Source organism: uncultured Cetobacterium sp., from assembly GCF_947072685.1.
Taxonomy (GTDB): Bacteria; Fusobacteriota; Fusobacteriia; order Fusobacteriales; family Fusobacteriaceae; genus Cetobacterium_A.
Window position 1 is genome coordinate 57,672 of sequence record NZ_CAMTIK010000006.1, and the last position, 57,291, is coordinate 114,962.

Consider the following 57,291-nt stretch of genomic DNA (forward strand, 5'->3'; position numbering starts at 1 on the left):
TTAGAAAAAAAGAAAAATGTTATACTTGGGGCCTGTAAAAAATATAATCTATTCAATAAAGATCCGATTGAAGTTCTAAGAACAGTAGGGGGATTAGATATAGCTTGCATGGTTGGACTTTATCTGGGTGCAGCTCTGGAAAGAAAACCTATGTTGATAGATGGATTTATATCGGCAGTAGCAGCTCTGGTAGCCACAAGAATAGAGCCAAAAGTTAAAGGGTATATAATAGGAACTCATATGAGTGAAGAACCAGGTATGAAAATAGTTATGGACGCTTTAGATTTAAGCACTTTTTTACAATTAGAGATGCGTTTAGGTGAAGGAACAGGAGCAGTTTTGGCATATCCAATTTTAAAGGCAGCTGTAGAAATTCCTAAAGTTATGAAAACTAAGGATGAGGTTTATAAAATATTTCAATAAAAGTAGTGAGGGGTGATGGATTTGGAAAAAGACCAAATGTTAGGACACCGAAAGAGATTACGTGAGAAGTATTTAAAAACGGGTTATAAAGGGTTTGAAGATTATGAAATTTTAGAACTTATATTAACGTATTCAATAAAATTGAGGGATTGTAAAAGTATCGCTAAAGATCTGTTGGGTAGATTTAAAACCATTGAAAAGGTTTTAAAAGCTGAGGTCAATGATTTGCAAAAAATAGATGGGATAGGAAAAGAGACAGCAATATATTTAAAAGTTATAGGAGATGTGACTCTGAACCAATACTATAAAAATATTCATAAAATGAATATTACATCTTTAAAAGGTAAGAGCGAATTAATAAATTATTTAAAAGGAGATGTGGGCTTTTTAAAGAGTGAAGAGTTTAAAGTGATATATCTAAGTAGTGATAATAAAATAGTTTGTGATGAAATTCTTTTTAAAGGAACAATTGACAGAAGTGTTGTATATCCTAGGAAAATAATGGAGAGAGCTATAGATAATAGAGCTAAAGGAATAATTTTTGCACACAATCATCCAAGTGGGAATTTAACACCTTCTAAAAAAGATATAGAGCTAACTTTAGAAATGCAGAGTATATTAGAGAAAGTTGATATAAAACTTTTAGATCACATAATTGTGAGCGAGGAGTCACATTTTAGTTTTTATGAAAATGGATTAATAGAATATTATTAACTTTTACCCTCTTATCAATTAAGAGGGTCTTTTACTAAGGAGTGAGAAAATATGTTAGATAAAATAATAATAAAAGGTGCAAGAGAGCACAATTTGAAAAATTTTGATATAGAGATCCCTAAATATAAATTTGTTGTGGTAACAGGAGTGAGTGGAAGTGGGAAGTCATCACTTGCTTTTGATACAATCTATTCTGAGGGGCAAAGAAGATATGTCGAGAGTTTATCAGCGTATGCTCGGCAGTTTATTGGGCAGATGAAAAAACCAGAGGTAGATAGTATTGAAGGGTTAGCTCCAGCAATTTCAATAGAACAAAAAACAACGAATAAAAATCCTAGATCTACAGTGGGGACAGTTACAGAGATATATGATTACATGAGACTTCTATTTGCACATATCGGTGTTGCTCATTGTCCCATTTGTGGAAAAGTTGTTGAAAGACAAAGTGTTGATGAAATTGTAGAAAATATTTATGAAAAATTTAAAAATAAAGATAAGTTAGTAGTGATGAGTCCAGTTATAAAAGATAAAAAAGGAACCCATAAAAATTTGTTTTTAAATTTAGTAAAAAAAGGATTTGTAAGAGCTAGAGTAGATGGTGAAATACTATACTTGGAAGAGGAGATAGGTTTAGATAAAAATAAAAAACATAATATAGAAGTTGTTGTGGATAGAATTGTTGTGGATAAGGAGGAAGATGAGTTTAAAAGTCGGTTAACCCAGAGTATTGAACAGGCAATTGAACTTTCAGAAGGAAAGGTAATAATAAATTGGGGTGAAGCAGAACATATATACAGTGAAAATTTTTCTTGTCCAGATCACGAGGATATAAGTATTCCAGATTTAACTCCAAGATTATTTTCTTTTAATGCACCATTTGGAGCTTGTCCTGAGTGCAAGGGAATAGGTAAAAAGTTAGAAATAGATGAAAGTCGTTTAATAGAGGATGAAAATTTATCAATATTAAAGGGTGGGCTTTATGTGCCGGGAGCAGCCTCGGCTAAGAAGGGATATGCTTGGACAATATTTGAGTCTATGGCTAAAAAATATGATATTGATTTAGAAAAGTCTGTAAAAAATCTATCAAAAAAGGAGTTAGATATAATATTTTATGGTACAAGTGGTAAAAAGTTCAGAGTAGATTATGACTCAAAAGAATTTAGTTTTCACGGAGAAAAGGACTATGAAGGTATTGTTAAGAACTTAGAAAGAAGATATAATGATTCATTTTCAGAAAGCATGAGAGAAGAGATTGAAAATCGTTTTATGATTGATAGAATATGTAAGGTTTGTAATGGAAAAAGGTTAAAACCAGAAGTTTTAGCAGTGACAGTTTGTAATAAAAATATAATTGAAATAACGGAGATGAGTATAAAGAATTCACTTTTATTTTTTGAAAATATTATACTTACAGAAAAAGAGACTCAGATTGCTTCTGAAATTTTGAAAGAGATAAAAGAGAGAATAAGTTTTATGATCAATGTTGGATTGGATTATTTAAGTTTGTCTCGAGAAACAAAGTCTTTATCAGGTGGTGAATCTCAAAGAATAAGGTTGGCAACCCAGATTGGATCCGGTCTTACAGGTGTATTATATGTTTTAGATGAACCGAGCATAGGACTTCACCAAAGAGATAATGACAAACTATTATTAACTTTAAACAGATTAAAAGATTTAGGAAATACTTTAATTGTAGTGGAGCACGATGAGGATACCATGTATCAAGCGGATTATATATTGGATATGGGTCCTGGAGCTGGAAGTTTTGGAGGTGAAATTGTAGCCAAAGGAACACCAAGTGAGATTATAAATAATCCTGATTCTATGACTGGAAAGTATTTAAAAGGAGAGATAGGAATACCTGTACCAAAGGTTCGAAGAGATTCTCAGGGATATATCTCATTAAAAGGTGCTAAAGGAAATAATCTAAAGAATATTGATGTGGATATTCCTTTAGGCATACTTACTGTTGTGACAGGAGTGAGTGGAAGTGGGAAATCAACACTTATAAATCAGACGCTATATCCAATACTGTTTAATAAACTAAATAAAGGGAAACTCTACCCTTTAGAATATAAAAATATAGAGGGCATTGAACAATTAGATAAAGTTATTGATATAGATCAAAGTCCGATTGGAAGAACTCCACGTTCAAATCCAGCTACATATACAAAGGTTTTTGACGACATAAGAGATATTTTTTCTCAAACAAAAGATGCTAAATCTAGGGGATATTCAAAAGGAAGATTTTCTTTCAATGTAAAAGGTGGACGGTGTGAGGCTTGTCAAGGAGCCGGAATAATAAAAATTGAGATGAATTTTTTACCGGATGTATATGTGGAGTGTGAAATTTGTAGAGGTAAAAGATATAACAGAGAGACTTTAGAAGTTTATTATAAAGGAAAGAATATATCGGACGTTTTGGATATGAGTGTTGGAGAGGCCTATGATTTTTTTAAAACTATTCCAAGTTTAGAAAGAAAATTAAAAGTTTTGGTGGATGTGGGTCTGGATTATATAAAATTGGGGCAACCAGCAACAACTTTATCTGGAGGAGAGGCTCAAAGAATAAAACTAGCTAGTGAACTTTCGAAAGTTTCTAAAGGGAAAACAATATATATTTTGGACGAACCGACAACAGGATTACACTTTGAGGATATAAGAAAGTTATTAGAAGTTATAGATAGGCTTATAGAAAGAGGTAGTACAGTTATAATTATTGAACATAATCTAGATGTTATAAAAAATGCTGATTATATAATAGATATAGGACCTGAAGGTGGAGATGGTGGTGGAAAAGTAATTTTAACAGGAACGCCAGAGAAAGTAGCATCATCTAAAAAAGGATATACTGGAAAATATCTAAAGAAAATTTTGAAAAAATAGGGAGATAAAAATGTTTGAGTATTTAAATGGAGTTATAAAAGTAAAAAAACCGGAATATTTAGCTATAGATGTAAATGGTGTAGGTTATAGAGTCTATATAACTTTAAAAACTTATGATCAAGTACAGATAGATGAAAGAAAAGAGTTGTTTATTTATAATGTTATAAAAGAGGATGCATTTAAACTTGTTGGGTTTTTACAGGAGAGAGAGAGAGTACTTTTTGAGATGCTTATTGGAATAAGTGGAATAGGGCTATCTTTAGCGCTTTCTATAATGTCAACTTTTTCAATAGATAACTTAAGAGAGATTGTTTTAAATGAAGATTTTAAAACTTTAAAAAGAGTTCCAAAATTAGGTGAGAAAAAATCTAAGCAAATAATAATTGATTTGAATAATAAAATAAAAACTTTAAATCTTATGTCAATGGAGGATCCGGCTGGAGAAAGTCTGAATAACTTGATTGAGGATGAGCTTTATTTAGCACTGGAATCTTTAGGCTATAGTAAAAAGGAAATAGATACACTGATAAGTAAAGATGAGTTGAAAGGGTTTAAAACTATTGAAGAAGCAGTAAAAGGAGTTTTAAAGAAAATTCAATTAAGGGGATGATTCTATGAGAAAAATCTATGTTCTAGACACAAATGTTTTAATACATGATCATCGAAGTATTTACAGTTTTGAAGACAACGAAGTAGTTGTTCCAATATTTGTAATAGAGGAGATTGATAAATTAAAAAGGAATACAACAACGGCAATTCAAGCTAGATTAGCTGCTAGAGAGTTGGATGAAATTAGAAAAAAAGGGTGTATAGCAAAGGGTGTAGAGCTAGATAAGGGAATAACCTTTAGAGTGGATATAGGAAATTATTCAGAACTGTTACCGCCTCCTTTAAAGAGCGATTCAGTGGACAATATGATAATTTCAACAACAATAGGAATAAAAAATAAAAATCCAGATATGAAAGTTATATTGATTACAAAAGATATCAATATGAGAATAAAAGCTGATGCTTTAGGAATAGAAGTTCAAGATTATGAAACAGATAGAACAGATTACACAACTCTTGATGATGGATATACAGAGATCGAGGTAGAAAAAGAGGTATATGAGAAATTTGATAGCTCTGGAAAGATAAATGTTTGGGAACTTGGAAAAGAATATCATTTTACAGAAAATATGTTTATAAAATTTAAATATAACGAGAAAACAACATTTGGAAGGTATCAAGGTGGTAAAATTAGAAGAAATTTGGAAGGGAAAGTTGTTGCTTGGGGAGCTAGAGCTAGAAATGATGAGCAAGAATATGCTATGGAGCTTTTGATGGATGAAAATATAAAGGTTGTGAGTTTAGTTGGAAGAGCTGGGACAGGGAAGACTTTATTAGCAATAGCATCCGGATTAGAGCAGGTTGTGGAGAGAAAAAAGTATAAAAAACTTTTAATAGCAAGACCAATTATCCCTATGGGAAAAGACTTGGGATATCTTCCAGGAAGTGAAGAAGAAAAGTTAAGACCGTGGATGCAACCGATCTATGACAATATAGATTTTTTAGCTGAAACGAAGGGCGAAAGAACGGGTGAAATAGTTATAAACGGTCTTCAAACTATAGGATTATTGAAGATAGAAGCTCTTACTTATATCAGAGGAAGAAGTATTCCAAATGGATTTATAATAATAGATGAAGCTCAAAATTTGACGCCTCTTGAAGTTAAAACGATAATAACAAGAGCTGGAGAAAATACTAAGATAGTATTGACAGGAGACCCTGATCAGATAGATAGTCCATATCTAGATGCGGATACAAATGGTTTGACATATCTTTCTGATAAGTTAAAAAATGAGGGGATTGCCGGACATATAACTTTAAAAAAAGGTGAACGTTCCGCTTTGGCTGAAATAGCTGCGAAACTTCTATAATTTTTTCTTTTATTTTAGCGATATATATATTATAATACTGTATAAGATAGAAGTCTAAATTTGGGAGGAGTAAAGTTATGGAAACATTATTGACAGTATTCTTATTTGTATTTGCTGTAGCTTTAATTATATTAGTTCTTATTCAACCAGATAGAAGCCATGGTATGTCAGGTAGCATGGGAATGGGAGGTTCAAACACTGTATTTGGAGTTTCAAAAGATGGTGGACCACTAGCTAGAGCAACTGAAGTAGTAGCATTTTTATTTATACTTTCAGCACTTCTTCTGTATCTAGTAAAATAGTTAAAAGAGTTAAAGGCGTGTTGGGGTACACAATGCGCTTTTTTATATTTAAAGGATAGGTTGTGATTTGAGATGCAAAGTATTTTTAGTGGGAATTTTGAAAATGCAAAACCACTTTCAATGAGAATGAGACCCATAGTACTAGAAGATTTTGAAGGACAAGAAAAAATTTTAGGAAAAAATGGTGTTTTAAGAAAAATAATAGAGGGTAAAAATTTATCAAATATGATATTATATGGACCTTCAGGAAGTGGGAAAAGCTCTTTAGGAGAGATAATTTCTAGAGAATTAAACTATAATTTTGAAACTTTAAATGCAACAATTGCCAGTTTAAATGATTTAAGAGAGATAGTTGAAAAAGCAAAAAGAAATTTAGAACTCTATGGAAAAAAAACAATACTTTTTTTAGATGAAATTCATAGATTTAATAAAACGCAACAAGATGCGTTACTATCCTATACAGAAGTAGGAATTTTAATTTTAGTTGGCGCTACAACTGAAAATCCATATCATAATCTGAATAATGCTCTTATATCAAGATGTTTAATTTTTGAATTTAAAGCTTTAACAAGAGAAAATATAAAAAGAATTCTTTTAAAGGGTGAAAAATTTCTAGAGATAGAATTACCACAAGAGATAAGAGAGGTTATACTGGATATTTCCCAAGGTGACAGTCGAGTAGCTCTTAACTATCTAGAACTTTATAAGAGTAGCTGTAATGGATACAGCGAGAGTGAAGTAATTGAACTCTTTAGAGAAAGAAGAGCATCCTATCATAAAAAAGATGATAAATATAATCTCATTTCTGCCATGATAAAAAGTATTAGAGGGAGTGATCCTGACTCAGCAGTATACTGGTTAGCTAGACTTTTGCATGGCGGAGAAGATCCAAGGTATATAGCTAGAAGAGTTGTTATACATGCCAGTGAGGATATTGGGATGGCTAATCCAGAGGCTATGTTAATTGCAAATAGTGCGATGAATGCCAGCGAAAAAATAGGGATGCCAGAAATAAGAATAATACTCTCCCAGGCTGTAATTTATTTGGCTATTTCAAGCAAAAGTAATTCAAGTTATACAGCGATAGATAAAGCCTTAGAGGATATTAAAGCGGGAGATTTAGAAACAGTTCCTATCCATATAGGAGATAGAGCTGTTGGATATAAGTATCCACACGATTATTCAAATAATTTCGTGGATCAAAAATATAGAGATAAGAAAAAAGAATATTATACTCCAGGAAATAATAAAAATGAAAAACTTATACAAGAAAAACTTGATAAATTGTGGCAATTAAAATAATTGAGGTGATAAAATGAAACTGATAAAAGCAGTAAGAGGGACTAAAGATATCTTTGGTGATGATGGAATAAAGTATGACTATGTAACGAGAGCAGCTCAAGAGTTCTTTTCAAATTATGGATATACAATGATAAAAACTCCAATATTTGAAGAGACAGACCTTTTTAAAAGAGGAGTAGGAGAGGGAACTGATATAGTTGAAAAAGAGATGTATACTTTCAAAGATAGAGGAGAAAGAAGCATAACATTAAGACCTGAAGGAACAGCGGCAGTAGTTAGATGTTATTTAGAAAATAAAATATATGCAAAAGAGGAAACTTCAAGGTTTTTCTATGCAGGGTCAATGTTTAGATATGAAAGACCACAAGCTGGAAGACAAAGAGAGTTTAATCAAATAGGGGTAGAGGTATTAGGAGAAAGTTCTCCAATACTAGACGCTGAAGTTATAGCTATGGGATTCTCTTTTTTAGATAAAATAGGAATAACTGATTTAGAGGTAACTATAAACTCAGTTGGAGAAAAAGAGACAAGAGTTAGATATAGAGAGTCGCTTTTAAGTTTCTTAGAGCCTATAAAAGAAGAGCTTTGTGAAGATTGTAAAATGAGAATGGAAAAAAATCCATTAAGAGTTTTAGATTGTAAAGTTGAAAAATGTAAAACATTGACAGCGGATGCACCAATCATAACAGATTCTTTATCTCAAGAGGAAAAAGAGCACTATGAAACAGTGAAAAAGTATTTGACAATATTTCAAGTGAAGTACAAAGAGGATCCAAGACTTGTAAGAGGGTTAGATTATTATTCAAGTACTGTATATGAGATAGTTACAAATAAATTGGGATCACAAGGAACTGTTTTAGGTGGTGGAAGATACGATAATCTATTGAAGCAACTTGGAGATAAAGAGATTCCAGCATTTGGATTTGCAGCGGGAGTAGAAAGAATTATGATGCTTTTAGGAGATGAGTTTCCAAAAAGAGATTTAGATATATATGTTGCATGGTTAGGAGATGAAACAAAGGAGTTTGCATTTAAATTAGCCAATGATTTGAGATTAGATGGAAAAACAGTTGCAATCGACTATAATACAAAAGCGATGAAAGCTCATATGAAAAAAGCCGATAAAGTAGGAGCTAAAAATGTTGTTATAATAGGCGATGAAGAAATGAATAAAGGTGTTGTAATGTTAAAAGATTTTATAAATAGAACTCAAGAAGAAATAAAAGTAGAAGATTTAAAAAAAATATTAAAATAATAGAAAAGGAGAGAGGAATATGACTTATTATAGAACTCATAACTTAGGTGAATTAAGATCTTCAAATATAGGTGAAACAGTTACATTGTCAGGATGGGTAGACACTAAAAGGGATTTAGGTGGATTGACATTTATTGATTTGAGAGATAGAGAGGGGAAAACTCAAATAGTTTTCCACACAGACATAGCTGAAATTTCAGTGGTTGAACTTGCACAAAAGTTAAGAAATGAATCAGTAATAAAAATAACAGGTATAGTAAAAGAAAGACAGAGTAAAAACGCTAACATTCCTACAGGAGATATTGAAGTTTTTGCAACGGAGTTAGAGGTGCTAAACGCTTGTGACGTTCTTCCATTCCAAGTTTCTGGAGATGAAAACTTAGGAGAGAATATCAGATTAAAATATAGATATTTAGATCTAAGAAGAGCTCAAATGACAAGAAATTTAAAAATGAGACATAAAATGATAATGTCTATAAGAAATTATATGGATGAAAAAGGATTTTTAGATGTGGATACTCCTATTTTAACTAAATCTACACCAGAAGGAGCAAGAGATTTCCTAGTTCCAAGCAGAATAAATCCAGGTGAATTTTATGCACTTCCACAATCTCCACAGTTATTTAAGCAACTGTTAATGATTTCAGGAGTAGAGAAATATTTCCAGATCGCTAAGTGTTTTAGAGATGAGGATTTGAGAGCGGATAGACAACCAGAATTTACACAACTGGACATAGAGATGTCTTTTGTTGAACAAAAAGATATAATGAATGAAATTGAAGGTTTGGCAAAAAGAGTATTTAAAAATGTAACTGAAGAATCTGCTGATTATGAATTCCCAAGAATGCCTTATGCTGAAGCTATGGAGAGATTTGGTTCAGATAAGCCAGATGTAAGATTTGGAGTAGAGTTAAAAGATTTAACAGATATTATGGCAACTTGTGGATTTAAAGGATTTAAAAGTGCTGTAGAAGCTGGTGGGATAGTTAAAGCTGTTGTTGCACCGGGTGTAGCAGAACAGTTTTCAAGAAAAATATTAACAGAGTATGAGGATTATGCAAAAACATACTTTGGAGCAAAAGGGATGGCTTGGATAAAGCTAACAGAAGAGGGAGTAAATTCTCCAATAGCTAAATTCTTTACAGAAGAGGAGATGGCAGCTATAATTGCTAAAACAGAAGCAAAAGTTGGAGATGTAATTATGATAGTTGCAGATAGAGCAAAAGTTGTATATGGAGCTTTAGGTGCAGTTAGATTAAAATTAGGAAAAGAGTTAGGGCTTATAAATAATGATGAATTTAAGTTCTTATGGATAGTAGATTTCCCAATGTTTGAATATGATGAAGAGGAAGCTAGATATAAAGCTCAGCATCACCCGTTCACTTCAATAAAGTCTGAAGATATGCAGATGTTTTTAGATGGAGAGATGGACACGGTGAGAACAAACTCTTATGATTTAGTACTGAATGGTTCTGAAATTGGTGGAGGATCGATTAGAATATTCAACCCAGAAATTCAAAGTAAAGTTTTTGAGCAATTAGGTTTATCAAAAGAAGAAGCGCAAGATAAATTTGGATTCTTTATAGATGCATTTAAATATGGAGCTCCACCACATGGAGGATTAGCATTTGGAATAGATAGATGGTTAATGGTTATGTTGAAAGAGAACTCAATAAGAGATGTAATACCGTTCCCTAAAACAAATAAAGGTCAATGTTTAATGACAGAGGCACCGAGTAAAGTGGACGATAAGCAACTAGAAGAGTTACACCTAGACTCAACATATAATTTAGAAATAGTATAAGTATAAAAAATATAAGTATCATATATATTTTTTAATTGAAAAAAAAATATAGAAGTGATATAATTCTCTTAAGAATAAACATTTCTGGTCTATTCGCTATTATCCGGAGGTTTTGGGCCTAAGGTCGCTAATGGGATTGGCGCTGCTACCCGCAATTCAGAAAAGTCACGGAAACCCTTGTTTCACGGACCCTGTATGCGTGGTAGTATCTGATTACCACTTACAAGAGATGGCGACCAAAACCGTAAGGAAGGCGGTAGACTGGAACTATTCTTTGGGGACTTTCGGGTCCTTTTTTTTATTTCACAACGAAAGGGGTTATAAATGATAACTATTGAAAAACAGATAGAAAAAATATTATTCGACACAGTAAAAAATCTTTATGTAGATAAAGATTTAAAACCAATAGAGATAACAGTGGCAACAAATGAAAAATTTGGAGATTTCCAATCAAATTTTGCAATGATGAATTCCAAAATAATTGGGGGAAATCCAAGAGCGATAGCTGAGAATGTGGTGAATAACTTAGTAGAAAATGAAGTGATTGATAAGATAGAGATTGCAGGTCCAGGATTTTTAAATATATTTTTAAAAAATACGTTCTTAGGTGAGATTATAAAAAAAATATCTCAAGAAAAATATGAATTTAATGAACTAGATACAAAGGGGGATGTAATCATAGATTATTCATCGCCAAATATAGCTAAAAGAATGCATATTGGACATTTAAGATCAACAATAATTGGAGATTCAATCAAAAGAATGTATAAATTCCTAGGGTATAATGTTGTTGGAGATAATCATATCGGCGATTGGGGAACTCAATTTGGAAAATTGATTATAGGATATAGAAACTGGCTGAATCAAGAGGCATATAAAGAGAATGCTATAGAGGAGTTAGAGAGAGTATACGTAGAGTTTACTAAGCAGAGTGAAGAGCATCCAGAACTAGAAGATCAAGCTAGAGAAGAATTAAAAAAACTTCAAGATGGAGACGAAGAAAATTATAGATTGTGGCAAGAGTTCATAAAAGTATCTCTTGATGAGTATGGAAAACTTTACTCAAGAATGGGAATAACGTTTGATACTTATTATGGAGAGTCTTTTTATCATAATTTAATGCCTGGTGTGGTTAAAGAGTTAGAAGAGAAAGGGATTGCTGTAGAAGATCAAGGTGCGAAAGTAGTATTTTTCCCAGAAGAGGATAAAATAAACCCATGTATTATTCAGAAAAGAGATGGGGCATTTTTATATGCGACATCAGATATAGCTACAGTTAAATATAGATTAGAAAACTATGATGTAAATAAACTGATATATGTAACAGATGAAAGACAACAGGATCATTTCAGACAATTTTTCAAAATAACAGATATGTTGGGATGGAACGTTGAAAAACAACATGTTTGGTTTGGTATAATGAGATTTTCGGATGGTGTATTCTCAACTAGAAAAGGAAATGTAATAAGATTAGAAGAGCTCTTAGATGAAGGGAAAAGAAGAGCTTATGAAATTGTAAATGAAAAAAATTCTGAATTATCAGAAGAGGAAAAAAATAATATAGCTGAAATAGTAGGAGCAGGAGCAATAAAGTATGCAGATTTATCTCAAAATAGACAGACAGCTGTTATATTTGAATGGGATAAAATACTTAGTTTTGAAGGAAATACAGCTCCATATCTACAGTATTCGTATGCGAGAATCAAGTCGATCTTAAGAAGAGCTGAGGAGCAAAATAAAGTTTTAAATAAAGAGATAAAGATAGAGTTCCAAGACAAGGCTGAAAGAGGGTTAGCACATCATTTGACACAGTTTCCAAGTGTTGTTTTAAAGGCCGCTGAAAGCTGTAGACCTAATCTAGTGGCAGATTATTTATTCGAGTTATCAAAGAAGTTTAATAGTTTTTATAACTCTTGTCCAATATTAAATCAAGAGGATAATGTTTTATACTCTAGACTTTTATTAGCAGAAAGAACAGCTTCTGTATTAAAAGAAGGATTAAATTTATTAGGAATTAACACTTTAGAAAGAATGTAAAAACAATATGAAAATCCAGAAAGTTGTAACTTTCTGGATTTTTTATTTTTAAAAAAGAATTTAAAAAAAGTGAGGTATAAAATATAAAATGGAAATATAAATATTTCTATTTTGAGGAGGGACAATGGAATTTTTTAATATGGTATACTCTGTGGGGGTAGATTCTTTTTTTAAAGTTGGAGTTTTTGTTTCTATTTCACTTTTAATAATAGGTTTAATAGATTATAAGTTTAATGGATTGTTGTTGAGAATGATAGAAAAAAATCAAAAAAATCAAAGATTTTTTGCATCATTAATGGGGTTAATTCCGGGATGTGGTGGTGCAATAGTAATAGTTCCACTATATATATCTGGAAAGGTTAGTTTTGGAAGTCTTGTAACAGCATTTATAACCACGATGGGGGATGCGGCGTTTGTTTTAATGGCTGGAGATATTAAGGCCTATTTGGGAGTCCTGATAATAAGTGGTACTGTTGGGATTTTAACAGGAATAATTATTGATAAATTGAATATAGGAAAAAATATAAAATTATCTTTTTTCAATGAAAAAATAGACGAAGAAAAAAACGATATGGTATCTGAAAATAAAATTGAAAAAAATTATAAACATCTAGGTCACACCAAAGGAGATATTATAGGCGAAGTTTTACATAAAAGAAATACTCATAGGTATATCTATATTTTAACTCATAGAGTTTGGTATAAAATATTTTGGATAATAGTTATACTTTCTATTCCTTTAGCTTTTGATCATGTTTTTGGGGAGCATGAGCATAATTCGAAAGAAAGTTATGAGTCTGTATTTCAGGGCGTTGGTTTTTTAGGAACAATATTATGTATAGTTTATACAGGAATAAGTAGAAAAACCATAAAAGGAAGTGATTTTGATAAAACAGAGAGTAAATTAAACTCATCTAAGGAAACGTTGATACATACAGCTGAAGAGGTAGCTTTTTTAGTAACGTGGGTTTTTATTGCCTTTTTATTGTATCAAATATTATTGCAGTTTATAGGTGGTGAGTATCAATTAAGAGACTTGTTGAATAAAAATGGATTTTTGGTGGTTATAGGAGCAATACTGATAGGAATACTTCCTGGGTGTGGACCTCAAATATTATTAGCAGCAATATATATATCTGGAGGGATTCCTTTTTCAGCTCTTGTGGCAAATGCAATTTGTAATGATGGAGATGCATTATTTCCACTTTTTGCTTTAAGTAAAAAATCCGCATTTTTAGTTACTATTTGTAATATAATTCCGGCTCTTCTAGTTGGAAGTATATTATATATCTTTGAAAATATATAATATAAAAGACGGCTTACACCGTCTTTTATATTTACATTTCATCCATAAAATCATCAAGATCAACAAGAGAGCCAATTAACTCTAAATAATGTTTATTTGTAGTTGTAGAAACTCTGTTGATTTTAATAAGACCTTTATCTGCTAAAATAGAGCTATTAGAATTTATTTCATCAAGAGAATATTCTGTTAGTGATTTCTCTAAATCCAAAGTAGTTAAAACTTTTTTTTGAAGTTCAGTAGTACTTCCATTAGCCATACACCCGAGAGTAATAATCTCTTTTTCTTCTAAAATATCTCCTTGAGATTCAAACTCTAAAAGTGTTCTGAAAATTTTTTCTTGTAGTTTTTTATTCATAAAAATCCTCTCCCGTATATTATTTTAAAAAATAATCTTTTAGAATAGTGTCAATAAGTGGATCAACACCTAAAAATTTTAAATATCTGTCATACTCAACTTTTTTTTCAGAAAGTTTTTCTTCAGAGATATTCCCTCTTATAGCTTTAATAAGAATATTTTTAGGTGTGTGCTCCATGTCAATAAACTCCATAACCTTTGTATTAAATCCACAAAGTTCTAATGCAAGAGCTCTTAAAGCATCTGTAGCCAATGAACTAAATCTTTCCTGTAAAATTCCATGACTTCCAAAAGGAGCGAGAGAATTTTTTAGTTCAGTTGTTTTTGATTTATCAATTTTCTGATTTATTTCAGATTGGCAACACGGAACAGCTAAAATTGCTTTTGCTCCAAGCTCAAGTCCTTTTAAAATTGAGTAATCAGTTGCATTGTTACAGGCATGCAAAGAAAAAATCATATCAACATTTTCAAAGGAGTTAAAGTTTTTGATATCTCCCTTTAAAAAAGACAGATTTGAAAACATTAGTTCTTTGGCAATGCTATTGCAGTGTTCGATAACATCTTCTTTCAAATCAAGACCAATAATCTCAACATTCATATTCTTAATATTTTTAAGGTAGTGGTATAAAGCAAAAGTAAGATACGATTTACCGCAACCAAAATCAACAATTTTCATGGAGTTATCAATAAGCTTTTTATCTTGAAGTTCCTTTAAGGTGTCTTCAATAAACTCTAAATAACGGTTGATTTGTCTAAATTTATTGAATTTTTCTTTACTTACATGTCCATCATCAGACATTACACCGAGTTTAATAAGAAATGGAACGGGGGTATTGTCTTCTAAAATATAGTTTTTTTTCTTGTTATGTGAAAGAGATACTTGTTTAATCTCAGTTTTTTTAGTTTTAAAGGCAAATCCTTTTTTGTTTTGTAAAATTTGAATCTCTTCAGTAGAGTTAATAATCAAAATTTGTTTGAAATTATGAATAATAGCATCTAGGTAAATAAAAGTTTCTTCTAGGGTAAGGTTTGAATGAAAAGCTTTATTTTCCTTAAATTGTTCGAACTGAACCTTAACCATATCTTTTATAAGAAGTGGCTTTATATTTATTTTGATATATTCACTATCACCTTTTGAATTGGAAAAAACTGCTTTGATAAAATTATTATTATTTATATTTAATTTAAAAATATTTAAAACGTCCTCTTTTGAAAATTTCATAAAAAACTCCTTTTTTCGATTATAGTATATTATACCTCTTAGGTAAAAAATATTCAAAAATTTTTTGACAAAAATAGTAAATTATGTTATTTTAATATATAATATAGATATAGGGGGTAGGGGTATTTTACCAAAGAGCAATTAAAAGGAGACTGGAAATGAAAAGAGAATATGAGATTAAAAACCTCCACTGCGGTGGATGTGCATCTAAACTTCAATACGAGTTAGATAAATTGAGTGGTGTGAAGGATATAAATGTAGATTTTTATACAAAAAAATTGAAGTTAACAGTTGTTGAAGAGATGGACGAGGAAGAATTTTTAAATAAAATAAATAAAATAGCTGATAAAGTTGAAGCGGGAACTCATTTCATAAAAAAGGAACAGTTCCAAGAAAACATTCAGAAAACTCAAGTGAATAAAAATAAAAGTTCAAGAATGAAACGAGAGACAATAGTTTTAACAATCGGACTGACACTTTTTGTAGTAGGATTGACACTGGGAGAAAGTTTACAAAAAAATATAATTTTGACAATAGCATATATATTTTCGGGGTATGATATTCTTTTAAGTGCTTTTTCAAATATGAGACGAGGAAAGTTTTTAGATGAAAACTTTTTAATGAGTATAGCAACTATAGGAGCCTTTGTTTTGGGAGATTTTGCCGAAGCAGCTGGGGTTATGATTTTTTATAAAATTGGAGAGTTTTTCCAAGAGATGGCCGTTAATAATTCAAAAAAATCTATTGAGAAGCTCATGAGTATAAAACCTGATTTTGCAAATTTAAAAAAAATTGATGGAACATCAGAAATGGTTGATCCAACAGGAGTAAAAATTGGGGATATCGTCATAGTGAAGCCAGGAGAGAGAGTACCTTTAGATGGGAAAATAATTTTAGGGAGTACAACTATAGATAAAGCTGCTTTAACAGGAGAGTCAGTTCCTGTTCTAGGAGAGGTTGAAGATGAAATTTTAAGTGGTTGTATAAATTTATCTGGAACAATAGAGGTAAGAGTTACAAAAAGTTATTCACAATCAACAGTTAGTAGAATAATAGAGATGGTTGAAAATGCAGGAAGTAAAAAAGCCCAAGCCGAAAAGTTTATAACTAAATTTGCAAGATATTATACACCAATAGTGGTTATATTAGCACTTATAATAGCTTTAGGATTCCCATTGATAATAGGCGGTGGATTTAAACTATGGTTTAGTCGAGCACTTATATTTCTAGTTATCTCTTGTCCATGTGCACTGGTACTATCGGTTCCTTTGACATTTTTTAGTTCAATTGGGAAAGCATCCAAACAAGGTATTCTTGTAAAAGGTGGAAACTATCTAGAGCGTTTGAAAAATATTGACACGGTAGTTTTTGATAAAACAGGAACTTTAACAAAGGGTAAATTTAAGGTAAACAGGATAGATGTCTTTGTAGGATCGGAAGAAAAACTTTTGAAATATGCGAAAGTAGGAGAATTTTATTCAAATCATCCGATAGGGAAAGCTATTTTAAATTATGGTGATGTAAATATAAATGAATGGGAAATACAAGGACATAATGAAAAAGCAGGATATGGGGTGAATGCTCTCTATAATAATAAAGAGGTCTTGGTTGGAAGTAAAAAATTTATGGAGAACTATAATATAGAAACTCATTCCACAGATGAATATGGAACCGTTGTATATGTGGCAGTAAATTCAGAGCTTTTAGGGAGAATATATGTAGAGGATGAAATAAAGGAGACCTCAAGAAGGACTATCGAGGAATTAAAAGGTCAAGGAATAGATGTTTATATGTTAACTGGAGATAATGAAAAAACAGGTAAGCGTATAGGTGAGGAGTTAGGAATAGATGAGGATAAAGTATGTACTCATTTACTTCCACAAGATAAAGTATCAAAATTAGAGGAAATAAAGATAAAAAGTCAAAAGGGAACAATATTTGTTGGGGATGGAATTAATGATGCACCTGTTTTAGCGATGGCGGATGTGGGAATTTCTATGGGTAAAATAGGTAGTGATATAGCTATTGAAAGTTCAGATGTTGTTCTTATGAATGATGATCCATATAAGATAATCGAAGTTTTAAATTTAGCAAAATTAAACAATAAGGTTGTTTTAGAAAATGTAACTTTTGCATTGGGAGTAAAAATTGTCGTTATGATTTTAGGCGTTTTAGGAATTGCAAACTTATGGCTTGCAATATTTGCAGATGTTGGTGTTTCTATACTGGCAGTTTTAAATGCATCAAAAATATTAAAAGAAAAGAAAGAGAGCTAGGCTCTCTTTTTTATGTTATAATTAAGATAAAAAAGAAAGGGGATTGTTATGTTTTATTTTATGTATGGAGATACTCCGTTACTTTTAAAATATGAAGAATTGGTTAAGAAAATAAAAAAAGAAAATCCAGGAATACCTGTGAAAATATATGATGCATCTCAAGGAGAGGAAGAAAATTTTTTAGAAGCTATTTCAATTAACTCGATGTTTTCATCCAAAGAGTTAATTATTTTAAAAAGAGTAGAGAAGTTAAAAAAATTAGAAAAATTTTTAAAAATAGTGGATGGATATGATCTGATTCAAAAAGAAGTTATTGTTATATATGAAGAGGAGTTAAATGATTTTGGAAAACCGAGCAATGAAGTTGAAAAAAAAGTACTTGGAGTGGCTGAAAAAATAGGGAAATTAATTGTGGGAAGAAAAGCCACAGAAAAAAAAGGGTTACATTTTTTTATAGAAAAAGAGTTAGGGATTTCAGAGTATGAATCTGAGAAATTGACAGAGATATTGGGAGATGATTTTTCTAAAGTAAAAAATGAAGTGGAAAAAATAAAAAATTATTTGGATGGAAAAAAATTTGTTTTAGAAGCGGTTTTGCCGATATTAACTGTGAGTGAAGAGTATAATATAAAAAAATTGATGGAAGAGTTTATGGTTACAGATAACAAAATTAAACTATTAGATCACTTAAAAAAAACAAGAGAACATATGCTTTTTTTATATTTATTGAGTGAAGAAATAACAATAGCTTTGAAATTGAATAGTTTAAAAAATATTGGAGAACTGAGAGAAAGTATTTCATACAATAATTTTAAAGGGAATACATATGAAAATATAAAGAATTTTTTTAAAAATAGTAGAGGATATATGAAAGAGTATCCTATATTTTTAAAATTAAAATATATTGGAATGTATGATGAAAAATTTTTAATAAAAAAAATTGATGAGATTTTAAAGATAGAGTACGCAATAAAAATAGGTGAATTAGAGGAAGAGATAGCAGTTGAAAAGTTTATACTTGGCTTTAAAAAATAAAAATTTAAAAAAGGGAAAAACTGGTAGCAGTTATTCCCTTTTTATATTATAGAAATTAGAAGATATTGTGGTTATGAAGGAAGAGGCTTTATTGAAAAATCCAAAATCGTTATAGAAAGAAAGAGGACAGGACAGAAAAAGTCTTTTTTTAGCTCTAGTACATGCGACATAAAAAAGTCTTTTTTCTTCCTCTAAATCGATAGTATTACCGATACATGTGGGTAAAATACCTTCAAGCAAAAGTGGAATAAAAACATAATCCCACTCTAGACCTTTGGAGCTATGAATTGTTAGAAGCTGAATTTGAGAATTGCTATCAAAAGGTATATGTTTGAAAATATTTTCTAAAAAAGGATTGGTAACAATTGAAAAGATTATATTGTTTTTTTTAAATTCTTTTATAATTGATTCCATATGGATATAGTTTCTAAAGAGTATTGCAATTTTACAATTTAAATCAAAAGATATGAGCTGTTCTATCTCTTTGGTAAGACTATTTAATTCTTCAGAATGATTTCTAAAAATTTTCAAAATAGGTCTATCTAAATCTAAGTTTTTAGAAATTAACTCCTTTTGAAAAGAGTTCACAAAAGAGTTAGATATTTCATTGCTGAACTGAACAATAGAAGGTGTGCTACGATAGTTTTGTTTTAGAATAATCGATTTAACTTTTGGAAAATCATAAGGAAAATTTAAAATATTATTAGGGGTAGTTCCTTTGAAACTGTAGATACTTTGAAAATCATCCCCAACAACCATTAAATTGGAGTTAGAAATTTTTTTCAAGATATTAATTTGCAAAAAGTCAGTATCTTGATACTCATCTACCATTATATAATCAAATTTTATAGGAAAAGATGCTGTATTTAAAAAATCTATAAAAAATTTAATCAAATCATCAAAAGTATATAGATTAGATTTTTTTTTTATGGAATTCAAATCATCAATAAAATTATAAATTAAAGTTTGTTCATTTTTTTTAAAGTGTAAAATTTCTTTTTTAAATAATTCGTTCTCATAGGAAGATGTAGAGAGAAGTTTTTTTAAATATTCTTTGGAGAAAATTTCAGAAACTTCTTTAAAAAACAGACTTTGCCTAGATAGATCGAGGTATTGATCAAGAGTTATGACTTTAAAAGTTTTGTTTTGACTGTATTTTTTTAAATTTTTATACGCTAAAGAATGGAAAGTTTCTATATGAATCTCAGTATTTGGAAAGAGAGAGTTGACTCTATTACGAATTTCTTGGATAGCTTTTCTTGTAAAAGTTAAAATTAAAATTTTTTTAGGAGGTACTCCAAGCTGAAGTAAGAGAAAAGTTCGATAAATAATAATTCTTGTTTTTCCAGAGCCAGCCCCGGCAATAACTAAATAATTGCCATCCAGATTTGTTGTGGCTATTAATTGCTCGAAATTTAAGTTTCTATTTAATAGATTAAAAAGATTTTTATCGTTATTCAGTATTTTTAGATTGATGTTTTGCAGTTGAAGATGTTTTAAAATCATAAGTGATCTCCTTGGAAAATTTAATTTGATAGAGTATACCTCTAAAAAATTTAAAAATCCAATTTTTTTGGAGTTCGAATAAGTATTCAAAATAAAAAATTAATGGTTAAAAATTAATGGTTAAAAATTTCAAAAATCCACAAAAAAATATTTCCAAAAATACTCAGATACAAGTATACTAGGATTATACAAAAAGAAATATTAGTAGGAGTGATGATTATGACAATTATTAAAACTATAGAGAAAGTAAGATTGGCACAAAAAGAGTATGCAAAGTTTGATCAAAAGAAAGTGGATGAAATTTTTAGAGAAGCGTCTTTAGCTGCAAATAATGCTAGAATAAAATTGGCTAAAATGGCAGTAGAAGAAACTAAAATGGGAATAGTAGAAGATAAAGTTATAAAAAATCACTTTGCTTCAGAATATATATATAATTCTTATAAAGATACAAAAACTTGTGGAACGATAGAGAGGGATAACTCGTATGGAATAGAAAAAATAGCAGAGCCGATTGGGGTTATTGCTGGAATTGTTCCAACGACAAATCCAACATCAACAGCTATTTTTAAAGCTTTATTGGCATTAAAAACTAGAAATGCGATTATTTTCTCACCACATCCAAGAGCTAAAAAATCTACAATAGAAGCTGCTAAAATAGTTTTAGAGGCAGCTGTAAGAGCAGGAGCTCCCAAAGATATTATAGGTTGGATTGAAGAACCCTCAGTTCAAGCATCAAATGACCTTATGAAAATGGCTGATTTGATACTTGCAACAGGTGGTCCAGGAATGGTGAAAGCTGCATACTCGTCTGGGACACCAGCGATAGGAGTGGGAGCAGGAAATACACCGGTAATAATAGATGAAACAGCACATATAAAAATGGCAGTAAACTCTATTTTATTATCTAAGACATTCGATAATGGTGTTATTTGTGCATCAGAACAATCTGTAATAGTTCCAACTTCAATCTATGAAATTGTAAAAAAAGAGTTTTCAGATAGAAATGCTTATATTTTAAAAGGTGATGAAGTTGATAAAGTTAGAAAAATAATAGTTGTTGATGGAAACTTAAACGGAGATATTGTGGGACAATCAGCATTTAAAATAGCTCAAATGGCAGGTGTAGTTGTTCCGGAGAATACAAAAGTTCTTATAGGGGAAGTGGAATCAGTAGAGTTAGATGAAGCATTCTCGCATGAAAAATTGTCTCCAGTTCTTGCAATGTATAAAGCTCACAGTTTTGAAGAAGCTTTAAAAAAAGCGGATAGATTGATAGAACTTGGTGGAATGGGACACACATCTGTACTTTATGCTGATGAATTGCTTGCAAAAGATAAAATAGATTTATTTGGAAAAACAATGAAAACAGGTAGAACATTGATTAATATGCCAGCTGCTCAAGGAGCAATTGGGGATGTATTTAACTTTAAATTGGCGCCATCGCTGACATTGGGTTGTGGATCATGGGGAGGAAATGCTGTTTCTGAAAATGTAGGAGTAAAACATCTAATCAATATTAAAACAGTTGCTAAAAGGAGAGAAAATATGCTTTGGTTTAGAATTCCAGAAAGAGTTTACTTTAAGTTTGGATGTCTTCCAGTAGCATTAGAGGAGTTGAAAGGAAAAAAGAAAGCTGTTATTGTAACAGATCAACAGTTGGCAGCATTAGGATATACAGACCACATTACTACAGTGCTAGAAAGCATTGGAGTAGATTTCAGAGTATTTTCAGACGTACAAGCAGATCCGACATTGACTGTTGTTGAAAAAGGTGCTGAACTTATGAGAAATTATAATCCAGATGTTGTTATAGCTCTTGGTGGAGGATCAGCAATGGATGCTGCTAAAATTATGTGGGTTATGTATGAACATCCAGCTGTAAATTTCAAAGATTTGGCAATGACATTTATGGATATAAGAAAGAGAATTGTAAAATTCCCTAAAATGGGAGAAAAAGCTGAATTGTGGGCAGTAGCAACATCGGCAGGAACAGGATCAGAAGTGACACCGTTTGCTGTAATAACAGATGATTCAACAGGAGTTAAATATCCGTTAGCAGATTATGAAATCACACCAACTGTAGCTATTGTAGATCCTGAACTTATGCTATCAATGCCAGCGGGATTAACAGCAGCATCTGGAATAGATGTAGTGACTCATGCAATAGAAGCATATGTTTCTATAATGGCGTCTGAATTTACAAATCCTTTAGCTTTAGAGGCTACAAGACTATCTTTTAAATATTTACCTGAATCAGTAAAAGGAGGAGCAACAGCAATAAAAGCTAAAGAAAAAATGGCAAATGCTTCTTGCATGGCTGGAATGGCTTTTTCAAACGCTTTCTTAGGAATATGTCACTCAATGGCTCATAAATTAGGAGCAGCATTCCACATACCACACGGAACAGCTAATGCTTTACTTTTAGATGAAGTTATAAGGTTTAATGCAACAGATAGACCAGCTAAAATGGCCGGATTTGCACAATATAAATATCCTCACGCTAAAGAAAGTTATGCTAAATTAGCGGATTATTTAGGATTTACAACTGGAAAAGAAAGCCCAGAAGAGAAGGCGAAATTACTTAGAAAAAAAATATCGGAGTTAAAAACCGAGATTGGAATAAAGCCAACAATTGCGGATTATGGAATAACAGAGCATGAATTTTTATTGAAATTGGATCAAATGGTTGAAGATGCTTTTGATGACCAGTGTACAGGAGCAAACCCAAGATACCCATTGATGAGTGATTTAAAAGAGATGTATCTAAGAGCTTATTATGGGCCAGAAAAATATATAGATATGCAAAAAAAGAAAGAAAAAACTACAAAAAAATCAAAGTAGTTACATTGAATGAGCCACCTTAATTAAATTTAGTCGTATAAAAAGAACAAAACCTCCCTGCCAGGAGGTTTTGTTCTTTTTATTTTACTCTTCTCCAAGTTTGCTTTGAACCAATGAAACCAGACTTATCAATACTTCCCTTAACTGATAAAGTATTGATGTTTTTAAAGGAGATAGAGCAGTGATAAATTTTACCATTTTCTGGATTATAGATAAATCCATTCTCGAAAACGTTTTTATCAGGATTGTAAGTGAAATTACTAACGAAATCTATTCCTACAAGTGGTCTTGTTTTTAAAGAGTTGTCAGGATTGGAAAAATCTAACTTTTCCTTTCCTTCAAATTTATGCCCTTTCTCATATATAGGAATTGTAAGTTGCTTTATCTTACCAAAATATAGGTTGTTTTCTTTATAGAATTCAACAATTATCTGGTTACCATTTTTTGCTTTCTCGGTAATCCATTTTCCAAGGATGTCATTTTCTGTAGAAAAAGAGAGTGTTGAAATGAAAAAAGATAAGAAAAAAATAAGTTTATTCATGTAGATCCTCCTAAAAAAAATAATAATATTATATTATAACAGGTGTAATATTAAAAATCAATACTGAAAAAAAAGTACAAAATAAAAATAATTTTTCTTTTTATATTAATAATAAAAAAAATTTATTTTTTAAATGTACTTCATTCATTAAATAAATTTGATTTGTACGACATAAAAGGTTATATTCTATTAACAATATTAAATTATTAAAACTAAAAAATAAAAATAGGGGGAGCAAAATGAAGAAAAGTTTACTATTAATGAGTGCTTTAATAACTTTTTTGGGAATGAATTTAGAGGCTAAAGCCGATAAGAATGTTTTGGTTATAGCTCAAGGGGCGGATGCAAAACTTCTAGATCCACATGGAACAAATGATCAACCATCTTCAAGAGTAGCTGGACAAATTTATGATTCTTTAGTTAAACAGGATTTAAATATGAATATAATACCAGGTCTTGCAGAGAGTTGGACACAGATTGATGAAACGACAACAGAATTTAAATTGAGAAAAGGTGTAAAGTTTCATAATGGAGAGAATCTTTCAGCTGATGATGTGAAATTCACTTTGGATAGAATGAAAAATTCACCGGCAGTATCACATATCATCGGAGCGATAGAAAGCGTTGAAGTTGTGGATGACAACACTGTTAGAATAAAAACAACTAAGCCTTTTGGAGCGTTATTAAGTCATCTTGCACATACAGCTACTTCAATTTTAAATAGAGAGGCCGTTGAAAAAGCGGGTGGAAGTTATGGACAAAATCCGGTGGGAACAGGACCATATAAATTTGTAAACTGGCAGGCCGGTGATAGAATAACTTTGGTGGCCAATTCAGACTACTATATGGGTAAAGCTCCGACAGAAAAAGTAATATTTAGAAGTGTTGTAGAAGGAACTAATAGAACTATTGGTTTAGAAACAGGAGAGATTGATATAGCTTATGATTTAGAACCTATAGATAAGATGATGGTAGAAGGAAATGACAGTTTAGATTTTGTTGAAGAGCCTTCACTATCTATGACATACTTAGGATTTAATGTGAATAAGGCACCGCTAGATAATAAAAAAGTGAGACAGGCCATATCTTATGCTATAAATGTACCGGATATAATTGACGCTGCATATCAAGGATCAGCAACAAAAGCAAGTTCACCAATAGGTCCAAAAGTATTTGGATATAATCCGAATGCAAAATCTTATGAATATAATCCCGAAAAAGCAAAGGAGTTGTTAAAAGAAGCTGGTTTTCCTAATGGAGTTAAATTGAAAATATGGATAAATGATAATCCAGTGAGAAGAGATATAGCTGTGATTTTACAAGATCAATTAAAGCAAGTTGGAATAGATGTAACAATTGAAACTTTAGAGTGGGGAGCTTATTTAGAAGGAACAGCTAGAGGAGAACACGATATGTTTATTTTGGGATGGGTTTCTGTAACTGGAGATGCTGATTATGGTTTAGAGCCTTTATTTAATTCAGCTAACCAAGGTGGTGCAGGGAATAGATCATTCTATTCAAATCCTAAAGTTGATGAACTTTTATCAAAAGCTAAAAACTCAACAAATGCGGATGAAAGAAAAAAATATTACTATGAGGTTCAAGAGTTGATTCAGGAGGAAGTACCTGTATTTACGATAGCTTATACATCTCAAAATATCGGAAAGCAAAAGACTGTAGAAGGATTTAATATGCACCCAGCGGGGCATCATAAAATCTATGGAACTTACAAGACAAAATAAATTTAATTTAGAGAGGAAGCCAAAAAGGTTTCCTCTCTAATGTTAAGGGAAGTATAAAAAAGGGGGCTACAGAATGTATAAATATGTAATAAAAAGAATACTATTATTGATTCCGGTTTTATTAGGAGTATCGTTTTTAGTATTTACAATTATGTCATTTACACCAGGAGATCCAGCACAACTTATTTTGGGAGAAAGTGCACCAAGAGAAGCGGTAGCTCAATTAAGAATGGAGATGGGATTGAATGATTCATTTTTTGTTCAATACTTCAGGTTTGTGAAAAATGCAGTTGTAGGAGATTTTGGGCAATCATATACAACTGGAAGAGAAGTTTTTGGAGAAATTTTTTCTAGATTTCCAAATACGTTAATATTGGCAGTTTTAGGAATAATTATAGCTGTTTGCATAGGAATTCCTCTGGGGATAATATCGGCGACTAGACAATATACACTTATTGATAGTGTGAGTATGATAGGAGCTTTATTAGGGGTATCAATGCCAGTTTTTTGGTTAGGATTAATGCTTATATTGACATTTTCTGTTAATTTAAGATGGTTACCTTCTGGAGGGTTTGATGGGTTAAAAAGTTTAATTTTGCCATCGATAACTTTAGGGGTAGGATCTGCAGCCATAATTACTCGTATGACTCGTTCTTCAATGTTAGAAGTAATAAGACAAGATTATATCAGAACAGCAAGAGCTAAAGGGGTAGCGGAAAAAGTAGTGATAAATAGACATGCATTAAAAAATGCTTTGATACCTGTAATAACAGTTGTTGGACTTCAGTTTGGAGGACTTCTAGGTGGAGCTGTTTTAACAGAATCGGTTTATTCGTGGCCTGGGGTAGGAAGAATGATGGTAGATGCTATCAGACAAAAGGATACACCTACAGTTTTAGCGTCTGTACTCTTCTTGGCAGTGACATTTAGTATTGTAAATCTAGCAGTAGATATATTGTATGCTTATGTTGATCCGAGAATAAAATCGCAATACAAATAGAGGGGTGAATGTCGTGTCTACAGTAAAAAATGAAAATATTGGAAAGAAAAGAAGCCAAATGGCAGAACTTTGGAAAAATTTAAAAAAGAATAAGATGGCCATTTTCGGTTTAGGAATACTTGTAGTTATAATATTATTGGCAGTGTTTGCTGATCAAATAGCAAATTATGACCAAGTTGTAATAAAACAAAATCTAAAATTTAGATTAAAACCACCATCGGCACAACACTGGTTAGGAACAGATGAATTTGGAAGAGATATTTTTGCAAGACTTATACATGGTGCAAGAGTGTCTTTAAAGGTTGGAGTTTTAGCAGTGGGAATTGCAGTAGTAATAGGTGGGTTTTTAGGTGCAATAGCGGGTTATTATGGTGGGAAGTTAGATAATATAATTATGAGGATAATGGATATTTTCTTAGCTGTACCGAGTATCCTTCTAGCGATAGCGATTGTCTCTGCATTGGGACCAAATTTAGTGAATTTAATGGTTGCAATAAGTATTTCATCAATACCAAGATACGCTAGAATAGTAAGAGCTTCAGTTTTATCAATAAGAGACCAAGAGTTTGTGGAGGCAGCAAAAGCAATCGGAGCTAGTGATGCTAGAATAATATTGAGACATATAATACCGAATTCTCTTGCGCCGGTAATTGTTCAGGGAACTTTAGGTGTGGCTGGTGCGATTTTATCAACCGCGGGATTAAGTTTTATTGGTCTTGGAATCCAACCGCCTGCTCCAGAATGGGGATCGATGCTTTCAGGTGGAAGACAGTATTTAAGATATGCTTGGTGGGTTACAACTTTTCCAGGAGTTTCAATAATGATAACTATACTTTCATTGAATCTTTTAGGGGATGGACTTAGAGATGCATTAGATCCAAGATTAAAACAATAATTTACTTTGGGGAGAGGACGCTATGAAAGAAAAATTACTTAATATAAAAAACTTATCAATAAATTATACAACTGATGAAGAGAAAGTCATGGCAGTAAATGATTTAGAAATAGAACTTAGCGAAGGAGAAACACTGGGGCTTGTAGGGGAGACCGGTGCAGGAAAGACAACGACCGCTTTAGGAATAATGAGATTAGTTCCAAATCCACCTGGAAAAATAGTGTCTGGAGAGATCATTTTTCAAGGAAGAAATTTATTGACAGTTTCAGAAGAGGATATGAGAGCTATAAGAGGAAGACAAATAAGTATGATTTTCCAAGATCCGATGACATCTTTAAACCCGGTTCTAACAGTGGGAGAGCAAATTGCCGAAGTTATCCAAATTCATGAAAAATTATCTCAAAAAGATTCGCTTGAAAAAGCTAGTGAAATGTTAGAGCTAGTTGGAATTCCAGGGAATAGATTGAATGATTATCCGCATCAATTTTCTGGCGGAATGAAGCAAAGAGTTGTTATAGCTATTGCTCTAGCTTGTAATCCAAAACTTCTTATAGCAGATGAACCGACAACAGCGTTAGATGTTACAATTCAAGCTCAAGTTTTAGATTTGATGAATAATTTGAAAGAAAAATTAAAAACATCGATGTTGCTTATAACTCATGATTTAGGTGTCGTAGCTCAAGTTTGTGATAAGGTTGCTATAATGTATGCAGGAGAGATAGTGGAGTCAGGAACTTTATATGATATTTTCGAAAGACCGAAACATCCGTATACACATGGGTTATTTGATTCAATTCCAAATTTAGATGAGGAAGTTACAAGGTTAAGACCAATTAAGGGACTTATGCCAGATCCAACAAATTTACCATCGGGATGTAGGTTCCATCCAAGATGCCCTCATGCACAGGATTTATGTAGTTCAGTATCTCCAAAAGTTACAACAATAGATGGACACAAAGTAAAATGTTTAGCATACGAGGGAATAATAGAAGTTCCAGAGTTACAGGAGGGAAGAAATGGCAGATAAAATACTAGAAGTGAAGAACCTAAAGAAATACTTTAATACTCCTAAGGGACTTTTACATGCCGTTGACGGAGTTAATTTTTCAATTGAAAGAGGAAAAACATTAGGAGTTGTAGGAGAATCGGGTTGTGGAAAGTCTACAACTGGAAGAGTTGTTTTAAGACTACTAGAAGCAACAGATGGAGAAGTATATTTCGAAGGAAGAAATATAAGAGAATGCAATAAAGATGAGATGGTCAAGTTAAGAGAGGAGATGCAAATAATATTTCAAGATCCATACGCATCTTTAAATCCGAGAATGACTATAAGTGAAATTATAGCTGAGCCACTAATAATACATAAGAAATGTAAAAATAAAGAGGAGTTACAGGAAAAGGTTTCTAATTTGATGGAAATAGTAGGATTGGGTGCTAGACTTATGAATACATATCCACATGAATTAGATGGTGGAAGAAGACAAAGAATAGGAATAGCAAGAGCACTGGCTTTAAATCCAAAATTTATAGTTTGTGATGAACCAGTTTCTGCTTTAGATGTTTCTATACAGGCGCAAGTGTTAAATCTAATGAAGGACTTACAGGAGGAGTTTGGGTTGACATATATGTTTATCACACATGATTTGTCAGTGGTTAAACATTTTTCTGATGACATAGCAGTGATGTATTTGGGAGAATTGGTAGAAAAAGCTCCAGCAAAAGAGCTGTTTAAAAATCCAGTTCATCCGTATACAAAAGCTTTATTATCTGCAATCCCAGTCCCAAGTTTAAAACATAAAATGAGTAGAGAGAGACTAAAGGGAGAGATTACATCTCCAATTGATCCTGGAGTAGGTTGTAGGTTTAGAAAAAGATGTCCATTAGCAACACCTGAATGTGCGACATCGACACCAATTTTAAAAGAGATATCTCCAGACCATTTTTATGCTTGTCATTTAGTGGGAAAAGATGAAAAAAAATCTGAACAATAAAAAGGATAACTCTAAATTAGTTTAAATAACTAGTTTAGAGTTTGTTTTTTTAGGAGGTGCTTTATGGAAAAATTTGACAGTAGAAAATATTTATTGACAGCAAAATTAATTCTTTTAAAAGCAGTAAACGATATTTATCCAGAATACAATATAGTTTTAAGAAATTCTTTGAATAATGGCGTGTATATCACAGTAGCTAACAAAGGAAATGTTTCTGAAGAGGAGATTGGAAAAATAAAAAAAAGAATGGATGAGTTAGTTCGGAAAAAATTACCAATAAAGAAAGCTCATTTTGATTCGGAACAGATAACGAAAAAACATTTGGAAAATGTGAGAAAAGATTTGAAAGAGCTTTTGGAAACAACAGGAATAATATCCTTTTTTGTATATGAATTAGAAGGATACAGAACATATTTTATAGAGGAATTATATGAAAATACGTCGTGTATAGATATGTATGAAATATATTCTTACGATGAAGGGTTTATATTTAAAACTCCAAAAGAAATTAAAGGTATAATACAGATTCCACGAATGATTGATGATAAAAAGTTAGCAAAAGTTTATAAAGAAAGTACAAAATGGAACGATATTATGAATGTTTCATGCTTGGGAAGTTTGAATAGAATTAATCTGGAAGGAGACGTAGTAGAACTGATAAGAGTGAATGAAGCTTTACACAATAAAAAAATTGCTAAAATTGCTGAAAAAATAATTGAAGACAAGGATATAAAGATTGTCACAATTGCAGGACCAAGTTCTTCAGGAAAAACAACATTTAGCAATAGGTTAAAACTTCAACTACTAGCTTCTGAATTAAAACCAGAGGTTATTTCATTGGACGATTATTATCTTCCAAGATGTGACATTCCTCTAGATGATGAGGGGAAAAAAGATTTTGAGAGCATTAAAGCCTTAGATACACAACTGTTAAATCAAAATTTAAAAAATCTTCTTTTGGGAGAGGAGGTTGAAATTCCAAGATATGATTTTAATACAGGGACTAGAAAAGAAAAAGCAGTTTCTATGAAACTTTCAGAAAATGGTATTGTGATAATAGAGGGAATCCATGGATTGAATGATTCTTTATTGGAAGGAATATCTCTAAGTCATGTTTCAAAAATTTATATCAGTTGTTTAACACAATTGAATATTGACTCTCATAATAGAGTAAAAACAAGTATGGTTAGGAAATTGCGAAGAATTGTTAGAGACAGTATTTCAAGAAATTTTAATGCAGAGGAAACTTTGGAGATGTGGGATAGGGTTAGGAGGGGTGAAAGTAAAAATATCTTTCCTTATCAAGAGAACGCGGATATTATCTTTGATACAAGTTTAGCATATGAGATAGGGGTTTTAAAACCAGCTGTGGAAAGAGAACTTATAAAAATAAAAATGGAAAGCCCACACTATCAAGAGGCTCGTAAGCTATTACGAATTTTAAGTTATTTTACAGTGATATCAGATAGATATGTGCCGGATGAATCTATATTGAAGGAGTTTACAGGCGGAAGTTATTTTTATAACTATTAAAAAATAAGCACCCTCAAAGGGTGCTTAAATATTTTTTTGGAGATATATTATTTTATCAGCAATTGCAAGAGCTCTTTTGTGTTCATAGACGTTATGGACTCTAATTATTTTAACACCTTTAGATATACCTAAAATATTCACAGCTATAGTTCCTTCAACTCTTTCATCGGGAGTAAGGTTTAAATCTTTTCCGATGAAGCCTTTTTTTGAGACTCCTAAAAGAAGAGGGGCTATTTGAGTTAATTCATCCAATCTATTTATAACTTCTATATTTTCAGAATAACCTTTTCCAAATCCTATACCGGGATCTATAATTATTTTATTTCTATCAAGTCCATTTCTTTCGGCTATTTGAAAAGTTTTCTTAAAAAATTGTTTGATACAAAGAATAATATCTTCGGAGTACTCCTTTGTATCTTGATTGTGCATTGCAACAACAATAGCATTGTGTTTAGCTGCAACTTTAGCCATCTCCCCATTATCCTTTTGTAATCCCCACACATCATTTATTATATGAGCTCCAGCTTGAAGGGCAGCGTCGGCAACTTCATACCTATATGTATCTATAGATATTATACAATCCAGTTCTTTAGAAATTTTTTCTATAACAGGGATAACTCTTCTTAACTCTTCTTCCAATGGAATTTCTTTATGTCCTGGACGAGTAGATTGCCCACCGATATCTAGGATGTCAGCACCTTGAGCTACGAGAAGTTTTGCTTGATTCAGAGCGCTGTCGACAGAATTGAATTGACCACCATCGGAGAAGGAATCTGGAGTGACGTTTAAAATCCCCATAATTAGAGTGGAATTACCAAATTTCATAAACCCTCCTTTTTATCAAGAATTCTTTTCAGTGTTGTGATTGTTTTTCTTTCAAGAGGATGAACAATATTTGGTGCAATTTCACTTAGTGGGTCTAATACGAAAGATCTTTCGCACATCCAAGGGTGAGGAATAGCAAGATTATTATCCTCTATAACTTCGCTATTAAAAAGTAAAATATCTAAATCAATCAATCGTGGTCCCCATTTAATATCTCGTATTCTCCCCATATTTTTCTCGATTTGAAGAAGGTTTTCAAGAAGCTCTTGTGGAGTCGAAAGAGTTTCAACTTCAAGACAAGCATTTAAAAAATTATTTTGTTCTATATCGCCAAAAGGTTCAGTTTCAAGAAAAGAACTTATATTAGATACTCTTGTAAAGTTAAGGGCATCAATCTGAGATATGGCGCTGTTTAGATTGTCATATAGATTTCCAATATTTGTACCAATTGAAAGGTAGGCCTTATTTCTAGAGCGGTTAGCTTCGACAGCTACATAATCAAAATGTTTTTTTATAGGAGCCCAAGGTTTTTTGATTAAAACTTTAATTTTTTTAATTAAAGGATATTTAATTAAAATTTCTTGAGCGATGCTTTCTGCTAAAGCTTCAATAAGATCAAAAGATTTAGAGAAAAAAATTTTTTCGACATCTTCTGATACAAATCCATAGTGAGTGGAATGAGTTAAGTCATCTCCTAAACCAGCTTTTCTAGTACATGTTTCCATCTCTAAGGAGATAGAAAATTTTTGTTGTAAAAATTTTTCTTCTGGAAACACACCATGGTTTCCAATAAATTCTAAATTACTTATATAAATTTTATCCATAGTAAAGATCTCCTTATTTTATAAGATTAATAAATTCAGTTTTAAGATGTGGATGTGTGTTAAAAACACCTCGCGAAGCAGTTGTAATAACTTTAGAACCAAGAGCTTTAACTCCTCTCATGGTCATGCATGTATGCTCAGCCTCTACAACAACGTAGACACCTTGACAGTTAAGAGCTTGAAAGATACAGTCAGCTATTTCACTACAGAGTCTTTCTTGGAGTTGTGGACGCTTTGAAAAAGCTTCGATAACTTTAATAATATCACCAAATCCAACAATTTTTCCATCTGGAATATATCCAAGAGATATCTTCCCAAAAAAAGGTAAAAAGTGATGTTCACACATTGAATAAAAAGAGATATCCTTTTCAAGGACTAAGTCATTGGTTAGAACTGGAAAAGTTCTCTTTAAAAAAATATGTGGATTTATAGAAAGTCCTGAAAAAAATTCTTTATAAAAGGTTTCAATTCTTTCCGGTGTATTTTCGATAACTTCTTCTGAAATAAGCTTTGTTTCTTGATTTATTTCTAGTATTATATTTCTGATATGATCTTTTAAATTCATTAGTTCACCTCATATAATTATGGTATGTTTTAATTATAGCATATTATGAAAGTTAAAAAAAAGTTAAACTTTTGTAAAGAAAAAATGCTTGACAAACTTTGTGGAAATAGATATAATAAATTGGTGATATTATGGAATTGAATGAGATGTTAGAAGTCTCTATCCTACTTGACTATTATAAGAATCTTTTAAGTGATAGACAGAAAAAGTATTTGTTAGAGCACTTCGAGGATGACTTTTCTCTAAGTGAAATTGGGAAAAGATACAATGTTAGTAGGCAAGCTGTCTATGATAACATAAAAAGAGGAATAAAAATTTTAAGAGACTATGAAGAGAAAATAGGTTTTCATAAAAGAGATGTGGAGCTACTTTCAGAGTTGGAAGATTTAAAAAAGAATTTTACAAAAAAAAAGCTGGAAGAGATCATAGAAAAAAACTTTTAGTAGGGGTGGCCATGTTAGAAAATTTAGGGAATAGATTCCAAGACATAATGAAAAAAGTAAGAGGTCATGGAAAACTAAGCGAAAGTAATATAAAAGAGGCTTTACGTGAAGTTAGAATGTCTTTACTAGAGGCCGATGTAAACTATAAAGTGGTTAAAGATTTTGTTGCTAAAATACAAGAAAAAGCTATTGGTGCAGATGTTTTAACTGGAATTAATCCAGGGCAGCAGTTTGTGAAAATAGTAAATGATGAATTGATTGAGCTTTTAGGTGGAACTAATTCAAGGCTTACAAAAAGTGTTAAAAATCCAACTGTTATAATGTTAGCAGGGCTTCAAGGAGCAGGAAAAACAACTTTTGCAGCTAAATTGGCGAATTATTTGAAAAAACAAGGTGAAAAGTTATTCCTAATAGGAGCGGATGTATATAGACCTGCAGCAATGAAGCAGTTAGAAGTTTTAGCACAACAGATAGGTGTAGATGTTTACTTTGAACTAGGAAGTAATGATGCAGTTGGAATATGTGAAAGAGGGCTTCAAAGAGCTAAAGATGTCGGAGCGACGTATTTAATAATAGATACGGCGGGAAGATTACATATAGATGAGAAACTGATGGAAGAGCTAAAAGAGGTTAAAAAAATTGTTAGACCTCAAGAAATTCTTTTAGTGGTGGATGCAATGATAGGACAAGATGCAGTAAATTTAGCACAATCATTTAATAGTGCTCTAAGTATAGACGGCATTGTGTTGACTAAATTTGATGGTGATACAAGAGGAGGAGCAGCTCTTTCTATAAAATCTGTAGTTGGAAAGCCAATAAAATTTGTTGGAACCGGTGAGAAGATAGAGGATTTAGAACTGTTTCATCCGGAGAGATTAGCTTCTAGAATTCTTGGTATGGGAGATGTTGTCTCTTTAGTTGAGAAAGCTCAAGAAGCGATAGGGGAAGACGATGCTAAGTCTTTAGAAGAGAAAATAAGAACTCAAAAATTTGATTTAGATGATTTCTTAAAACAACTTCAAAATATAAAAAAATTAGGATCTTTAGGAAGCATCTTGAAAATGATTCCGGGTATGGGTCAAATAGGTGATTTAGCACCAGCTGAAAAAGAGATGAAAAAAGTTGAGGCAATAATTCAATCGATGACTAAAGAAGAAAGAAAAAAACCAGAAATCTTAAAGGCAAATCGAAAATTAAGAATTGCTAAAGGTAGTGGTACTCAAGTTTCTGACATCAATAAGCTATTAAAGCAGTTTGAACAAATGAGAGAGATGATGAAAATGTTTTCAACAGGAAAATTCCCACAATTGCCTGGAATGGGCGGTAAAAAAGGTGGAATGAAATTTCCTTTTTAAATAAAAAATAAACCAAAAAATCAAAATAGATATATAAAGGAGAAGTGATTTTAAATGTTAAAATTAAGATTAACTAGAATGGGAAGCAAGAAGAGACCTGTATACAGAATAGCAGCTATGGAAGCTTTATCAAGAAGAGATGGAAAAGCGGTAGCTTACTTAGGAAACTACTTTCCATTAGAAGATGGAAAAGTAACTCTTAAAGAAGAGGAAATTGTGAAATTCCTTATGAACGGAGCACAACCTACAAGAACAGTAAAGTCTTTATTAGACAAATCTGGAGTTTGGGCAAAGTTCGAAGCTGCAAAGAAAAACTAGTTGCATAAAGAATTGGGTGCCTAATAAAGGCACCTTTTTTTCTGTTTGTGTTAGACAATGATTATTAAAATATGGTATAATACAAGGTAAATTCGATTACGAAAAGGAGATAGAATATGGATATGCTCTTTAAAAGAATTGCTAAAGAAATGGGTGTTAGAGTAGAACAAGTATCAAATACGATAAAACTCTTAGATGAGGGTTCAACAGTACCATTTATAGCAAGATACAGAAAAGAAGTTACTGAAAATTTAGATGAAACAAACATTTTAAAAATATCAGAGATGATAAATTATTTGAGAAATTTAGAGATTAGAAAAGAAGAGGTTATCAGGTTAATAGGGGAGCAAGATAAATTAACTGAAGAGCTTCAAAAACAAATTTTAGCTGCTGAAAAACTTCAAGTGGTTGAAGATTTATATTTTCCATACAAAAAGAAAAGAAAAACAAAAGCTGATGTGGCTAAGGAACAGGGATTAGAGCCATTAGCTGAAAAAATTTATCAATTGAAGAGTATAGATGAGTTAGAAAAAGAGGCAGAAAATTTTTTAACCGAAGAGGTAGAAAATATTGGAAAAGCTTTAGAAGGAGCAAGATTAATAGTTGCTCAAAACTTATCAGAAACTCCAGAGTATAGAGAAAGAATAAGAGAAGAGATGCTAAAAAAAGCTTCGATTCAGTCTAAAAAAAGTAAAAAAGCGGAAGAGTTGGACCAGAAGTTAATATATAAAGATTATTATGAATATATAGAGCCAATATCAAAAGCGCTTTCTCATAGAATTTTAGCTTTAAATAGAGGAGAAAATGAAGGGATATTATTAGTCTCATTAATTTTTCAAGAGTTAGATAGAGAAAATATTGAAAGATATCTTTTGAAGGAATTTAATAATAAAGAGCTTAAGGCAATACATGCTGAAATTATTAAAGACTCTTTAGACCGATTGATTTTACCTTCTATTGAAAGAGAAGTTAGAAATATTTTGACAGAAAAATCTGAGGATGAAGCTATAGTGATTTTTAAAGAGAATTTAAAAAATCTATTGATGCAGCCACCTCTAGATGAAAAAAATATACTCGCTTTGGATCCTGGATATAGAACAGGTTGTAAAGTTGCAGTTATAGATAAAAATGGATTTTTTAGAGAAAATACAGTTTTTTATCTAGTGAAAGCTATGCATCACGAGAATCAATTGAAGGATGCAGAAAAAAAGATGGTTGATTTAATAGAAAGATATTCTGTGGATATAGTTGTTATTGGGAATGGAACAGCATCTAGAGAGACGGAAAGCTTTGTAGCTGATGTGTTAAAAAAAGTAAAAAAAGATGTGAAATATATTATTGGTAATGAAGCAGGAGCTTCAATCTATTCAGCATCTAAAATAGCGGTGGAGGAGTTTCCAGAGTTAGATGTAACTGTAAGAGGAGCTATCTCTATTGGAAGAAGAATCCAAGACCCACTTGCTGAGTTGGTAAAAATAGATCCTAAATCGATTGGTGTTGGAATGTATCAACATGATGTGAATCAAAAAAGATTGGATCAATCTTTAGCTGAGGTAATAGAACTTGTTGTAAATAGTGTTGGAGTAAATCTTAACACAGCTTCTTGGGCATTACTCTCTTATGTATCAGGGATTAAAAAGACTGTCGCAAAGAATATTGTAGAATACAGAAAAGAGAATGGGAATTTTAAAAATAGAAAAGAACTTTTAAAAATTAAAGGTTTAGGTGCAAAAGCATATGAGCAAATGGCTGGATTTTTGATAATATTGGATGGAGAAAACACATTGGATAATACAACAATTCATCCGGAGTCTTATAAAATAGCTGAACAAGTTTTAAAATCAGTAGGACTTTCTTTAAAAAGTTATGAACATGATTTGAAAGGCTCAAAAGACATTTTGAAAAGTTTTAATCCAGATAAATTTTCTTATGAAAATGGATTCGGAACTGAAACAGTTAAAGATATCTATGAATCTTTAATAAAGGAGAGGCGTGATCCAAGAGAAAGTATTCAAAAGCCTCTTTTAAAATCAGATATATTAAATATAGAAAATCTTCAGCCAGGAATGGAATTGGAGGGGACAGTAAGAAATGTTATTAAGTTTGGAGCTTTTATAGATATAGGCTTAAAAAATGACGCTTTACTTCATATTTCTGAAATTTCAGATAAATTTATTGATGATCCTAGTAAGGTACTTTCTGTTGGACAGATAATAAAAGTAAAAATAAAGGATATCGATAAAGAGAGGGAAAGAGTAGGACTAACTAAAAAGGGGCTTTAGAGGATGAGAATAAGAAAGGATTCATTGTTAGTAAAAATAATTTTTTACAATGATATAGCAATATTTTTGACCTCAATTTTAATTGCAATGGTTGTGATAATAACCTCTTTTCAAGATATGGAACAAAGAATAGAAGATACTACAAGAAATAAGCTTAATTTATTAATAGGGAACTATAAATCGTATTTTGGTGAGATTAGAAATGACGTTTATAAAGAGATAGGCAAACACAGAATTAGTGATGGAAATCAAAAAGTAGCCGAAACGTTAAAATATAATCTATTAAAAGATGATTTCAAAAACTATTATAATGCTGTAGTTAGTATTCTCTCTTCAGATGGACTTCTTTTAGGTGAATATGGAAATGAAGGAGATTTAGGGACATTAACGGGAGAAAATATTCATATACTTTTAGAAAATGCTAAGAAAAAAGAGTTTGAACAAACGGGGTATTACTTGGCAGATATTAAAGGTAGAATATACTCTAGAATTGTAATACCGTATGGTAACGAGAGTACCACATATTATGTGGTGGTGTCTACTCCTATAAATGAAGATTTTTTAAAATCTTTAAAAGAGGGACTGGATTTGACATCAAAAGATAAAATTTTATTTTTATTAAATAACTCAGCAGAAAAAGAGATACATGCTAAAAGTTTTTTTTCACCTAAAACATACAAAGAGATAAGTAAGAAAGATTATAGAAATTATTATTTGAACAAAAAAATTGGAGGATTATCATATTATTTAGGAGTTTATAATTTAATAGGTTATAATGATAATTATTTGGGAAGTTTTATCATAGCTTTATCAAAAGAAAAAGTTACTGAAGAAAAATTGATGACATCAATATATATTGGGATTTTAGTTCTTTTTATAATGATTTTAAGCTCAACAATTTCAAATAAAGTTTTTAGAAAACTACTACTACCTCTTAGTGAGATCGCTGATTTAGCTGATCAGATTTCCAATGGAGAAAAAGTTGATGAGATAAAAATAGCAGGTCAAGGAGAGGTGAGGACTTTACTGGTATCTTTTAAAGAGATGGTAGAAAAACTTAATATAGCTCAAGAGGATCTGACAATTCAAAATAAAGAGTTAGTAAGAAACATTGAAAGAATTGAAGCAATCGACAAACTTTTAATGGGAATAAATATAGAAAAAGATACGCTTGAAACAATAAAAAAATTAGTTTCAGGATTCACATCAGAAGTTGGGTTGGGTTACAGTCGAGCGATGTACTTTAGATATAGTCGTGAAAATGATTATCTAATAGGAGAGGAAATTTCTATAAATAGAACTTTAAGTGAAGATAGTAAAAAAGGATTTAAATTTCAAGTTAAAAATTTAAAAGAGTTAGTGCTATTTACAAAAGTCCCGATAAATGACGAGAATCTTTTAGCGAGATCTTTTAAAGAACAAAAGATTATATATAAAAATGATACAGGGTATAAATATGATTTAGGAAATGATCTTTTAAAAGCGATAGGACTTAAAAACTTTTTTATTTTTCCAATACATGGAGCAGGTAAGTTTTCAGGGGTTATTGTTGTAGATAATTATACGAAAGATATAAGAATAAATCAAGAAGAGTTGGAGCTTTTAAATTTGTTAGCTATAAACTTTTCAATAGGAATAAATAATAAAGAAACAACAGTGGATACTCTAGAAAGTCAAAGGGTTTTAACAATTGAAAAATTAGCTACAAGATTTTTAAGAATTAGAGGAGAAGTTGTTGAAAAATTATTAAAATGTATAGATTCTGAAAATCCGGGTGAAAGAATAATTGATGAGTTATCTGAAATAAAACCGTATTTAATTAGGATAAAAGAGGATAATGAGTCACTAAAAATTTATTCTGAGCAAAAAGATGGGAAGAAAGAAAGACTTTGTTTAGATAAACTTATTAACGAAATAATAGAAAGCCATAAGAAGAAATTTAGAGGTGAAAATATATCAATTTCATTTTTTAGTGCTACTAATGGAACGATTATAGGCGATAAGGAAAAATTTGAAAAGGTTGTAAATGAACTCTTAGAGAACTCGTACAACGCTCTTTTAAAAAGAAGTCACAACCGAAGAATAAATGTGATTCTTTCTAAGAGAAAGATCAATGAAAAAATTGAATTAAAAATAATTGATAATGGAATAGGGATGTCGGCTAAGCAGTTAGAAGATATATACGAACCATTTATCAGCTATCAACCTCAAACTTTAGGATTAGGTTTATTTTTTATCCATAAAATTATAAAGGATCATGGAGGAGTAATAAAACATTTTTCTGAAGAGGGGAAAAGTACAGAAGTAAAAATAACTTTAAATGCATATAAGGAGGAAGTCTAATGGAAGAAAGAGATTATGGGAAAACGTTGAACCTTCCGAAAACAAGTTTCCAGATGAGAGCAAACTTACCAACGAAGGAACCAAACATTTTAAAAAAATGGAATGATGAGAAAATTTATGAAAGAGGCCTAGAAAAGGGGGACAAGACATTTGTGCTTCATGATGGACCACCATACGCAAACGGTGGGATACATATAGGCCATGCTTTAAATAAAATTTTAAAGGATATTATTTTAAAGTATAAGAGATTATCAGGGTATAAAGTTCCGTACATTCCTGGATGGGATACTCATGGATTACCAATTGAATTAAAAGTAAGTGAAGAGTTAGGATCGAAAATGAAGGAGATGTCAGCGCTTGAAATAAGAGAAAAGTGTGCGGCATATGCTAAAAAATGGGTACAAGTTCAAAAAGAAGGATTCCAAAGATTGGGAATTTTAGGTGAGTGGGATAATCCATACTTAACACTAAATCCAGAGTATGAGGCAAAACAATTAGAGGTATTTGGAGAGCTTTATGAAAATGGGTACGTATTTAAAGGTCTAAAGCCAATTTACTGGTCACCAGTAACAGAAACAGCTCTTGCTGAAGCGGAGATAGAATATAAAAATCACATATCTCCTTCAATATATGTAAGAATGGAAGCTAATAAAGATATAATGGATAAGTTAGGAATGACGGAAACACTATATCTAGTTATTTGGACAACAACTCCTTGGACACTTCCAGCAAATACTGGTATATGTTTAAATGGTGAATTTGAATATGGAGTTTATTCAACAGAAAAAGGGAATTTAATATTAGCTAAAGTTTTAGCAGACAAAGCATTTGCAGATATGGGTATTGAAAATGTTGAGTTGATAAAAGAGTTTGTAGGGTCAGATTTAGAAAATTTAACTTACAAACATCCATTCTTAGATAGAACTGGAAGAGTAGTTTTAGGAACTCATGTAACTGCAGAGGCAGGAACTGGAGTGGTTCATACAGCTCCTGGACATGGTCAAGATGACTATGTTGTTGGAGTGAGATACGGTCTTCCAATAGTTTCGCCAGTAAACAACAAGGGAGTTTTAACAGAGGAAGCAGGGCAATTTGCAGGTTTATTTTATAAGAAGGCAAATAAAGTTATTGCTGAACATCTAAAAGAAACAGGACATCTATTAAGTTATAAAGAGTTTGAGCACTCTTATCCACATGATTGGAGATCAAAAACTCCAGTTATATTCAGAGCGACTGAGCAGTGGTTTATAAGATGTGAAGGTTCTGATTTAAGAGAAAAAGCTTTAAAATCATTAGATGATGTTAAGTTTGTTCCAGAGTGGGGAAAAAATAGAATAGGATCTATGTTAGAGACAAGACCTGACTGGTGTATCTCAAGACAAAGAACATGGGGTGTACCAATTCCAGTGTTCTATAATGAAGTGACAGGAAAAGAGATATTTGAAAGAGAAATTTTAAATAAAGTTATTGAAAGAGTTAAAGAAGAGGGCTCTGGAGCTTGGGTTAAATACTCAGCGGAAGAGTTAATCGGAGAGGAACTTTTAGAAAAATATAACTTAAAAGGATTAGAGTTAAGAAAAGAAACAAATATAATGGATGTATGGTTTGATTCAGGGGTTTCTCATAGATCAGTTCTTGAAACAAGAGAAGGACTTCATAGACCAGCAGATCTGTATCTAGAAGGTTCGGATCAGCACAGAGGATGGTTCCAAACATCATTGTTAACATCTATTGGATCTACAGGAGATGCACCTTTTAAAATGCTATTAACACATGGATTCGTAAATGATGGAGAGGGAAAAAAGATGTCAAAATCTGTTGGGAACGTTGTAGCCCCTCAAGATATAATAAAAGTTTACGGAGCAGATATTTTAAGACTTTGGTGTGCGTCGGTTGATTATAGCGAAGATGTAAAAATATCAGACAACATATTAAAGCAAATGGCAGAAGCTTATAGAAGAGTAAGAAATACAGCTAGATATATTTTAGGAAATTCTTCTGATTTCAATCCAGCAACAGATGCTGTAGCTTATGAAGATCTAATGGAAATTGACAAATGGGCATTAAATAAGTTAGAGAGACTAAAAAGAACAGTGACTGAGTCATATGAAAAATATGAGTTCTATAATCTTTTCCAAGAAATACATTATTTTGCAGGAATAGATATGTCTGCATTCTATTTAGATATAATTAAAGATAGATTATACGCTGAAAAAGCTGATTCAAAAGAAAGAAGAGCAGCTCAAACAGTGATGTCAGAAATCTTAGTGACATTAACAAAAATGGTAACACCTATTCTATCATTTACAGCTGAAGAGATTTGGGATACATTACCAGAAAGCTTAAAAGATTCAGAATCAGTTCTTTTAACAGATTGGTATGAGAATAATGATGAATATTTAAGAAATGACTTAGATACTAAGTGGGAAGAGATTGGAAAAATCAGAAAAGAGATAAATAAAGTTCTAGAGCTAGCAAGACAAGGGGAGAACAAAATAATTGGTAACTCTTTAGATGCTAAAGTAATTTTAAATACAAATGATGAAACACTTAATAAATTCTTAGTAGAGAATAGAAATCTTTTAGAAGAGGCCTTTATAGTATCACAACTAGAGGTTGTTCAATCAAAAGATGAAACATTTATTAAAGGTGAAGAACAAGAAGCTTTATATATAAAAGTAGAACATGCAGATGGAGAAAAGTGTGAAAGATGTTGGAAATATTCAACTGAATTAGGAAGTAATGAAGAACATCCAACAGTTTGTCCTAGATGTACATCGGCACTTATTGATTAATTATATGGAGAGGTGAACTGTGTTATACGTAGCAATGATAATTATATTGGTATTTCTAGATCAACTTTCAAAATATAAGGTAGATAATTGGTTGGTAGAAGGAGAAACTTACCCATTAATTGGGGAGTTTTTCCATCTAACATATGTAAAAAATAGAGGGATTGCTTTTGGAATGTTTCAAGGTAAGCTAGATATTATATCTATTTTAACTATAGCGGTCATTATAGGAGTTGCCATATATTTTTATAAAAACAGAAAGATATTATCTTCTTTAGAAAAATTAGGATACTCATTCATATTAGGTGGTGCGGTAGGAAATATTATAGATAGAGTTTATAGAGGGTTCGTTATAGATATGATTGATTTTAGAGGAATTTGGATCTTTGTATTTAATTTAGCGGATGTTTGGATCAATATAGGAGTTATTCTGATAATACTAGATAGTTTATTGGATAGTAAAAGGAAAAAGAAAAATTAGGAGGAAGTAAAATGACATTTCAAGAGATGATATTTGCTCTTCAACAGTATTGGAGTTCAAAAGGGTGTATCATTGGAAACCCATACGATATAGAGACAGGAGCAGGAACATTTAATCCAAATACATTTTTGATGTCTTTAGGACCAGAGCCATGGAATGTAGCTTATGTAGAGCCTTCAAGAAGACCAAAAGATGGAAGATATGGAGAAAATCCAAATAGAGTTTATCAACACCACCAGTTTCAGGTAATAATGAAACCGTCACCAGACAATATACAAGAGCTATATCTTGAGTCTTTAAGAGTTTTAGGAATAGATCCTTTAAAGCATGATATACGTTTTGTTGAAGATGATTGGGAATCACCAACGTTAGGAGCTTGGGGATTAGGATGGGAAGTATGGTTAGATGGAATGGAAGTGACTCAATTTACATATTTCCAACAAGTTGGAGGATTAGAACTGGAAGTTATTCCTGTGGAAATAACTTATGGATTAGAAAGATTGGCTCTTTATATTCAAAACAAAGAGAACGTTTATGATTTAGAGTGGGCTCCAGGAATAAAATATGGAGATATGAGATACCAGTATGAATATGAAAATTCAAAATATTCTTTTGAAGTAGCAGATTTAGAAAGCCATTTTAGATGGTTTGATGACTATGAAAAGGAAGCGGACAGGGCTTTAAATGAAAATTTGGTTATGCCAGCTTATGATTATGTTTTAAAATGTTCTCACGTATTCAACGTTCTTGACTCAAGAGGGGCAATTTCTACAACAGAGAGAATGGCATATATCTTAAGAGTTAGAAACCTAGCAAAAAGATGTGCAGAAGTATTTGTACAAAACAGAAAAGAACTAGGATATCCTTTGCTAAAAAAGAAGTAAAGGGAAGAAAGAGGAGGAATAGAAAGTGAGATTACTTTTTGAAATAGGGATGGAAGAACTGCCTGCAAGATTCCTTGTTCAAACTCTAAAAGAGATGAAGGGAAATTTAGAAGGTAAGTTAGAAAATAAAAGACTAAAATTTGAAGAAATAAAAACTTTTGGAACGCCAAGAAGACTAGTTATTCTAGTTGAAGGATTGTCAGAAACACAAGAGGATTTAGATATATTAAACATGGGACCTGCAAAGCAAGTAGCTTTTGGAGAAAATGGAGAAATTTCTAGAGCAGGATTAGGTTTTGCCAAATCACAAGGTGTTGAAGCTACGGATTTAGAATTAATAGAAACTCCAAAAGGAGAGTATATAGCTGTAAGAAAATTCTTAAAAGGCGAGAAAACAAAAACTCTTTTATCCGATCTTTTAAAAGAGTTAGTTTTAGAAATAAATTTCCAAAGATCAATGAAATGGGGAGAGAAAAAATTAAGATTTGCTAGACCTATCCAATGGTTTCTAGCTCTTGTTGATTCAGAAGTTGTGAACTTTGAAATTGAAGGAATTAAAAGTGGAAAATCATCTAGAGGACATAGATTCTTTGGATCAAACTTTGAAGTTAATTCAATAGATGAGTACTTTGAAAAAATAAAAGAAAATAATGTGATAATAGGGATTGAAGATAGAAAAACATTGATAAAAAAACTTATTGAGGAAAAATGTCAGGAGCCAAATGAAAGAGTTTTAGTGGATGAAGAGTTACTAAATGAGGTAGCAAATCTTGTTGAATACCCTTATCCAATAGTTGGAAGCTTTAACTCTGATTTCTTAGAGGTTCCTCAAGATGTTTTAATAATATCAATGCAAGTTCATCAAAGATACTTTCCTATATTAGATATGGATGGGAAATTACTACCTAAGTTTGTTGTAATAAGAAATGGAGTGGAAGATTCTGACGATGTTAGAAAGGGAAATGAAAAAGTTCTATCAGCAAGATTAGCAGATGCAAGATTTTTCTATCATGAAGACTTAAAAAAACCATTAGTTGAAAATGTTGAAAAATTAAAACAGGTTGTATTCCAAAAAGATCTAGGAACTATATATAATAAGATTGAAAGAGCTCAAAAAGTTGCTGAATATCTTGTGGATGAGATTGGAATGAATACAAGAAAAGAAACAGTACTAAGAACATTGCTTCTAGCTAAAGCGGATTTAGTATCTAATATGATTGGAGAGAAGGAATTTACTAAACTTCAAGGATTTATGGGTGCGGATTATGCTTTAAAATCTGGAGAGTCAGAATTAGTTGTAAAAGGAATAGAGGAGCACTACTATCCAAGATATCAAGGGGATATTCTTCCTAAAGGTATAGAAGGAATTGTAGCGGGGATTTGTGATAGATTAGATACTCTTTGCGGATGTTTTGGAGTTGGAATTATTCCAAGTGGTTCAAAAGACCCGTTTGCATTAAGAAGAGCAGCTTTAGGAATTGTAAATATTATTTTGGATTCAGAATTAAACATTTCAATAAAATCATTGGTTGAAAAATCTTTGCAAACTTTAGAAGAATCTGGAGTGTTAAAAAGACCAAAGGCTGAAGTTGTAGTTGAAATTATGGAATTCTTTAAACAAAGAGCACTAAATGTATTTACAGAGATGGGATATTCAAAAGATATCGTTTCAGCTGTAGTAGATAAGAATTATGATAATTTAGTGGATACACTTCTTAGAATAAAAGCGGTGGATGAGTTTACAAAGATGGACAGTTTTAATAATTTAGTTTCTTTAATGAAAAGAGTTGGAAATATCTCTAAAGGATTTACAGGAGTTATAATAAATCCAAACTTATTAAAAGAAGAGGTTGAAAAAGATTTATTTAAAAAATCTCAAGAAGTATCTAAAGATGTTGAACTTAAATTAGCGGAAAAAGATTATATAGGATATCTAAATGTGATTTTATCAACAGAAGATATAATAAATAGATATTTTGAAACTATAATGGTTATGGATAAAGATGAAGAGATTAAAAATAATAGATTATCTCAACTTAATTACATAGCAACAATCTTTAATAAGATGGTTAATTTAACACTTATTGAAGAGAAAAAATAAAAAAGATTGACATAATACTATTAAAATAGTATTATGTGAATATAAAAAAACAAATCATCAAGAGAGACTGAGGGACTGGCCCTATGAAGTTTCAGCAACCTACCGTATGGTGTGGTGCTAACTCCAGAAAGATGACTAATAAAGAGCATTTAGCCTTTTATCTTTCTGGATAAAAGGCTTTTTTTATCTCTTTTGATGGTACCAGGAGGAAAAAATGAAAAATTTAACTTACTTTACTTCAGAGTGTGTGTCACCAGGACATCCAGATAAAATAGCAGATCAGATATCTGACGCGGTACTGGATGCTTGTATAAAAAATGATCCCACAGCTAGAGTTGCTTGTGAGGTATTTTGTACAACAGGCCAAGTGGTTGTAGGTGGAGAGATCACAACAACAACATATATAGATATTCAAGATATTGTAAGAAATAAAATAGATGAAATTGGATATAAACAAGGGATGGGATTTGATTCTGATTGTGGTGTCTTAAATGCGATTCATTCTCAATCTCCAGATATAGCTATGGGTGTTGACGTTGGTGGAGCAGGAGATCAAGGGATTATGTTTGGTGGAGCAGTTAAAGAAACACCTGAATTAATGCCATTAGCATTAGTTTTAGCAAGAGAGATAATTGTAAAACTTACAAAAATGACAAGAAGCAAAGAACTGGCATGGGCTAGACCAGACGCAAAGTCACAAGTGACACTTGCATACACTCCAGAAGGAAAGGTTGTTGGAGTAGATACAGTTGTTGTTTCAGTTCAACATAATCCAGATGTAACTCAAGAGCAGATCCATAATGATGTTAAAGAGTTAGTTATAAAACCTGTTTTAGAAACTTATGGATTAAACCCAGAAGATGTTAAGAATTATCATATAAATCCAACTGGAAGATTTGTTATAGGTGGACCGCATGGAGATACAGGATTGACAGGTAGAAAGATAATTGTAGATACTTATGGAGGATTTTTCAGACATGGTGGAGGAGCTTTTTCGGGAAAAGATCCATCTAAAGTTGATAGATCAGCTGCTTATGCAGCAAGATGGGTTGCAAAAAATATTGTGGCGGCAGATTTAGCTGATAAATGTGAAGTACAACTCTCTTATGCTATTGGTGTTGTGGAGCCAACTTCAGTAAAAGTTGAAACTTTTGGAACAGGAAAAGTTGATGAAATAAAGCTAGCGGAAGCAGTTCAAAATATATTTGATCTAACACCAAGAGGTATTGAAAGGGATTTAGAGCTGAGAAGTGGGAACTTTAATTATCAGGATTTAGCAGCTTTTGGGCATATAGGTAGAACAGATTTAGATTTACCATGGGAAAGATTAAATAAAGTAGAAGAGTTGAAAGAATTCTTTAAAAGATAGTACACAAAAGAGGAGGAGTTTTCTTCCTTTTTTTGTATTTAAATGGTAAGCTATAAAAATATAAGAAAAGGAGTGATCTGATATGAAATATTTATTTTTGAACTATCCAAAATGCTCAACATGTGTAAAAGCAAAAAAATGGCTAGAGGAGAATGGAGTTGAATTTGAATCTAGACATATAGTTGAAAATAATCCTACAAAAGAGGAGTTAAAAGAGTATTTGAAAAGGAGCGGACAGCCTATAAAAAAATTCTTTAATACAAGTGGAATCCTTTATAGAGAGATGAATTTAAAAGAAAAAGTTGCTCAAAACAATGAAAATGAACTTTTAGAGATTTTATCTACCAACGGAATGCTTATAAAAAGACCTCTATTAATTGGGGATAATAAAATTTTTATTGGATTTAAAGAAAAAGAGTGGGAAGTTTTAAAAAAATAAGATTGCTTTATATTGGAAAATATGGTACTATAATTAAGTAGCGATAACATAAAATGTTAGCTGCCCCGTTCGTTCAACGGTTAGGACAATAGATTTTCACTCTATAAACAGGGGTTCGATTCCCCTACGGGGTACCATTTGGAAGCATAGCTCAGTTGGGAGAGCACCTGCCTTACAAGCAGGGGGTCACTGGTTCAAGTCCAGTTGTTTCCACCATATAGAAATTTTAAAGCACAGTGATGTGCTTTTTTTATTATTATACTCTGTAGAGAGTTACAGAAAATAAAAAGGGGAGCCATCTTGTGCTCCCCTTTTTACATCTGCTTTTTTAAAAGATTAGTCGTATCCAACTTATATGAATCTTTATTGTTTAAAAAATTGACAACATCTTCAGTTAAATCTACACCGCCATAAACAGTGGCACTTTTTTCAATAACCATCTCTAAATTCTTTTGTTTTCCTATTAAAATAGCAACAGAATCAATTTCAAATTTAATATCGTATATGAAATTTTGTTGTTCTAGTTCAAAATCTTTTTCGGAAGCACCTATTTTGTCTTGGAATTGTTTTTTTAAATCTAAAAGAGTGGTTTTATCAGCTTCAGTGATGTTTTTTTTGGATTTGATTAGTTTTTCTTTTTCTAATAATTCTTGTCTGAGTTGTTCAATTTCATTGTTTAAGCTTATTCTTTTGCTTTCAAGTTTCTCTTCCATTTCAAAACGTTTGTTGTATTGGTTGAATATGTACTCAGAATCAATCACTCCGATATTAATAGCAAATATCGAAGTGGACATGAAAAATAATAGAAATAAAACTTTCATATATTTACCCCTTTTTGTGGAATTTTATTCTTATTATACATTATTTTAAGAATATTTGATATAATATTTAAAAGAAATTAAAAAGAAGGTGGAGATTTGAATAAAAAATTAAAAATATTTTTATTGGTAATACAATTACTTGGGGTAGGGATTTCTTTGTACTTTAAAATTTTCTTACTGACAGTAGCTTTAGTTCTTATTTTGACATTTAATTTATATATTTTTTTTAAATGGAAAAAAATAAAGATGAAGAATAATTTTATATTGAGAACTTTTGTATGTTCAGATATAATTTTATTTTGTTTTTTTATTTTGATGTTTAGAATGATACAAATTCAGTTGTTTGATTCGAAGAATTATAAAGAAGCAATTAAAAGTCAAACAAATATAGTTAAAAATGAAGGTGGGGAAAGAGGTAATATATATGATAACAAAGGGAAAGGGTTAGCATATAGCATAAACATGTATGAGTTAAGTGTGGATCCTAAAAGATTTGTGGAGTCAGAAAAAGGGGATGAAGCTTTAAAAGAGTTGATTAATAAAAAATATATCAAGGGAAATTATAGAGCTCTTTTAAAAAATATAAATAGATTGGGAGAGCAAAAAAGGAGATATAAGAGATTAAATAGGAATATTGATGATGTAGAAAAAAAAGAAGTAGAGGAGATTCTAGAAAAGTATGGAATAAAAGGAAAAAACATTATTTTTTTAGAGATGAGAAAAGAACGACGTTATTATAAGTCGGACATTTATTTTTTCTTGGTTGGAAATATAGGATTTAAAAATGGAACAGAAAAAGAGGGTGTATTTGGAATAGAATATCTGTATGAAAACTATTTAAAAGGTGAAAAGACATCAAAAATAATATCTGGTATTAGAAGTTTAGGTGTTGGTCTTCCAGCATCGGAGGCTAGAACAAAAGTGAATTTAAATGGAATGGATTTACATCTAACTATAGATAACGATTTACAATATATTTTGAACGATGAGGTTGAAAAACAATATAAAAAAACGAATGCAGAAGAAGCATATGCAATAATGATGGATCCTACAACGGGGAAAATACTAGCAACATCATTTTTTAGAAAAAATAAAAAAAATGTGGCTAATCCAATATTTCAATCTCAAATAGAACCGGGATCAGTTTTTAAACCGTTAGTTATTGCGGCAGCATTGAATGAAAAGAAGATATCGAAAAATACAAATTTTGATATTGGAAATGGGACAATAAAAAAATATAATCATACAATAAGAGAAAGTAGTAGAAAAGTAAAAGGCATTTTAAGTACCGAGGATGTTTTGAAAAAATCAAGTAATGTGGGTATGGTTTTAATTGGAGACAGATTTACAAATGAAGAATTTGACAATGTTTTAACAAGTTTTGGTCTGTATGAAAAAACGGATGTCGATTATCCTTATGAAAAAACAGCAAGACATATTTTGCCTAAAAATTGGCATGGATTAAAAAAGAGTACGATGTCTTTTGGACAGGGTATTGCAATAACACCTCTTCAGATGATAACAGCATTTTCAGCAGTAATAAATGGTGGTATTTTATATCAGCCATATTTGGTTGAGAAAATAACTGATCGAGATGGGTTAGTTATTCGTAGAAATCTTCCCATTGAAAAGAGAAGAGTTATAAATCCAAATGTTTCAAAACAAATGAGAGAGATGATGGAGTTGGCAGTTTTAGAAGGGACTGTTGTGAAAGCACAGGTAGAAGGGTATAGAGTTGGTGGAAAAACAGGGACAGCTCAATATAGTGAGAATGGAAGATATGTTAAAAATGAATATTTAGCATCAGTAGTTGGCTTTTTCCCAGTTGAAAAACCTCAATATACTGTCATGGTGGTATTTTTTAAACCTCAAGGGGATGCATGGTATGATAAATCTGGTGGAACAGCTGCGGCTCCAGTATTGGGAGAAATAGTGAAAAGGGTTACTAAGTTAAAGAATATATACTCTCAAAGTATTGAAAATATAAAAGTGCAAGGGAAAAAGCAGAGCTTTAGGAATTTGGAGAATCAAGAAGAGGTTTTAATTATGCCGGATTTAAAAGGGATGAGTGCACGAGAAGTTATTGAAATTTTTAAAGGGAGCAATATAGAATTAGAAATTTTAGGAGTTGGAGTTGTACAGGAGCAATTTCCAGAACCTAAGAAAGAGATATTGGATACGAAAAAAATAAAAATAAAATTAAACTAGGAGAAGTTATGAGATATTATAGTATCTATATAGAGAAGACTAGGGACTTTTATACTTATGCCAGTGATGATGAGAATCTAAAAATAGGGGATAGAGTTTTAGTTTCTTTTAGAAATAAAGAGAGAGTCGGATTGGTTTTGAAGGAGGAGAAAGAACAGGAGTATCTATTTAAAGTTTTAAAAATAAAAAGAGTTTTACATGAGGAACTCTCATTTTCAAGTTTTTTTATAGAACTTTTATTGTGGATAAAGGAGTATTATCTTTCGTCTTTTGATCAAGTTTTTTCAACAGCTGTGCCATCTGGGATAAAAATAAAGTATGAAGATATATATAGGGTTGTTAAAGTGGAGACTTTATTTAATTTAAATCAGGTGTTAGATTATTTTTTTTCCAAGATAAAGGTGAGAAAAAAAACTTTAGTAGATCGATTTGGAAAGGATGAATTTTCATTATTTTTAGAAAAAGGCTATTTGAAAGATTTGGATGGTTGGTATTGCTTAGATGAAGATTTGGATTGTGACAGAGAGGATTTGAAAAAATATTTTGAGCTTAGAAAAGAGGTGGGAAGGCAGACCTTAGAGAAAAAATTTGACAAAAAAGAACTAGATAAAATGGTAAAAAATGGAGAGCTAATCTTTGAAAGAAGAATAAAAAGTTTCGATGACGAAAATCTGAAGAAGTGTTGTGGAACAGAGGAAATCAGTGAGGATACAAAATTAAATTCAGAACAACAAAGGGTAAAAGAAGGAATAGAGAAGTCGAATAAAAAGCACTTTTTAATAAGAGGGGTTACAGGTTCTGGGAAAACTGAAATATATATTCAACTGATAAAAAGAGCTCTAGAGAGAGGTGGAGGATCTATATTTTTAGTTCCAGAAATATCATTGACACCTCAGATGATTCTAAGGTTTAAAAAAGAGTTTGGAGAGAGAGTTGCAATACTACACAGTAGACTTAGTCAAAACGACAGAGCCAAGGAATGGTATAGTATATATACTGGAGATAAACGAGTAGTTTTAGGTGTTAGATCAGCCATTTTTGCCCCAGTTAAAAATTTAGAATATATTGTTATAGATGAAGAGCATGAAAATAGTTATAAGCAAGATAGTAATCCAAGATATAATGCAAAATATGTTGGAATAAAGAGGGCTGAGCTTGAGAATGCTAAAGTTATTTTAGGATCAGCAACTCCGTCTATCGAAAGTTATTATTATGCCAAAAAAGGTATATTTCAATTGTATGAAATAGAGAGTAGATATAAAAATGCAAAACTTCCAGAAATAGAGATTGTCGATATGAAAAAAGAGGAGGATCAATTTTTTAGTGAACAATTATTAATAGAAATAAGAGATGCACTTTTAAAGAAAGAGCAGATAATATTACTTCTTAATAGAAAAGGTTATTCTACTCTGATTCAATGTGAAGAATGTGGCCATATGGAAGAGTGTGAACATTGTTCAATAAAATTAAATTATTACTCAAGTAGTGGAAGTTTAAAATGTAATTATTGTGGTATATCCAAAAAATTTACAGGTCACTGTTCAAAGTGTGGAAGTGATAAACTTTCATTTAGTGGTAGAGGGGTTGAAAGGGTTGAGGAGGAGTTACGAAAAAGATTTCCAGTAAATATAATAAGAGTTGATGGAGAAGTTGCTAAAGAGAAAGATTTTTATGAAAATATGTATAATGATTTTTTGTCAGGAAAGTACGATATTATGATAGGGACACAGATGATTTCAAGAGGACTTCACTTTCCGAATGTGACCGTAGTTGGAGTTATAAATGCGGATACAATAATGAGTATTCCGGATTTTAGATCAGGTGAGAGAACATATCAAATGATTACTCAAGTTGCTGGGAGAGCAGGAAGAGGAGAGAAAAATGGAAAGGTGATAATTCAAACATATCAACCTGAAAACTATGTGATTGAAAAAATTCAAGAAAATAGTTATAAAAATTTTTATGAAAAAGAAATTGAAAAAAGAGAGATACTTTTTTATCCGCCATTTTCAAAAGTTATAAATATAGGAATATCTTCCGAAAAAGAGGTGGGTTTAGAAGAGTATTGCTACGTTGTTTTGAAAGCTATCGAAGATGAGAACATAGAGATTTATGGACCTATGAGATCTCTTGTCTATAAGGTTAAAGGAAGATATAGGTGCAATATTTTTATAAAGGGAAGCAGAAAAGCTATCAATGAATATAAAGTGGGATTGGAAGAAAAAATAAAAAAAATAGAAAGCAAAAATTATAGAATAGTTGTAGATGTAGACCCAATTAATCTAATATGATATAATATACATTGAGAAAAAAGAGAGTTGGAGGAGAAATAAAATGGTTTATGAAATTAAAATATATGGAAACGAGTCGTTAAGAACGCTGGCAGAGCCGGTTGTAGAGATAGATGCAGAAATACTTCAAATATTAGAGGATATGGTAGAAACTATGCATGAGGCCAATGGAGTAGGGCTAGCTGCCCCACAAGTTGGAATAAATAAAAGGTTATTTGTTATAGATATAGGAGATGGAATAATTAGGAAAGTGATAAATCCAGAAATTATTGAACTTTCAGATGTAATAGAAAGCAATGAAGAGGGATGTTTGAGTGTTCCTGGAATATATAAACCAGTTAAAAGATCTGTGCATATAAAGATAAAGTATACGAATGAAAATGGAAAAGAGGTTGTTGAAGAAGCGGATGATCTTTTAGGAAGAGCTTTTCAGCATGAGTATGATCATCTTGAAGCAATCTTATTTATAGATAAGATATCTCCAGTAGCAAAAAGAATGGTAACGAAAAAATTACAATTATTAAAAAAAGAGTCAACTAAAATATAGCGGTTTAAGGGGGGATTATGAAAAAAATTCTTTGGATACTTCCTTTAACTATACATTTTGCATTTTTAGGACAAAATATATTTAGATCTTTTGTAAAAATAGATAAATTAAAGGTAGAAGAGCAGCTTAAGATTAAACAAAAAAAAGATATAGAAGAAATTATTGCTAAATATGATATTATGATAGAAGATATAAACAATCCTTTTTATAGAGAACAAATTGCTAGGAATCAACTCCAAATGGTATTACCTGGAGAAAAAATTTATAGATTAATTGAAACGAATTAGGAGGAAAAATGAAAAGAGAGTTAGCTTTAGAATTTGCTAGGGTAACAGAGGCAGCAGCTTTAGCAGCCTACAAATGGGTTGGAAGGGGAGATAAGGAAGCAGCAGACCAAGCAGCAGTAGATGCCATGAGAACTATGCTTAACGGTATAAAAATACAAGGTGAGATAGTTATCGGTGAGGGTGAGATTGATGAGGCACCTATGCTTTTTATAGGGGAAAAAGTTGGATTGGAATCTGTAGATAAGGAAAAATTTGCAAAAGTTGACATTGCTGTAGACCCTGTTGAAGGAACAAGAATGACAGCTCAAGGACAGGCTAATGCTATAGCAGTTTTAGCGGTTGGAAATAAAGGAAGTTTTTTAAAAGCTCCAGATATGTATATGGAAAAACTTATAGTTGGCCCAGATGCAAAGGGAGTTATTGATTTAAATAAACCTCTTATGGAGAATATAGATAACATTTGTAAAGCGTTAAAAAAACCTTTAAATGAATTAACAATAGTAATCTTAGATAAGCCAAGACATAAGACGATTATAAAGGATTTACAGGCGTTAGATGTAAAAGTCTATGCTCTTCCTGATGGGGATGTAGCAGGCTCTATATTGACATCTGTTGTGGATTCAGATGTAGATGTTTTATATGGTATCGGTGGAGCACCTGAAGGAGTAATATCCGCAGCAGTAATAAAAGCTTTGGGTGGAGATATGCAGGCTAGATTGAAATTAAGAAGTGAAGTGAAAGGTGTCTCTTTAGAAAATGATAAGATTTCAACATATGAAAAAACGAGATGTGAAGAGATGGGACTAAATGTTGGAGATGTATTAAAACTTGATGATCTTGTAAAAGATGATGAAGTTATATTTTCTGCGACTGGAATAACAAGTGGAGATTTGTTAGAAGGAGTTAAAAGAAAAGGAAATATTGCAAGAACTCAAACTCTTGTAATCAGAGGAAAAAGTAAAACAGTTAGATATATTAACGCTGTTCATAATTTAGATTATAAAGCTGAGAATATAATCGATTTGTTAAAATAATTAAATAGAAAAGTAGAGATTCTTCTCTACTTTTCTATTTAAATGAGGAGGTAAAATGTTTTTTTTTGATGATTTTATAAAAAAGATAGAAAAGACAAAAGTAGATTATAAGCCGTTGAGAAAATACGGACTAGAGATGAAAAAGAAAATTGTATGGTTAGGGACGGGACTACCATTAATTCTGATAGGAATACTGCAAGGATACATGGGATATTTAAAAGACTTTAGCATCCCGTATATTGCAATTTCAGGATTGCTATTGTTTTTAGGAATCAAGCATTTAAAAAATTTGTTCAGTTATAAAATTATAGTAGATTTGGAGCATAGAAAAATAATTGGCGAAGGATTAGATCTGTCGCTTGATAGCGTTGAAAGTTGTACTTTAAAAGAATCTGTAGTAGGAAAAGGAAATAGATTACAAGTTGTCATTAGAATTTTAACTGATGATAAAAGAGAGATAATTATTCCTTTGATTATGAATAAAAAAATAGAGTTTATTTGTATTTTAAGAGATGAGTTAAAAGGTAAGTTTAAAATAATAAAGGGATAGGTGGAAAAATTGAAAAAAATATATATATTATTTTTTTCTTTTTTATTTTGTTTTACTTCTCTTTTAGGAAAAACTTTGGAAAGAGAATTTAGAGGTGTTTGGATAGCTACTGTTGATAATATAAACTGGCCGTCAAAACCTGGACTATCTATAGAGGATCAAAAAAAAGAATATATAGAGATAGTGGACAAAATAAAAGAGTTGAATATGAATGCTATTATAATGCAAGTTAGACCTACAGCTGACAGATTTTATGCAAAGTCATCAAAAGAACCGTGGTCAAAATATATAACAGGAGAGAATGGTAAAAATCCAGGGTATGATCCTTTGGAATTTTTTATAGAGGAAGCTCACAAAAGGAATTTAGAATTTCATGCGTGGTTTAATCCATATAGGATAACTTTGAAAAAAGGGGAAGAGATTCCAAGAGAACATATAGCTAAAAAAAATTCAGATTGGGTTATAGAGTATGATAAAAAATTTTATTATGATCCTGGAAATCCAGCAGCTAGAGAGTTTACAGAAGATGTTATAATTGATGTTGTAAAAAATTATGATATAGATGGAGTTCACATGGATGACTATTTTTACCCATATCCTGTTTTAGATAAAAATAGAAAAGTAGTTCCATTTGGAGATTCAAAGAGCTATAAGAAATATGGAAAAGGGCTCAAAGTGGATGATTGGAGACGAAAAAATACGGACACCTTTGTAAAAGAGCTTTCAGAAAAAATTAAATTAGCTAAACCATATGTTAAATTTGGAATAAGTCCTTTCGGAGTTTGGAGAAATGACGACAAAGACCCCACAGGATCAAAAACAAGAGCGGGAGCTGAAAACTATGATACTTTGTATGCTGATACAAGAACTTGGATAAAAAATGAATGGATTGATTACATAGTTCCGCAAATATATTGGGATTTTAATTTAAAAGTAGCTCAATATGATATTTTAGTGCACTGGTGGATAAATGAGGTAAAAGATAGCAATGTAAACCTTTATGTAGGGCATGCAGCGTATAAAATGGGTGGAACAAAAGCTTGGAAAAATGAGAATGAATTAATAGATCAGATTAGATTTAATAGAGAAACAACTAAAGTTCAAGGAAGTGTATTTTTTGGATTTGATAAAATACAAAATAATACATTAAATATCCAAAATAATTTATTAAAAAAAGTTTATTCTAATATGGTACTGCCTTCAACAACACCATGGATAGATACAATTCCACCAAAAGCAGTAACAGAACTCTCGGGAAAAAAAGTGGAGGATGGAGTTTTGATAAGTTGGAATGATTTTTCTAAAAACTATACAGACTACTATGCTATATATAGATCTAAAAATAAAAATTTTTCAGTATATGATAGTAAAAATTTAATAGCGACTGTAAAGAAAAAATATGGTATGGAATATCTTGATAAAGAGATAAAAAAAGGCGATACATATTACTATAAAGTATCACCAATAGACAAAGTTCATAATCAAGGAAAAGCAGTTCAAGAATTGGTTGTAAATTTTTAAAAAAAAAATACAAAACAAAAAAAACTTTGTTGACAAAGTTTGAAAGTTGTGATACTATATCTTTGTAAGTGATGCGGGAGTAGCTCAGTTGGTAGAGCGTCAGCCTTCCAAGCTGAATGTCGCGAG

General features: G+C 31.4%; 46 protein-coding genes, 2 tRNA genes and 1 riboswitch (1 of these 49 cut by a window edge). Of the genes, 40 read left to right on the plus strand and 8 right to left on the minus strand.

The genetic code is table 11. The features are described 5' to 3' along the window. From cobT to Q0V67_RS03430, 11 genes are all read left to right on the plus strand, one after another. Positions 1-423 carry the final stretch of a nicotinate-nucleotide--dimethylbenzimidazole phosphoribosyltransferase gene (gene cobT, locus Q0V67_RS03380; RefSeq protein WP_297597057.1) on the plus strand. Its footprint begins 627 nt before the window's first position, so only the last 423 of its 1,050 coding nucleotides appear in the window; its start codon lies off the left edge, out of view; the stop codon is at positions 421-423. Between the two features lie 21 nt (positions 424-444). Beyond that, a complete protein-coding gene (gene radC / locus Q0V67_RS03385; RefSeq protein WP_297597059.1) occupies positions 445-1,137 on the plus strand; it encodes a DNA repair protein RadC in 693 nt (230 codons plus the stop codon). 51 nt (positions 1,138-1,188) lie between these two features. Next, complete coding sequence (gene uvrA, locus Q0V67_RS03390; protein WP_297597061.1) at positions 1,189-4,023, plus strand: excinuclease ABC subunit UvrA; 2,835 nt, start codon at positions 1,189-1,191, stop codon at positions 4,021-4,023. Positions 4,024-4,033: 10 nt separating this feature from the next. Next, positions 4,034-4,633, plus strand: coding sequence for a Holliday junction branch migration protein RuvA (gene ruvA / locus Q0V67_RS03395; RefSeq protein ID WP_297597063.1), 600 nt, complete (start codon positions 4,034-4,036; stop codon positions 4,631-4,633). Positions 4,634-4,637: 4 nt separating this feature from the next. After that, the gene (locus Q0V67_RS03400; RefSeq protein ID WP_297597065.1) at positions 4,638-5,942 is read left to right on the plus strand and encodes a PhoH family protein; all 1,305 of its coding nucleotides are present in this window, start codon (positions 4,638-4,640) and stop codon (positions 5,940-5,942) included. A 77-nt stretch (positions 5,943-6,019) separates the two neighbouring features. Beyond that, the gene (gene secG / locus Q0V67_RS03405) at positions 6,020-6,244 is read left to right on the plus strand and encodes a preprotein translocase subunit SecG (protein WP_297597067.1); all 225 of its coding nucleotides are present in this window, start codon (positions 6,020-6,022) and stop codon (positions 6,242-6,244) included. A 72-nt stretch (positions 6,245-6,316) separates the two neighbouring features. After that, positions 6,317-7,546 carry a replication-associated recombination protein A gene (locus Q0V67_RS03410; RefSeq protein WP_297597069.1) on the plus strand — a complete coding sequence of 410 codons (1,230 nt, stop codon included), beginning with the start codon at positions 6,317-6,319 and terminating at the stop codon, positions 7,544-7,546. 13 nt (positions 7,547-7,559) lie between these two features. Continuing rightward, positions 7,560-8,801, plus strand: coding sequence for a histidine--tRNA ligase (gene hisS / locus Q0V67_RS03415; protein ID WP_297597071.1), 1,242 nt, complete (start codon positions 7,560-7,562; stop codon positions 8,799-8,801). Positions 8,802-8,820: 19 nt separating this feature from the next. Then, positions 8,821-10,605 (plus strand): aspartate--tRNA ligase, encoded by a 1,785-nt coding sequence (gene aspS / locus Q0V67_RS03420; RefSeq protein ID WP_297597073.1) that lies wholly within the window; start codon positions 8,821-8,823, stop codon positions 10,603-10,605. Between the two features lie 324 nt (positions 10,606-10,929). After that, on the plus strand, positions 10,930-12,642 hold the full coding sequence (argS, locus tag Q0V67_RS03425; RefSeq protein WP_297597076.1) for an arginine--tRNA ligase: 1,713 nt from the start codon (positions 10,930-10,932) through the stop codon (positions 12,640-12,642). Positions 12,643-12,766: 124 nt separating this feature from the next. After that, entirely contained in the window at positions 12,767-13,948 is a 1,182-nt protein-coding gene (locus Q0V67_RS03430; protein WP_297597079.1) for a putative manganese transporter, read from the plus strand. Between the two features lie 31 nt (positions 13,949-13,979). On the opposite strand, the gene Q0V67_RS03435 is transcribed toward Q0V67_RS03430, so the two are convergent. Together Q0V67_RS03435 and Q0V67_RS03440 are read right to left on the minus strand one after the other, a co-directional pair. Continuing rightward, complete coding sequence (locus tag Q0V67_RS03435) at positions 13,980-14,303, minus strand: hypothetical protein (RefSeq protein WP_297597081.1); 324 nt, start codon at positions 14,301-14,303, stop codon at positions 13,980-13,982. Positions 14,304-14,322: 19 nt separating this feature from the next. Then, positions 14,323-15,525, minus strand: a complete 1,203-nt coding sequence (locus tag Q0V67_RS03440; protein WP_297597082.1) for an SAM-dependent methyltransferase — start codon at positions 15,523-15,525, stop codon at positions 14,323-14,325. A gap of 158 nt (positions 15,526-15,683) precedes the next feature. Between Q0V67_RS03440 and Q0V67_RS03445 the strand changes: the two genes are divergently transcribed. Together Q0V67_RS03445 and Q0V67_RS03450 are read left to right on the plus strand one after the other, a co-directional pair. Then, entirely contained in the window at positions 15,684-17,801 is a 2,118-nt protein-coding gene (locus Q0V67_RS03445; RefSeq protein ID WP_297597084.1) for a heavy metal translocating P-type ATPase, read from the plus strand. Positions 17,802-17,849: 48 nt separating this feature from the next. Continuing rightward, on the plus strand, positions 17,850-18,836 hold the full coding sequence (locus tag Q0V67_RS03450; RefSeq protein ID WP_297597086.1) for a hypothetical protein: 987 nt from the start codon (positions 17,850-17,852) through the stop codon (positions 18,834-18,836). A gap of 30 nt (positions 18,837-18,866) precedes the next feature. Here the strand turns inward: Q0V67_RS03450 and Q0V67_RS03455 are convergent, their stop codons facing one another. Then, entirely contained in the window at positions 18,867-20,342 is a 1,476-nt protein-coding gene (locus tag Q0V67_RS03455; RefSeq protein ID WP_297597088.1) for an ATP-dependent helicase, read from the minus strand. A gap of 219 nt (positions 20,343-20,561) precedes the next feature. Between Q0V67_RS03455 and adhE the strand changes: the two genes are divergently transcribed. Then, positions 20,562-23,183: a bifunctional acetaldehyde-CoA/alcohol dehydrogenase gene (gene adhE / locus Q0V67_RS03460; protein ID WP_297597090.1), complete on the plus strand. Its 2,622-nt coding sequence runs from the start codon at positions 20,562-20,564 to the stop codon at positions 23,181-23,183. Positions 23,184-23,262: 79 nt separating this feature from the next. Here the strand turns inward: adhE and Q0V67_RS03465 are convergent, their stop codons facing one another. Beyond that, on the minus strand, positions 23,263-23,724 hold the full coding sequence (locus Q0V67_RS03465; protein ID WP_297597092.1) for a DUF2147 domain-containing protein: 462 nt from the start codon (positions 23,722-23,724) through the stop codon (positions 23,263-23,265). A 239-nt stretch (positions 23,725-23,963) separates the two neighbouring features. Here Q0V67_RS03465 and Q0V67_RS03470 point away from each other — a divergent pair, with 239 nt between their 5' ends. From Q0V67_RS03470 to Q0V67_RS03495, 6 genes are all read left to right on the plus strand, one after another. After that, positions 23,964-25,466 (plus strand): glutathione ABC transporter substrate-binding protein, encoded by a 1,503-nt coding sequence (locus Q0V67_RS03470; RefSeq protein ID WP_297597093.1) that lies wholly within the window; start codon positions 23,964-23,966, stop codon positions 25,464-25,466. A 73-nt stretch (positions 25,467-25,539) separates the two neighbouring features. After that, positions 25,540-26,466, plus strand: coding sequence for a nickel ABC transporter permease (gene nikB, locus Q0V67_RS03475; protein ID WP_297597095.1), 927 nt, complete (start codon positions 25,540-25,542; stop codon positions 26,464-26,466). 58 nt (positions 26,467-26,524) lie between these two features. Beyond that, a complete protein-coding gene (gene nikC / locus Q0V67_RS03480; RefSeq protein ID WP_297597147.1) occupies positions 26,525-27,361 on the plus strand; it encodes a nickel transporter permease in 837 nt (278 codons plus the stop codon). Positions 27,362-27,383: 22 nt separating this feature from the next. Further along, a complete protein-coding gene (locus Q0V67_RS03485; protein ID WP_297597097.1) occupies positions 27,384-28,388 on the plus strand; it encodes an ABC transporter ATP-binding protein in 1,005 nt (334 codons plus the stop codon). Then, positions 28,378-29,352: an oligopeptide/dipeptide ABC transporter ATP-binding protein gene (locus Q0V67_RS03490; protein WP_297597099.1), complete on the plus strand. Its 975-nt coding sequence runs from the start codon at positions 28,378-28,380 to the stop codon at positions 29,350-29,352. The genes Q0V67_RS03485 and Q0V67_RS03490 overlap by 11 nt, the downstream gene beginning before the upstream one ends. Positions 29,353-29,415: 63 nt before the next feature. Further along, positions 29,416-30,885: a nucleoside kinase gene (locus Q0V67_RS03495; RefSeq protein ID WP_297597101.1), complete on the plus strand. Its 1,470-nt coding sequence runs from the start codon at positions 29,416-29,418 to the stop codon at positions 30,883-30,885. A gap of 24 nt (positions 30,886-30,909) precedes the next feature. Here the strand turns inward: Q0V67_RS03495 and folP are convergent, their stop codons facing one another. From folP to folE, 3 genes are read right to left on the minus strand one after another with little or no spacing between them, the layout of a single operon-like run. Further along, the gene (gene folP, locus Q0V67_RS03500) at positions 30,910-31,710 is read right to left on the minus strand and encodes a dihydropteroate synthase (protein WP_297597103.1); all 801 of its coding nucleotides are present in this window, start codon (positions 31,708-31,710) and stop codon (positions 30,910-30,912) included. Next, positions 31,707-32,534 (minus strand): 2-amino-4-hydroxy-6-hydroxymethyldihydropteridine diphosphokinase, encoded by an 828-nt coding sequence (folK, locus tag Q0V67_RS03505; protein ID WP_297597105.1) that lies wholly within the window; start codon positions 32,532-32,534, stop codon positions 31,707-31,709. The genes folP and folK overlap by 4 nt, the downstream gene beginning before the upstream one ends. A gap of 13 nt (positions 32,535-32,547) precedes the next feature. Further along, positions 32,548-33,099: a GTP cyclohydrolase I FolE gene (gene folE, locus Q0V67_RS03510; RefSeq protein WP_297597107.1), complete on the minus strand. Its 552-nt coding sequence runs from the start codon at positions 33,097-33,099 to the stop codon at positions 32,548-32,550. 131 nt (positions 33,100-33,230) lie between these two features. Between folE and ylxM the strand changes: the two genes are divergently transcribed. From ylxM to Q0V67_RS03575, 13 genes are all read left to right on the plus strand, one after another. After that, positions 33,231-33,542, plus strand: a complete 312-nt coding sequence (gene ylxM / locus Q0V67_RS03515) for a YlxM family DNA-binding protein (RefSeq protein WP_297597109.1) — start codon at positions 33,231-33,233, stop codon at positions 33,540-33,542. An 11-nt stretch (positions 33,543-33,553) separates the two neighbouring features. Then, a complete protein-coding gene (gene ffh / locus Q0V67_RS03520) occupies positions 33,554-34,897 on the plus strand; it encodes a signal recognition particle protein (RefSeq protein ID WP_297597111.1) in 1,344 nt (447 codons plus the stop codon). Positions 34,898-34,951: 54 nt separating this feature from the next. Further along, entirely contained in the window at positions 34,952-35,215 is a 264-nt protein-coding gene (rpsP, locus tag Q0V67_RS03525) for a 30S ribosomal protein S16 (protein WP_297597113.1), read from the plus strand. A 116-nt stretch (positions 35,216-35,331) separates the two neighbouring features. Further along, the gene (locus Q0V67_RS03530) at positions 35,332-37,497 is read left to right on the plus strand and encodes a Tex family protein (protein ID WP_297597115.1); all 2,166 of its coding nucleotides are present in this window, start codon (positions 35,332-35,334) and stop codon (positions 37,495-37,497) included. A 3-nt stretch (positions 37,498-37,500) separates the two neighbouring features. Then, complete coding sequence (locus tag Q0V67_RS03535; protein ID WP_297597117.1) at positions 37,501-39,840, plus strand: sensor histidine kinase; 2,340 nt, start codon at positions 37,501-37,503, stop codon at positions 39,838-39,840. Then, a complete protein-coding gene (ileS, locus tag Q0V67_RS03540) occupies positions 39,840-42,635 on the plus strand; it encodes an isoleucine--tRNA ligase (RefSeq protein ID WP_297597119.1) in 2,796 nt (931 codons plus the stop codon). Before Q0V67_RS03535 ends, ileS begins: the two co-directional genes overlap by 1 nt. 19 nt (positions 42,636-42,654) lie before the next feature. Next, complete coding sequence (gene lspA / locus Q0V67_RS03545) at positions 42,655-43,113, plus strand: signal peptidase II (RefSeq protein ID WP_297597120.1); 459 nt, start codon at positions 42,655-42,657, stop codon at positions 43,111-43,113. An 11-nt stretch (positions 43,114-43,124) separates the two neighbouring features. Next, complete coding sequence (gene glyQ, locus Q0V67_RS03550) at positions 43,125-43,997, plus strand: glycine--tRNA ligase subunit alpha (RefSeq protein ID WP_297597122.1); 873 nt, start codon at positions 43,125-43,127, stop codon at positions 43,995-43,997. 25 nt (positions 43,998-44,022) lie between these two features. Beyond that, the gene (gene glyS / locus Q0V67_RS03555; protein WP_297597125.1) at positions 44,023-46,098 is read left to right on the plus strand and encodes a glycine--tRNA ligase subunit beta; all 2,076 of its coding nucleotides are present in this window, start codon (positions 44,023-44,025) and stop codon (positions 46,096-46,098) included. A 51-nt stretch (positions 46,099-46,149) separates the two neighbouring features. Then, positions 46,150-46,236: riboswitch (SAM riboswitch) on the plus strand. Between the two features lie 76 nt (positions 46,237-46,312). After that, entirely contained in the window at positions 46,313-47,467 is a 1,155-nt protein-coding gene (gene metK / locus Q0V67_RS03560) for a methionine adenosyltransferase (RefSeq protein WP_297597126.1), read from the plus strand. Positions 47,468-47,549: 82 nt separating this feature from the next. Further along, on the plus strand, positions 47,550-47,906 hold the full coding sequence (locus Q0V67_RS03565; RefSeq protein WP_297597127.1) for an arsenate reductase family protein: 357 nt from the start codon (positions 47,550-47,552) through the stop codon (positions 47,904-47,906). Positions 47,907-47,968: 62 nt separating this feature from the next. Beyond that, a tRNA-Glu gene (locus tag Q0V67_RS03570) sits at positions 47,969-48,043 on the plus strand. Positions 48,044-48,046: 3 nt separating this feature from the next. Beyond that, positions 48,047-48,122 (plus strand) — tRNA-Val (locus Q0V67_RS03575). A 98-nt stretch (positions 48,123-48,220) separates the two neighbouring features. Here the strand turns inward: Q0V67_RS03575 and Q0V67_RS03580 are convergent. Then, entirely contained in the window at positions 48,221-48,727 is a 507-nt protein-coding gene (locus Q0V67_RS03580; RefSeq protein WP_297597129.1) for an OmpH family outer membrane protein, read from the minus strand. Between the two features lie 96 nt (positions 48,728-48,823). Here Q0V67_RS03580 and Q0V67_RS03585 point away from each other — a divergent pair, with 96 nt between their 5' ends. The 7 genes from Q0V67_RS03585 to Q0V67_RS03615 are packed head-to-tail and all read left to right on the plus strand — an operon-like array spanning position 48,824 to position 57,165. Continuing rightward, positions 48,824-50,935, plus strand: a complete 2,112-nt coding sequence (locus tag Q0V67_RS03585; RefSeq protein WP_297597132.1) for a penicillin-binding transpeptidase domain-containing protein — start codon at positions 48,824-48,826, stop codon at positions 50,933-50,935. An 8-nt stretch (positions 50,936-50,943) separates the two neighbouring features. Further along, positions 50,944-53,226 (plus strand): primosomal protein N', encoded by a 2,283-nt coding sequence (gene priA, locus Q0V67_RS03590; protein WP_297597135.1) that lies wholly within the window; start codon positions 50,944-50,946, stop codon positions 53,224-53,226. A 43-nt stretch (positions 53,227-53,269) separates the two neighbouring features. Then, complete coding sequence (gene def / locus Q0V67_RS03595; protein WP_297597137.1) at positions 53,270-53,773, plus strand: peptide deformylase; 504 nt, start codon at positions 53,270-53,272, stop codon at positions 53,771-53,773. Positions 53,774-53,790: 17 nt separating this feature from the next. Continuing rightward, complete coding sequence (locus tag Q0V67_RS03600; RefSeq protein WP_297597139.1) at positions 53,791-54,060, plus strand: septum formation initiator family protein; 270 nt, start codon at positions 53,791-53,793, stop codon at positions 54,058-54,060. 8 nt (positions 54,061-54,068) lie between these two features. Next, entirely contained in the window at positions 54,069-55,094 is a 1,026-nt protein-coding gene (glpX, locus tag Q0V67_RS03605) for a class II fructose-bisphosphatase (RefSeq protein WP_297597141.1), read from the plus strand. 55 nt (positions 55,095-55,149) lie between these two features. Further along, positions 55,150-55,644, plus strand: coding sequence for a hypothetical protein (locus tag Q0V67_RS03610; protein ID WP_297597143.1), 495 nt, complete (start codon positions 55,150-55,152; stop codon positions 55,642-55,644). A gap of 9 nt (positions 55,645-55,653) precedes the next feature. Next, entirely contained in the window at positions 55,654-57,165 is a 1,512-nt protein-coding gene (locus tag Q0V67_RS03615) for a family 10 glycosylhydrolase (protein ID WP_297597145.1), read from the plus strand. Positions 57,166-57,291 lie beyond the last annotated feature (126 nt).

What these genes read in the sequence shown, in the direction of transcription:
- uvrA (WP_297597061.1), top strand. Translation starts at nt 1,189, where the DNA reads ATGTTAGATAAAATAATAATAAAAGGTGCAAGAGAGCACAATTTGAAA.
- ruvA (WP_297597063.1), top strand. Translation starts at nt 4,034, where the DNA reads ATGTTTGAGTATTTAAATGGAGTTATAAAAGTAAAAAAACCGGAATAT.
- Q0V67_RS03400 (WP_297597065.1), top strand. Translation starts at nt 4,638, where the DNA reads ATGAGAAAAATCTATGTTCTAGACACAAATGTTTTAATACATGATCAT.
- secG (WP_297597067.1), top strand. Translation starts at nt 6,020, where the DNA reads ATGGAAACATTATTGACAGTATTCTTATTTGTATTTGCTGTAGCTTTA.
- Q0V67_RS03410 (WP_297597069.1), top strand. Translation starts at nt 6,317, where the DNA reads ATGCAAAGTATTTTTAGTGGGAATTTTGAAAATGCAAAACCACTTTCA.
- hisS (WP_297597071.1), top strand. Translation starts at nt 7,560, where the DNA reads ATGAAACTGATAAAAGCAGTAAGAGGGACTAAAGATATCTTTGGTGAT.
- aspS (WP_297597073.1), top strand. Translation starts at nt 8,821, where the DNA reads ATGACTTATTATAGAACTCATAACTTAGGTGAATTAAGATCTTCAAAT.
- argS (WP_297597076.1), top strand. Translation starts at nt 10,930, where the DNA reads ATGATAACTATTGAAAAACAGATAGAAAAAATATTATTCGACACAGTA.
- Q0V67_RS03430 (WP_297597079.1), top strand. Translation starts at nt 12,767, where the DNA reads ATGGAATTTTTTAATATGGTATACTCTGTGGGGGTAGATTCTTTTTTT.
- Q0V67_RS03435 (WP_297597081.1), bottom strand. Translation starts at nt 14,303, where the DNA reads ATGAATAAAAAACTACAAGAAAAAATTTTCAGAACACTTTTAGAGTTT.
- Q0V67_RS03440 (WP_297597082.1), bottom strand. Translation starts at nt 15,525, where the DNA reads ATGAAATTTTCAAAAGAGGACGTTTTAAATATTTTTAAATTAAATATA.
- Q0V67_RS03445 (WP_297597084.1), top strand. Translation starts at nt 15,684, where the DNA reads ATGAAAAGAGAATATGAGATTAAAAACCTCCACTGCGGTGGATGTGCA.
- Q0V67_RS03450 (WP_297597086.1), top strand. Translation starts at nt 17,850, where the DNA reads ATGTTTTATTTTATGTATGGAGATACTCCGTTACTTTTAAAATATGAA.
- Q0V67_RS03455 (WP_297597088.1), bottom strand. Translation starts at nt 20,342, where the DNA reads ATGATTTTAAAACATCTTCAACTGCAAAACATCAATCTAAAAATACTG.
- adhE (WP_297597090.1), top strand. Translation starts at nt 20,562, where the DNA reads ATGACAATTATTAAAACTATAGAGAAAGTAAGATTGGCACAAAAAGAG.
- Q0V67_RS03465 (WP_297597092.1), bottom strand. Translation starts at nt 23,724, where the DNA reads ATGAATAAACTTATTTTTTTCTTATCTTTTTTCATTTCAACACTCTCT.
- Q0V67_RS03470 (WP_297597093.1), top strand. Translation starts at nt 23,964, where the DNA reads ATGAAGAAAAGTTTACTATTAATGAGTGCTTTAATAACTTTTTTGGGA.
- nikB (WP_297597095.1), top strand. Translation starts at nt 25,540, where the DNA reads ATGTATAAATATGTAATAAAAAGAATACTATTATTGATTCCGGTTTTA.
- nikC (WP_297597147.1), top strand. Translation starts at nt 26,525, where the DNA reads ATGGCAGAACTTTGGAAAAATTTAAAAAAGAATAAGATGGCCATTTTC.
- Q0V67_RS03485 (WP_297597097.1), top strand. Translation starts at nt 27,384, where the DNA reads ATGAAAGAAAAATTACTTAATATAAAAAACTTATCAATAAATTATACA.
- Q0V67_RS03490 (WP_297597099.1), top strand. Translation starts at nt 28,378, where the DNA reads ATGGCAGATAAAATACTAGAAGTGAAGAACCTAAAGAAATACTTTAAT.
- Q0V67_RS03495 (WP_297597101.1), top strand. Translation starts at nt 29,416, where the DNA reads ATGGAAAAATTTGACAGTAGAAAATATTTATTGACAGCAAAATTAATT.
- folP (WP_297597103.1), bottom strand. Translation starts at nt 31,710, where the DNA reads ATGAAATTTGGTAATTCCACTCTAATTATGGGGATTTTAAACGTCACT.
- folK (WP_297597105.1), bottom strand. Translation starts at nt 32,534, where the DNA reads ATGGATAAAATTTATATAAGTAATTTAGAATTTATTGGAAACCATGGT.
- folE (WP_297597107.1), bottom strand. Translation starts at nt 33,099, where the DNA reads ATGAATTTAAAAGATCATATCAGAAATATAATACTAGAAATAAATCAA.
- ylxM (WP_297597109.1), top strand. Translation starts at nt 33,231, where the DNA reads ATGGAATTGAATGAGATGTTAGAAGTCTCTATCCTACTTGACTATTAT.
- ffh (WP_297597111.1), top strand. Translation starts at nt 33,554, where the DNA reads ATGTTAGAAAATTTAGGGAATAGATTCCAAGACATAATGAAAAAAGTA.
- rpsP (WP_297597113.1), top strand. Translation starts at nt 34,952, where the DNA reads ATGTTAAAATTAAGATTAACTAGAATGGGAAGCAAGAAGAGACCTGTA.
- Q0V67_RS03530 (WP_297597115.1), top strand. Translation starts at nt 35,332, where the DNA reads ATGGATATGCTCTTTAAAAGAATTGCTAAAGAAATGGGTGTTAGAGTA.
- Q0V67_RS03535 (WP_297597117.1), top strand. Translation starts at nt 37,501, where the DNA reads ATGAGAATAAGAAAGGATTCATTGTTAGTAAAAATAATTTTTTACAAT.
- ileS (WP_297597119.1), top strand. Translation starts at nt 39,840, where the DNA reads ATGGAAGAAAGAGATTATGGGAAAACGTTGAACCTTCCGAAAACAAGT.
- glyQ (WP_297597122.1), top strand. Translation starts at nt 43,125, where the DNA reads ATGACATTTCAAGAGATGATATTTGCTCTTCAACAGTATTGGAGTTCA.
- metK (WP_297597126.1), top strand. Translation starts at nt 46,313, where the DNA reads ATGAAAAATTTAACTTACTTTACTTCAGAGTGTGTGTCACCAGGACAT.
- Q0V67_RS03565 (WP_297597127.1), top strand. Translation starts at nt 47,550, where the DNA reads ATGAAATATTTATTTTTGAACTATCCAAAATGCTCAACATGTGTAAAA.
- Q0V67_RS03580 (WP_297597129.1), bottom strand. Translation starts at nt 48,727, where the DNA reads ATGAAAGTTTTATTTCTATTATTTTTCATGTCCACTTCGATATTTGCT.
- priA (WP_297597135.1), top strand. Translation starts at nt 50,944, where the DNA reads ATGAGATATTATAGTATCTATATAGAGAAGACTAGGGACTTTTATACT.
- def (WP_297597137.1), top strand. Translation starts at nt 53,270, where the DNA reads ATGGTTTATGAAATTAAAATATATGGAAACGAGTCGTTAAGAACGCTG.
- Q0V67_RS03600 (WP_297597139.1), top strand. Translation starts at nt 53,791, where the DNA reads ATGAAAAAAATTCTTTGGATACTTCCTTTAACTATACATTTTGCATTT.
- glpX (WP_297597141.1), top strand. Translation starts at nt 54,069, where the DNA reads ATGAAAAGAGAGTTAGCTTTAGAATTTGCTAGGGTAACAGAGGCAGCA.
- Q0V67_RS03610 (WP_297597143.1), top strand. Translation starts at nt 55,150, where the DNA reads ATGTTTTTTTTTGATGATTTTATAAAAAAGATAGAAAAGACAAAAGTA.